The sequence below is a fragment of the Paraburkholderia madseniana genome, from assembly GCF_009690905.1.
In the GTDB taxonomy this organism is placed as follows: Bacteria; Pseudomonadota; Gammaproteobacteria; order Burkholderiales; family Burkholderiaceae; genus Paraburkholderia; species Paraburkholderia madseniana.
Map to the genome: position 1 here is coordinate 1 of NZ_VOSW01000030.1, position 57671 is coordinate 57671.

Annotated in this window: 53 protein-coding genes and 1 pseudogene (1 of these 54 running past the window's edge); 28 read left to right on the forward strand and 26 right to left on the reverse strand. The window is 62.1% G+C overall.

Going from position 1 to position 57671, the window contains the following annotated elements; translation table 11 throughout:
• A partial coding sequence (locus tag FSO04_RS17190; protein WP_154560824.1) for an ABC transporter ATP-binding protein occupies nt 1–449 on the forward strand: 449 nt, incomplete at its 5' end.
• A gap of 102 nt (nt 450–551) precedes the next feature.
• Here the strand turns inward: FSO04_RS17190 and FSO04_RS17195 are convergent.
• Nucleotides 552–1019: a GNAT family acetyltransferase gene (locus FSO04_RS17195; RefSeq protein WP_154560825.1), complete on the reverse strand. Its 468-nt coding sequence runs from the start codon at nt 1017–1019 to the stop codon at nt 552–554.
• 18 nt (nt 1020–1037) lie between these two features.
• Nucleotides 1038–2222, reverse strand: a complete 1185-nt coding sequence (locus tag FSO04_RS17200; protein WP_154560826.1) for an acetylornithine transaminase — start codon at nt 2220–2222, stop codon at nt 1038–1040.
• A gap of 67 nt (nt 2223–2289) precedes the next feature.
• On the opposite strand from FSO04_RS17200, the gene FSO04_RS17205 reads away from it, so the two are divergent.
• Complete coding sequence (locus FSO04_RS17205) at nt 2290–2556, forward strand: hypothetical protein (RefSeq protein ID WP_154560827.1); 267 nt, start codon at nt 2290–2292, stop codon at nt 2554–2556.
• A 40-nt stretch (nt 2557–2596) separates the two neighbouring features.
• On the opposite strand, the gene FSO04_RS17210 is transcribed toward FSO04_RS17205, so the two are convergent.
• The gene (locus FSO04_RS17210; RefSeq protein WP_154560828.1) at nt 2597–3628 is read right to left on the reverse strand and encodes a CDP-6-deoxy-delta-3,4-glucoseen reductase; all 1032 of its coding nucleotides are present in this window, start codon (nt 3626–3628) and stop codon (nt 2597–2599) included.
• Nucleotides 3629–3722: 94 nt separating this feature from the next.
• Between FSO04_RS17210 and FSO04_RS17215 the strand changes: the two genes are divergently transcribed.
• Nucleotides 3723–4799, forward strand: a complete 1077-nt coding sequence (locus FSO04_RS17215; protein ID WP_154560829.1) for a Rossmann-fold NAD(P)-binding domain-containing protein — start codon at nt 3723–3725, stop codon at nt 4797–4799.
• 128 nt (nt 4800–4927) lie between these two features.
• Here FSO04_RS17215 and FSO04_RS17220 read toward each other — a convergent pair whose 3' ends face one another.
• Together FSO04_RS17220 and FSO04_RS17225 are read right to left on the reverse strand one after the other, a co-directional pair.
• Complete coding sequence (locus FSO04_RS17220; protein ID WP_154560830.1) at nt 4928–5116, reverse strand: hypothetical protein; 189 nt, start codon at nt 5114–5116, stop codon at nt 4928–4930.
• A gap of 168 nt (nt 5117–5284) precedes the next feature.
• Nucleotides 5285–5995 (reverse strand): pseudouridine synthase, encoded by a 711-nt coding sequence (locus FSO04_RS17225; RefSeq protein ID WP_154560831.1) that lies wholly within the window; start codon nt 5993–5995, stop codon nt 5285–5287.
• A 93-nt stretch (nt 5996–6088) separates the two neighbouring features.
• Between FSO04_RS17225 and FSO04_RS17230 the strand changes: the two genes are divergently transcribed.
• From FSO04_RS17230 to FSO04_RS17270, 9 genes are all read left to right on the forward strand, one after another.
• Entirely contained in the window at nt 6089–7348 is a 1260-nt protein-coding gene (locus tag FSO04_RS17230) for an MFS transporter (protein WP_154560832.1), read from the forward strand.
• Nucleotides 7349–7530: 182 nt separating this feature from the next.
• Nucleotides 7531–8496 carry a MurR/RpiR family transcriptional regulator gene (locus FSO04_RS17235; RefSeq protein ID WP_154560833.1) on the forward strand — a complete coding sequence of 322 codons (966 nt, stop codon included), beginning with the start codon at nt 7531–7533 and terminating at the stop codon, nt 8494–8496.
• Nucleotides 8493–9485 (forward strand): isoaspartyl peptidase/L-asparaginase family protein, encoded by a 993-nt coding sequence (locus FSO04_RS17240; protein WP_154560834.1) that lies wholly within the window; start codon nt 8493–8495, stop codon nt 9483–9485. Before FSO04_RS17235 ends, FSO04_RS17240 begins: the two co-directional genes overlap by 4 nt.
• A 99-nt stretch (nt 9486–9584) precedes the next feature.
• Nucleotides 9585–11507, forward strand: coding sequence for a dipeptide ABC transporter ATP-binding protein (locus FSO04_RS17245; protein ID WP_168435719.1), 1923 nt, complete (start codon nt 9585–9587; stop codon nt 11505–11507).
• 121 nt (nt 11508–11628) lie between these two features.
• A complete protein-coding gene (gene gsiB / locus FSO04_RS17250) occupies nt 11629–13191 on the forward strand; it encodes a glutathione ABC transporter substrate-binding protein GsiB (protein WP_154560835.1) in 1563 nt (520 codons plus the stop codon).
• Between the two features lie 108 nt (nt 13192–13299).
• Nucleotides 13300–14220, forward strand: a complete 921-nt coding sequence (gene gsiC, locus FSO04_RS17255; protein ID WP_154560836.1) for a glutathione ABC transporter permease GsiC — start codon at nt 13300–13302, stop codon at nt 14218–14220.
• Between the two features lie 7 nt (nt 14221–14227).
• Nucleotides 14228–15133 (forward strand): glutathione ABC transporter permease GsiD, encoded by a 906-nt coding sequence (gene gsiD / locus FSO04_RS17260; RefSeq protein WP_154560837.1) that lies wholly within the window; start codon nt 14228–14230, stop codon nt 15131–15133.
• A complete protein-coding gene (locus FSO04_RS17265) occupies nt 15130–16230 on the forward strand; it encodes a DmpA family aminopeptidase (RefSeq protein ID WP_154560838.1) in 1101 nt (366 codons plus the stop codon). Before gsiD ends, FSO04_RS17265 begins: the two co-directional genes overlap by 4 nt.
• A complete protein-coding gene (locus tag FSO04_RS17270) occupies nt 16230–17063 on the forward strand; it encodes a M55 family metallopeptidase (protein WP_154560839.1) in 834 nt (277 codons plus the stop codon). Before FSO04_RS17265 ends, FSO04_RS17270 begins: the two co-directional genes overlap by 1 nt.
• A gap of 43 nt (nt 17064–17106) precedes the next feature.
• On the opposite strand, the gene FSO04_RS17275 is transcribed toward FSO04_RS17270, so the two are convergent.
• Nucleotides 17107–18081, reverse strand: a complete 975-nt coding sequence (locus FSO04_RS17275) for an alpha/beta fold hydrolase (protein ID WP_154560840.1) — start codon at nt 18079–18081, stop codon at nt 17107–17109.
• A gap of 214 nt (nt 18082–18295) precedes the next feature.
• On the opposite strand from FSO04_RS17275, the gene FSO04_RS17280 reads away from it, so the two are divergent.
• Nucleotides 18296–19681: an amino acid permease gene (locus FSO04_RS17280; protein WP_154560841.1), complete on the forward strand. Its 1386-nt coding sequence runs from the start codon at nt 18296–18298 to the stop codon at nt 19679–19681.
• Between the two features lie 262 nt (nt 19682–19943).
• Here FSO04_RS17280 and FSO04_RS17285 read toward each other — a convergent pair whose 3' ends face one another.
• The 16 genes from FSO04_RS17285 to FSO04_RS17360 form a co-directional block, all read right to left on the reverse strand.
• Nucleotides 19944–21413 (reverse strand): sigma-54 dependent transcriptional regulator, encoded by a 1470-nt coding sequence (locus tag FSO04_RS17285; RefSeq protein WP_414693435.1) that lies wholly within the window; start codon nt 21411–21413, stop codon nt 19944–19946.
• A 285-nt stretch (nt 21414–21698) separates the two neighbouring features.
• Nucleotides 21699–22661, reverse strand: coding sequence for a type II secretion system F family protein (locus FSO04_RS17290; RefSeq protein WP_154560843.1), 963 nt, complete (start codon nt 22659–22661; stop codon nt 21699–21701).
• A gap of 48 nt (nt 22662–22709) precedes the next feature.
• Nucleotides 22710–23687 carry a type II secretion system F family protein gene (locus FSO04_RS17295; RefSeq protein ID WP_154560844.1) on the reverse strand — a complete coding sequence of 326 codons (978 nt, stop codon included), beginning with the start codon at nt 23685–23687 and terminating at the stop codon, nt 22710–22712.
• Nucleotides 23688–23738: 51 nt separating this feature from the next.
• Nucleotides 23739–25106 (reverse strand): TadA family conjugal transfer-associated ATPase, encoded by a 1368-nt coding sequence (locus tag FSO04_RS17300; protein WP_154560845.1) that lies wholly within the window; start codon nt 25104–25106, stop codon nt 23739–23741.
• Between the two features lie 19 nt (nt 25107–25125).
• Nucleotides 25126–26337, reverse strand: coding sequence for a CpaE/TadZ family protein (locus FSO04_RS17305; RefSeq protein ID WP_154560846.1), 1212 nt, complete (start codon nt 26335–26337; stop codon nt 25126–25128).
• A 26-nt stretch (nt 26338–26363) separates the two neighbouring features.
• Nucleotides 26364–26828, reverse strand: coding sequence for a TadE/TadG family type IV pilus assembly protein (locus tag FSO04_RS17310; RefSeq protein ID WP_154560847.1), 465 nt, complete (start codon nt 26826–26828; stop codon nt 26364–26366).
• A complete protein-coding gene (locus FSO04_RS17315; protein WP_166618198.1) occupies nt 26825–27334 on the reverse strand; it encodes a TadE/TadG family type IV pilus assembly protein in 510 nt (169 codons plus the stop codon). The genes FSO04_RS17310 and FSO04_RS17315 overlap by 4 nt, the downstream gene beginning before the upstream one ends.
• A gap of 39 nt (nt 27335–27373) precedes the next feature.
• Nucleotides 27374–28627, reverse strand: a complete 1254-nt coding sequence (locus tag FSO04_RS17320) for a TadE/TadG family type IV pilus assembly protein (protein ID WP_154560849.1) — start codon at nt 28625–28627, stop codon at nt 27374–27376.
• A 24-nt stretch (nt 28628–28651) separates the two neighbouring features.
• Entirely contained in the window at nt 28652–28963 is a 312-nt protein-coding gene (locus FSO04_RS17325) for a hypothetical protein (protein WP_154560850.1), read from the reverse strand.
• 21 nt (nt 28964–28984) lie between these two features.
• Complete coding sequence (locus FSO04_RS17330) at nt 28985–30937, reverse strand: type II and III secretion system protein family protein (protein WP_154560851.1); 1953 nt, start codon at nt 30935–30937, stop codon at nt 28985–28987.
• Between the two features lie 104 nt (nt 30938–31041).
• On the reverse strand, nt 31042–31878 hold the full coding sequence (cpaB, locus tag FSO04_RS17335) for a Flp pilus assembly protein CpaB (RefSeq protein WP_154560852.1): 837 nt from the start codon (nt 31876–31878) through the stop codon (nt 31042–31044).
• Nucleotides 31879–31915: 37 nt separating this feature from the next.
• Nucleotides 31916–33313: an ATP-binding protein gene (locus tag FSO04_RS17340; protein WP_154560853.1), complete on the reverse strand. Its 1398-nt coding sequence runs from the start codon at nt 33311–33313 to the stop codon at nt 31916–31918.
• An 88-nt stretch (nt 33314–33401) separates the two neighbouring features.
• Complete coding sequence (locus FSO04_RS17345) at nt 33402–33938, reverse strand: A24 family peptidase (RefSeq protein WP_154560854.1); 537 nt, start codon at nt 33936–33938, stop codon at nt 33402–33404.
• Nucleotides 33939–34138: 200 nt separating this feature from the next.
• Nucleotides 34139–34348, reverse strand: a complete 210-nt coding sequence (locus FSO04_RS17350; RefSeq protein WP_154560920.1) for a Flp family type IVb pilin — start codon at nt 34346–34348, stop codon at nt 34139–34141.
• 106 nt (nt 34349–34454) lie between these two features.
• The gene (locus FSO04_RS17355; protein WP_154560855.1) at nt 34455–34625 is read right to left on the reverse strand and encodes a Flp family type IVb pilin; all 171 of its coding nucleotides are present in this window, start codon (nt 34623–34625) and stop codon (nt 34455–34457) included.
• Nucleotides 34626–35144: 519 nt separating this feature from the next.
• The gene (locus FSO04_RS17360; RefSeq protein WP_168435720.1) at nt 35145–35552 is read right to left on the reverse strand and encodes an ATP-binding protein; all 408 of its coding nucleotides are present in this window, start codon (nt 35550–35552) and stop codon (nt 35145–35147) included.
• Between the two features lie 47 nt (nt 35553–35599).
• Between FSO04_RS17360 and FSO04_RS17365 the strand changes: the two genes are divergently transcribed.
• The 14 genes from FSO04_RS17365 to FSO04_RS17430 all read left to right on the forward strand — a co-directional run bounded on the left by FSO04_RS17365 (nt 35600) and on the right by FSO04_RS17430 (nt 49517).
• Nucleotides 35600–35791: a hypothetical protein gene (locus FSO04_RS17365; RefSeq protein WP_154560856.1), complete on the forward strand. Its 192-nt coding sequence runs from the start codon at nt 35600–35602 to the stop codon at nt 35789–35791.
• A 999-nt stretch (nt 35792–36790) separates the two neighbouring features.
• Nucleotides 36791–36988, forward strand: coding sequence for a Flp family type IVb pilin (locus FSO04_RS17370; protein WP_120297609.1), 198 nt, complete (start codon nt 36791–36793; stop codon nt 36986–36988).
• A 151-nt stretch (nt 36989–37139) separates the two neighbouring features.
• Entirely contained in the window at nt 37140–37658 is a 519-nt protein-coding gene (locus FSO04_RS17375; protein ID WP_154560857.1) for an A24 family peptidase, read from the forward strand.
• A 504-nt stretch (nt 37659–38162) separates the two neighbouring features.
• Nucleotides 38163–38999 (forward strand): Flp pilus assembly protein CpaB, encoded by an 837-nt coding sequence (gene cpaB, locus FSO04_RS17380; RefSeq protein WP_154560858.1) that lies wholly within the window; start codon nt 38163–38165, stop codon nt 38997–38999.
• 103 nt (nt 39000–39102) lie between these two features.
• Nucleotides 39103–41103, forward strand: a complete 2001-nt coding sequence (locus FSO04_RS17385; RefSeq protein WP_154560859.1) for a pilus assembly protein N-terminal domain-containing protein — start codon at nt 39103–39105, stop codon at nt 41101–41103.
• Between the two features lie 46 nt (nt 41104–41149).
• Nucleotides 41150–41452 carry a hypothetical protein gene (locus FSO04_RS17390; RefSeq protein WP_154560860.1) on the forward strand — a complete coding sequence of 101 codons (303 nt, stop codon included), beginning with the start codon at nt 41150–41152 and terminating at the stop codon, nt 41450–41452.
• A gap of 55 nt (nt 41453–41507) precedes the next feature.
• A complete protein-coding gene (locus tag FSO04_RS17395; RefSeq protein ID WP_154560861.1) occupies nt 41508–42701 on the forward strand; it encodes a CpaE/TadZ family protein in 1194 nt (397 codons plus the stop codon).
• A gap of 75 nt (nt 42702–42776) precedes the next feature.
• Nucleotides 42777–44204, forward strand: coding sequence for a TadA family conjugal transfer-associated ATPase (locus tag FSO04_RS17400; protein WP_154560862.1), 1428 nt, complete (start codon nt 42777–42779; stop codon nt 44202–44204).
• Nucleotides 44205–44225: 21 nt separating this feature from the next.
• The gene (locus FSO04_RS17405; protein ID WP_154560863.1) at nt 44226–45203 is read left to right on the forward strand and encodes a type II secretion system F family protein; all 978 of its coding nucleotides are present in this window, start codon (nt 44226–44228) and stop codon (nt 45201–45203) included.
• Nucleotides 45204–45251: 48 nt separating this feature from the next.
• Nucleotides 45252–46226: a type II secretion system F family protein gene (locus FSO04_RS17410; protein ID WP_154560864.1), complete on the forward strand. Its 975-nt coding sequence runs from the start codon at nt 45252–45254 to the stop codon at nt 46224–46226.
• Between the two features lie 52 nt (nt 46227–46278).
• Entirely contained in the window at nt 46279–46764 is a 486-nt protein-coding gene (locus FSO04_RS17415; RefSeq protein ID WP_154560865.1) for a TadE/TadG family type IV pilus assembly protein, read from the forward strand.
• Nucleotides 46764–47411 (forward strand): TadE/TadG family type IV pilus assembly protein, encoded by a 648-nt coding sequence (locus FSO04_RS17420; protein ID WP_154560866.1) that lies wholly within the window; start codon nt 46764–46766, stop codon nt 47409–47411. Before FSO04_RS17415 ends, FSO04_RS17420 begins: the two co-directional genes overlap by 1 nt.
• An 18-nt stretch (nt 47412–47429) precedes the next feature.
• Nucleotides 47430–48803 carry a VWA domain-containing protein gene (locus FSO04_RS17425; protein WP_154560867.1) on the forward strand — a complete coding sequence of 458 codons (1374 nt, stop codon included), beginning with the start codon at nt 47430–47432 and terminating at the stop codon, nt 48801–48803.
• Nucleotides 48804–48881: 78 nt separating this feature from the next.
• Nucleotides 48882–49517, forward strand: coding sequence for a methyltransferase family protein (locus tag FSO04_RS17430; protein WP_233464885.1), 636 nt, complete (start codon nt 48882–48884; stop codon nt 49515–49517).
• A gap of 212 nt (nt 49518–49729) precedes the next feature.
• On the opposite strand, the pseudogene FSO04_RS17435 reads toward FSO04_RS17430, so the two are convergent.
• The 4 genes and pseudogenes from FSO04_RS17435 to gmtY all read right to left on the reverse strand — a co-directional run.
• Nucleotides 49730–50177, reverse strand: a pseudogene (locus FSO04_RS17435) (transposase); the annotation flags it as partial.
• Nucleotides 50178–50292: 115 nt separating this feature from the next.
• Complete coding sequence (gmtX, locus tag FSO04_RS17440; RefSeq protein WP_168435721.1) at nt 50293–50958, reverse strand: gamma-mobile-trio protein GmtX; 666 nt, start codon at nt 50956–50958, stop codon at nt 50293–50295.
• On the reverse strand, nt 50955–53567 hold the full coding sequence (gene gmtZ / locus FSO04_RS17445) for a gamma-mobile-trio integrase GmtZ (RefSeq protein WP_154560870.1): 2613 nt from the start codon (nt 53565–53567) through the stop codon (nt 50955–50957). Before gmtZ ends, gmtX begins: the two co-directional genes overlap by 4 nt.
• Before the next feature lie 20 nt (nt 53568–53587).
• Nucleotides 53588–54976, reverse strand: a complete 1389-nt coding sequence (gene gmtY / locus FSO04_RS17450; protein WP_154560871.1) for a gamma-mobile-trio recombinase GmtY — start codon at nt 54974–54976, stop codon at nt 53588–53590.
• A gap of 1627 nt (nt 54977–56603) precedes the next feature.
• Between gmtY and FSO04_RS17455 the strand changes: the two genes are divergently transcribed.
• On the forward strand, nt 56604–57671 hold the 5' portion of the coding sequence (locus FSO04_RS17455) for a glycosyltransferase family 87 protein (protein ID WP_154560872.1). It continues 165 nt past the right edge of the window; 1068 of the gene's 1233 nt are visible here — the first part of the coding sequence; its start codon is at nt 56604–56606; its stop codon lies off the right edge, out of view.

Genomic DNA, 57671 nt, shown 5'->3' on the forward strand with positions numbered 1-57671 from the left:
GAATTTTCTCGCGCATGTCGATCGTCGAGAACATGCAGATGGGTGCGTATCTGCGCAACGATACCGACGCCATCAAGGCAGACGTCGATCGCATGTTCGGCTTTTTCCCGCGCCTGAAGGAACGGGCGACGCAATACGCGGGCACGCTCTCGGGCGGCGAACAGCAGATGCTGGCGATGGCGCGCGCGATCATCAGCAAACCGAAGCTGTTGTTGCTGGATGAGCCGTCGATGGGTCTGTCGCCGATCATGGTCGAGAAGATCTTCGAAGTGGTGCGGGCGATCTCGGCTGAAGGCATGACGGTGCTGCTGGTTGAGCAGAACGCGCGTCTCGCGTTGCAGGCGGCGAACCGCGGCTACGTGATGGACTCGGGTCTGGTGACGATGTCGGGTGACGCGAAGCAGATGCTGGATGATCCGAAGGTGCGGGCGGCTTATCTGGGTGAATAAGCTGGGTGAATAAGCCGGACTAAGTTTGCCTCAGCCGTAAAAAAGGCCGCATGCGCTTCAATCGCGCATGCGGCCTTTCTCAATTCAGGCGATTGCCTGCGCTTAAGCCGCCGGCGTTTCCGCCAGTTCGCCCAATCGTTTGCCGAGACTGATCACGGCATCCGCGCGATAACCGAGCGCTTCATAGAACGCGCGCACATCGGCCTTCGCGGACAGCACCTGCAAATTCAGCTTCGGGCATCCACGTTCGGTCAACGCGTTTTCGACATGTGCGACCAGCCGCGTGCCGATGCCGTGACGACGCAACGATTCATCTACCGCAAGCGAATACAGCCAGCCTCGGTGCCCGTCGTAGCCGCCCATCACCGTGCCGACGATACGCTCGCCGAACACCGCGACAAAGAACAGTTCCGGTTGCGTCGCCAGCTTGTTGGCGATCGACAGATGCGGATTGCGTTGCGGCCTTGTCACGTCCCGATACTCGGGGAACGCTTCCTGCCACAGCGCGACCACGGCATCGGTGTCGCTCGCGTCGAAGCGGCGGATCGATAGCGTTGCGCTCGTCGTCATACGCGCTTTCCTGTGTGATTACAGCGTGTCGAGAATTGAACGCAGCATCGCCATCATCTGGTCGATTTCTTCGTTCGTGACGTTCAGCGCCGGCATGAAACGCAGCAGGTTCGGACGCGCCGCGTTCAGCAGCAGGCCGTCGGGTTGCATCACGCGCGCCTTCTCGACGATCTGGTTGCCGATGTCCTTGCCGAGCAGCAGGGCGCGCAGCAGACCTTCACCGCGTTCGCCTTCGAAACCGCGTTCTTCCGACAGTTCGAGCAGCTTCGCGCGCAGATATTCGCCGCGCGCACGCACGTCTTCGAGGAAACCCGGCGCCGTCAGTTGCGAGATCACCGAGTAACCGACCGCGGTCATCAGCGGATTGCCGTTGTACGTACCGCCCTGATCGCCGGCTTCGAACACAGCAATGTCGGCCTTCGCCAGCAGCGCCGCGAGCGGCACACCGCCGCCGATGCCCTTGCCGAGCGTCATGATGTCCGGCTCGATGCCCGACAACTCGTAGGCGAATAGGGTGCCGGCACGGCCACAACCGCTTTGCACTTCGTCGACGATCAGGAGCAGGTTGTGCTTTTTAGTCAGCGCGCGCAGTTGCTGCATAAATTCGCGTGTGGCGGGAATCACGCCGCCTTCGCCCTGAATCGGTTCCAGCATCACCGCGACGGTCTTCGCATTGATCAGCTTTTCAACCGACGCGATGTCGTTCAGATCCGCTTTCGGGAAGCCCGGCACTTGCGGTGCGTAGATCGTGTCCCAGCCCGGTTTGCCACTTGCCGACATGGTAGCGAGCGTGCGGCCGTGGAAGCTGTGATCGAACGTGATGATTTCGAACGCGCCGTCCTTGAACTTCTTACCCCACTTGCGCGCGAGCTTGATTGCGCCTTCGTTCGCTTCGGCGCCGCTGTTCGCGAAGAACACCTTGTCGAAACAGCTATGCTGGGTGAGCAATCCGGCGAGCTTCGCCATCGGCTCGTTGTAGAAGGCCGGCGACGGATTCAGCAGCAGCTTCGATTGCGTGTTCAGCGCTTCGATCATGCCGTCGTTGCAATGACCGAGGCTGTTGACCGCCCAGCCCTGGATGAAGTCCAGATATCGCTTGCCGTTATTGTCGTAGAGCCACGAGCCCTTGCCGTGCGTGAAAACGATTTCGGGCCGGTTCGTGATGTACATCAGCGACTCGATCGGGTACTCATTGAAATTCATGACGGCAAGCTCCAGACAGCGGGGTGAAGGGTGAGTGAGCGGCTGGCCTCAAATGAAGCAGCGGCCGGTGAAAACAAAAAAAGCAAACAAAAAAGCCACGGCATGCCGTGGCTTTCATGATTCGAACTGCTTGCGCCTTTGTGCGGCGCGAATCCGTGACGAAGCCAGCGGCGCCCCTAAGGGAGCGGCGAGCGGCGACGTCGGAGTTCGGACTGGATGCGGTTCATGCGCGAAAGAATACGACAAGGAAAGCGCTGGTGTAAACCATGAATTTGCACAAATTCGCGTCAACGCGGATTTATGCAAGTCTGCCAGCGTGCCTGTTTCGTTTTGATGAACGGGTTGATCTGATGACGATCAACCCGTTCATCGCCTCAAACCGCGTTCGCCAGATCCGCCGCGCTCGTGAAGGAATCCGCGTAGAACTCGTCTTCCGGCAGCCCATGATGCTGGGTGAAATCGCGCTGTGCCGACTCGACCATCACCGGTGCGCCGCACGCGTACACCTGGTACGGCGACAGGTCCGGCAGGTCCTCGATCACCGCGCGATGCACGAAGCCGACGCGACCCGTCCAAGCATCGCCCGCGTCCGGTTCCGACAGCACCGGCACGAACTTGAAGTTCGGAATCTCGCGAGCCCATTGCTCGGCGATCTCGAGCAGGTACAGGTCCTTCTTGCGGCGCGCGCCCCAATAAAGCGTCATGGGCCGGTTCAGGTTTTTGAACACCGCATGTTCGACGATCGCCTTCAGCGGCGCGAAGCCCGTGCCCGAGGCCAGCAGCACGATCGGCTTGTCCGAGTCTTCACGCAGGAAGAAGGTGCCGAGCGGGGCTTCGAAGCGCAGGATGTCGCGCTCCTTTATCGTGTTGAATACGTGGTCCGTGAATGCGCCGCCCGGCATATGACGGATGTGCAATTCGATCGGGCCTTCGGTGTGCGGCGCGTTCGCCATCGAATAGCTGCGGCGTTTGCCGTCTTTCAGGATGAATTCAAGGTACTGGCCGGCCAGATATTGCAGACGCTCGTTAGCGGGCAATTGCAGCTTCAGCACGACGACGTCGTCGGCCTTGCGCTCGATCGCGTTCACGCGGCACGGCAGTTTCTTGACCTGCACGTCGCCCACGCCGGCCACTTCGCGGATATCCACTTCGAGATCGGAGCATGCCGTCGCGCAGCAGAAGAGGGCCATGCCGCGCGTCTTTTCGTCGTTCGACAAAGCCGATGACGAATGCTGACGCTGTTCGATCTGACCGCTGACCACGGTGCCTTTGCATGAGCCGCAGGCGCCGTTCTTGCAGCCGTACGGCAGACCAATGCCCTGGCGCAAGGCCGCGATCAGGACCGGTTCGTCCTGTTCCACCTGAAACTGCCGGCCGCTTTGCCGGAGCGTGACGTTAAATGCCATAGAGTGTTCGAAATCGAAAAGTCGGTAATCGTTATCGGACCCGCTGTACAACTGTGCGGTACCTGCCGCGCTTGACGGCTACAATTCGTCCACCATGAAAGCGACACGAAATTTACGCCGGCCGCGCGTGTTGATTGTTGGCTGCGGTGATGTCGGCATGCGCTGCGTGCCCCTGTTGCGGCCACGCACACATGTCTTCGCGCTCACCAGCCACACTGAACGCAGCGCCGAATTGCGCGCCGCCGGCGTCACGCCGCTGGTCGGCGACCTCGACGCACGGCGCAGCCTGAAACGGCTCGCCGGCCTCGCGCCGACGGTGCTGCATCTCGCGCCACCGCAAAAGACCGGCGATGACGACCGCCGCACCCGGGCCTTGCTCGCTACGCTGAGCGCGCGCCGTGATCGGGCGATGCGTGCCGCGCGCGGCACGGTGGCGCCGGTCGGGCGGCTGCGCCGCGGGTTGCGCAACATGAGTGCCTCATGGGCGGAATCTGAAGCAGCCAATATTGTACCCGACAGGGTGCGCTGGACCGCCGCGCCGCACGTGCCTGTGAGGCTGGTGTACGCGAGCACGACAGGCGTCTACGGCGATTGCGGCGGCGCGTGGATCGACGAGACGCGCGCGTCGCAGCCGGCCAATGCGCGTGCCAAACGCCGCGTGTCGGCCGAGCGGCAATTGCGGCGCGCCACCGCGCGAGGCGTGGTCGCTGCCAGCATCGCGCGGATTCCGGGCATCTATGCGAGCAACCGTCTGCCGCTCGCGCGGCTGGAAAAGCGCACGCCCGCCTTGGTCGACGCAGACGACGTCTACACCAACCATATCCATGCCGACGATCTGGCCGCGATCCTCGTGCGTCTCGCCACACGCGGGCGGCCGGGGCGCGTGATTCACGCGTCCGACGATACGTCGCTGAAAATGGGAGAGTACTTCGATGCAGTGGCCGATGCGTTCGGTCTCGAGCGCGCGCCTCGCATCACGCGCGCGGAGGCGGAGCAGCAGATCGAGCCGACCTTGCTGTCCTTCATGCGCGAATCGAGGCGGCTCGTGAACCGGCGCCTCAAAGAGGAGTTGCGTGTGCGCTTGCAGTATCCAAGCGTCGAGGATTTTCTGCGCATGCGGCCCGAACGGAGCGCCACTGTGCCACATGCCGAAGCAAAAGCGCGCGGCTGAGAAAACACGCGATCAGGCGATGGGTCTCAACGCGTTCAGCCGCGAACAACAAACCGCCGGGCCGTGCATCTCCCGGCGATACTCCGCGCGCGCCGGCCTCTGCGCCAGCCGCGCGCGCCCCCGTTGGTTTACGTCAGCGCCGGCAATGCCTCCAGCAACAGGAAACACAGCATTGCGCCGATTAGCGCGCCGATCAGGTTCGGATGATATTTATGCCGCAGCCGCATCATGACCAGCAGTCCGCCAATCAGAACCAGGCCGAGGCACACGAAAGCGATCATCACATACGAAATCGCGATGGTGTCGTGGATGACCATGGCGCCCCTCCTTGAACTCTTTGTAGTCTTTGTTTAAACGAGTATAGGGCGAGTTGTAAGCAAGAGCATGCTGCGATGCAGCGTGCAATCAGGTGTCCGCCGGGGCTTGTGTGCGGGGGCGCACACCATTCTCCTGACGCATCAAGGCTCTAAAGGGGACCTACCTGTTTACCCGCTCCGTAAAGATCCGAGGTCGGTTTCGTCGAGCCATTGCCACGCGCCTTCCGCGAGCGTCGCGGGCAATGCGAGTCCGCCGATCCGCTCGCGATGCAGCGCCTCGCAACGGTTGCCCGCAGCCGCGATCATCCGCTTGACCTGGTGATATTTGCCTTCCATCACGGTGAGCGCTAGCGCGTGCTCACCGCGCGCCTCTACGTCGACGGCGACGATCGGCTTGGGCTCGCCGTGCAGCAAGACGCCGTCGCGCAAGGCACGCAACTGGGCATCGTCGATGGGATGGCGAGTAGTCGCAATGTACAGCTTCGGCACTTTGCGTTTGGGCGACGTGAACATGTGCACGAACTTGCCGTCGTCGGAGAGCAGCAGGAGGCCGGTCGTGTCCTGATCGAGGCGGCCCACGCACTGCACGCCGCGTTCGGCGAACTGCGGCGGCAGCAGGCTGAACACGCTCAGATGATGCTGCGGATCGCGTGAACATTCATAGCCGGCAGGTTTGTTCAGCAACAGATAGGCGTGCTCGCGATACGGCCAGACGACCCCGTCCACGCTGAAGCAGAACGTGCTGTCATCGGTTGGGAAATCGGCGTCGGCATCGGCGCAGACTGAGCCGCCTATGCTCACGCGGCCGTCGCCGATCAGTGCCCGGCATTGGCGGCGCGAGCCGAAACCTTGTGTGAAGAGGATGCTTTCGAGATTCATGGCGAGCGAAGAATAACACCGCAAGAAGCGGAGCGCCGCGCTGCGCCATAGCGACCACGATGGTCTCCCACATCCCGTCGCAGGAGTTCATCGATGCACGCCGCTTCCTCTTCGTCGTCTTCATCCGCGATTCGCTTGCCGGCCGCATTCCAGCGGCTCGCATGGTCGAATCTGGTCGCGCAATCGGCTGAGCAGATCAGCCTTGCCGCCGCGCCGCTCGTCGCCGTGTTCGCGCTTGGCGCCGGCGCACGCGAGACCGGTCTGCTGCAAACCGCACAGACGTTGCCGTTCCTGTTGTTGTCGATTCCGCTCGGCGTATGGGCCGACCGCCGCTCGCGCCGCACGTTGATGACGCTCGCCGAAAGCGTGCGCGTGATCTCGATGTTGTGCGTGCTGTTGCTCCTGATGACGCATGCGCTGAGCTTGCCGCTGCTCGCCGCGCTCGGCTTCATTGCCGCGACCGGTACGGTTGCATATAACGTTGCGGCGCCTTCGCTGGTGCCCTCGATTGTGCCGCGCGAGGCGTACGCCCAGGCCAACGGCCGGCTCGAACTGGCGCGTAGCGTCGCGTATTCGGCGGGACCGGCGCTCGGCGGACTGCTGGTCGGCTGGGTCGGCGCGGGATGGGCGTATGGCTGCGCGGCCGGGCTATCGGCGCTGGCCGTCGCATTGCTCGCGGGGCTGCGCGAACCGCCGCGAGCGGCTGCTCCCCAGCGTCACTTCCTGCTGGAACTGCGTGACGGTACGCGCTTCGTGCTGCGCGACGCGCTACTGCGTCCGATGCTGGCCACCGCGATCTTCTTCAACCTCGGTTTTTTCGTGCTGCAGGCGGTATATGTGCCGTATGCCGTGCATCGGTTGGGCTTGAGCGCTTCGATGGTCGGCGTGACGCTCGGCGCGTACGGCGTCGGCATGGTGTGCGGCGCGCTCGCCGCACCGGCCATTGCGCGGCGTCTCGCGTTCGGCCGTGTGCTGATCATCGGACCGTCGTGCGGTTTGCTTGCTTCGCTCGTGATGGTGGCGACGATCGTCACGCCGTCGTTCTGGCTCGCGATGCTGAGCTTCTTCCTGCTCGGCGCCGGACCGATTCTGTGGGTGGTCGGCTCGACCACGCTGCGTCAGGCGATCACGCCTGAACGGATGATGGGCCGCGTCTCGGCGCTCAACAGCACCGCGACCTATGGCGCGCGGCCGTTGGGCGCGTTGCTTGGCGCGGCGATCAGCGCGCGCTGGGGGATGGACGCGTGTCTGGTTGCGGCTGCGGCGGCCTTCTTCGTGCAGGCGCTGATCATCGTCATGTCGCCGGCGGCGCGGCTCGCGCACATTCCGGAGGGCGCAGCAGTCGCGCAATGAAAACTGGTTTTCATCGGATGGCCGCGTTGCATGCCGACGTGCCTGTGGGCGTCCGTGAAAACCCTCGAAAATGAAAATGAATTTTTTTCAGCGAGATTTCTATGTAAATATACTTTCATGCATTTTGCTTACATCCCGAAGGAAGTCCTCTTTGAGGACAGTTACCAGGCCGCCTTGCTCGCATGATCCATCACTCGTCCGTCGCTTCGAACCCCGCCGAGCAGGCCATCGCCGCGCGCATCGCCGCGGCGATGCCAACTCTCACGCCGATCCATCGGCGCATGGGCGAATACGTGCTGGCGAATCTGTTCCGCGCGGCGACCATGCGGATCGACGAACTGGCGAGCGTGGTCGGTGCGTCGGTGGCGACGGCGAATCGCTTCGCCCGCGCGCTCGGCTTCGACGGTTATCCGCAGTTTCGGGAAGCGCTCGTTCGCGGTTTCGAAGCGACGCTCGCGCCGGTCGAGCGGCTGCGTAGCGCGCAGGAATCGCTTGCTTCCGGCGACGATCTGATTGACGCGTCGCTCGAACAGGCCGCTACCAATCTGCAATCCACGCGTTCCGCGATCGATAGCGCCGCCGCCGAGGCCGCCGTAGAAGCGATCATTTCCGCGCGTCGCGTCTTCGTGCTCGGCGCCGGTTCAAGTGCGTTCCTCGCGGGCCTGATGGAGCACGGCCTGATGCCGTATCACGACAACGTGCAGTCGCTCGCGTTCGTCGGCGGACCGTCGCATGCCGCGCGGCGTCTGTTCTCCTCGAATGAAGGCGATCTGGTGATCGGGATCGCGTTTCCGCGTTACGTCGAAGACACGATCGAACTCGCGCGGCGCGCGGCAAGTCGCGGGGCACGTGTGCTTGCGCTGACCGACAGCCCGCGCTCGCCGCTCGCGCAATTCGCCGATCTCTCGCTCTATATCCGCTCCGAACGGCGGCTCGCGGCCAATGCCGATTCAGCCGTGCTGGCCGTTATTGAAGCGCTGTGCGACGCGGTCGCCTACCGGGCGAAACGCTCGGTGAAGGCTGCCGCCGAAGTCACCGAATTCGTGCTGCCGTGGCTCACAGATCCGCAAGCGGCTGTCGCCAGCACTGTTGATCAACCCGCGCGCGTTTCTACCCGCACCACCCGCACTACCAAAGCCAAAAAATGAACACCAACGCAGTCATTGCCATTCACGGCGGGGCAGGCACGATCCTGCGCGCGTCGATGTCGGCCAGCGCCGAAGCCGACTATCACGCTGCCTTGCACGCTGTGCTGAGCGCCGGACAGCGCGTGCTCGCCGACGGCGGCAGCGCGCTCGATGCCGTCAGCGAAGCCGTGCGTTTGCTCGAAGACTGTCCGCTCTTCAACGCGGGCCGCGGCGCGGTCTACACAGCGGCCGGCACGCATGAACTCGACGCAGCCATCATGGATGGCAGCACGCTCGACGCCGGCGCGATCTGCTGCGTGACGCGCGTACGCAATCCGATTCTGGCGGCACGCCGCGTACTCGAACGCAGCGAACACGTGTTGTTTACGGGCGAAGGCGCCGAAGCCTTCGCGGCCGCGCAAGGGCTCGAATTCGTCGAGCCTGAGTATTTCCACACCGAAGCGCGCTATCGCCAATGGCAACTCGCACGCGGTCAACAGCGCGCAATGCTCGATCACGACGGCGCGACGCTGGCCTCCGCGCCATCGTCGAGCGACGACGATCCCACGCCGCATGAGCCGATTGATCCGAATCGCAAGTTCGGCACCGTCGGCGCGGTCGCGCTCGACCAGCATGGCCACGTGGCGGCCGCGACATCGACTGGCGGTGTCACCAACAAGCAGGTGGGCCGGGTCGGCGATACGCCGCTGATCGGTGCGGGCTGTTACGCGGACGACGCAACCTGCGCGGTCTCGACCACTGGTTCCGGCGAGATGTTCATGCGCATGGTGGCTGCCTACGACGTCGCGGCGCAGATGGCGTACCGCAACGTCTCGCTCGAAGAAGCAGCGCACGACGTGGTGATGAACCGTTTGCCGAAGATCGAAGGACGCGGCGGTCTGGTCGCCGTCGATGCACGCGGCAACGTCACGCTGCCGTTCAACACCGAGGGCATGTATCGCGGTTTCGCGCGAATCGGCGAGACGCCGGTGACGGCGATCTATCGCTGATGCGGTCTTGCCGCGTCGTCGCTTGAACTGCCGCTTGAGTTGCCGCTTAAGTTTTCGTTTGAACCACCGCTAGCCGCGTTCGAATCCAAAGGAACCATCGTGCCGACTTCATCGCACACCGCTCGTCCGCTTATCGAAACCTTGCCGCCGCAACGCGTGCTTGCGGTCGACGATCTGTCGGTCGCATTCCGCAGCGGCGACAAGACCGTCAACGCGGTGCGCAATCTCTCGCTGACGGTCGAGCGTGGCGAGACGCTGGCGATCGTCGGCGAATCGGGTTCGGGAAAATCGGTGACATCGCTCGCCCTGATGCGGCTGATCGAGCATGGCGGTGGGCGCCTTGCCGGCGGCAGCATCGCTTTCCGGCGCCGCGACGGCAGCGTGCTCGACCTCGCGAAAGCGTCGTCCGGCACGATGCGTTCGATTCGCGGCGCCGACATCGCGATGATCTTCCAGGAACCGATGACCTCGCTGAATCCGGTGTTCACGGTGGGTGATCAGATTAGCGAAGCGATTGCCTTGCATCAAGGGAAGAGCCGTTCTGCCGCGCATGCCGAAACGCTGCGTCTGCTCGAACTCGTGCGCATTCCGGAAGCGCGCCGGGTGGCCGCACGTTTTCCGCATCAGCTATCCGGCGGTATGCGCCAACGCGTGATGATCGCGATGGCGCTGTCGTGTAAGCCCGCACTGTTGATCGCCGACGAGCCGACCACGGCGCTCGACGTCACGATCCAGGCGCAGATCCTGCAATTGATTCGCGGCCTGCAAGACGAGATGAACATGGGCGTGATCTTCATCACGCACGACATGGGTGTGGTGGCCGAGGTGGCCGATCGCGTGCTGGTGATGTATCGCGGCGAGAAAGTGGAAGAGGGAGCCTCGGATACGCTGTTCGCCGCGCCGTCGCATCCTTATACGAAGGCATTGCTTGCGGCGGTCCCGCGCCTTGGCGCAATGCAGGGCACCGATCAGCCCGCCAAGTTTCCGATTCTGACCGTCGAGCAGGCGGCGCTCACCGGCACCGACGAAGCCGTTCGTCCCGCAGCCGCCGTCGCACAAGAAAACCAACCGCTGGTCCACGACAGCACGCCGCCGATTCTGCGCGTGCGCGATCTGGTCACGCGCTTTCCGGTCAAGAGCGGTGTGTTCGGGCGTTTGACGGGCCGCGTGCATGCGGTCGAGAAAGTCAGCTTCGATCTGCGCCCGGGCGAAACGCTCGCGCTGGTCGGCGAATCAGGTTGCGGTAAATCGACGACCGGCCGTTCATTGCTGCGCCTCGTCGAAAGCCAGAGCGGCTCGATCGAATTCGACGGCAAGGAAATCAGCTCGCTTACAGGCCCTGCGTTGCAAGCGCTGCGCCGAAATATCCAGTTCATTTTCCAGGACCCGTTTGCTTCGCTGAATCCGCGCTTGACGGTCGGCTTCTCGATCATGGAGCCGCTGCTTGTGCACGGCGTCGCTCAAGGCGCGGAAGCCCAGGCACGCGTTGCGTGGCTGCTCGAAAAGGTCGGCCTGCCACGCGAGGCCGCAGGCCGCTATCCGCACGAATTTTCGGGCGGACAACGGCAACGCATTGCGATTGCGCGTGCGCTGGCATTGAATCCGAAAGTCGTCATCGCCGACGAATCCGTCTCGGCGCTGGACGTCTCCGTGCAGGCGCAGATCGTCAACCTGATGCTCGATCTGCAGCGCGAACTCGGCGTTGCGTATCTGTTCATTTCGCATGACATGGCGGTGGTGGAGCGTGTCAGCCATCGCGTGGCGGTGATGTATCTCGGCCAGATCGTCGAGATCGGTCCGCGCCGCGCGGTGTTCGAAGCGCCGCAGCACCCGTACACGAAGAAGCTGATGGGGGCGGTGCCGGTCGCCGATCCGGCGCGCCGTCACGCGAAACGCATGCTCGCCGCCGATGAGATTCCAAGCCCGATCCGCGCGCTGAACGACGAACCGAGCGTGGCGCCGCTGATTGCGGTCGGACCAGACCATTTCGTGGCTCAGCATCGGGTCGGCGGGGCTTACTAGATAGACGGGATAGACGCCGCATACCCGTGCGCAGACCTGAACCGCTCGCTAAACCTGAAGCGAAACCATTTTCTCTCGCAGCACATAACCCTGTTTCAATTCGCAGCCTGGAGCCAACCTCATGAACCTGCTGGTCCCGTCTTCTCCGTTTCGTTTGCGCGCGCTGATCAGCGGCGGCGCGGTGGTGTTCGCGATGCTCGCGGGCAGTGTGGCGCACGCCGATACGACGGCCGTGATGGCCGTTGCGTCGACCTTCACGACACTCGATCCGTACGATGCTAACGACACGCTGTCGCAGGCCGTCGCCAAGTCGTTCTATCAAGGTCTGTTCGGTTTCGACAAGGACATGAAGCTGGTCAACGTGCTGGCAGACAGCTACGAAGCGAGTCCGGATGCCAAGGTCTACACGTTCAAGCTGCGTCACGGCGTGAAGTTCCAGGACGGTACCGACTTCAACGCCGCGGCAGTGAAAGCGAACTTCGACCGCGTGACCGATCCGGCGAACAAGCTCAAGCGCTACAACATGTTCAACCGTATCGAGAAGACCGAAGTGGTCGATCCGTACACGGTGAAGATCACCCTGAAGGCGCCGTTCTCGGCGTTCGTCAACGTGCTGGCGCATCCGTCGGCGGTGATGATTTCGCCTGATGCGCTGAAGAAGTACGGCAAGGACATCGCCTTCCATCCGGTCGGTACAGGTCCGTTCGAACTGGTGAAGTGGGACCCGGCCGGCGACCTGACCGTGAAGAAGTTCGCGGGCTACTGGAAGAAGGGTTACCCGAAGGTCGATGCGATCGACTGGAAACCGGTGGTCGACAACAACACGCGTGCTGCGTTGATGCGCACCGGTGAAGCGGACTTCGCGTTCCAGGTGCCGTTCGAACAGGCGGCGCAATTGCAGTCGAGCCCGAAGGTCGATCTGATTGCTTCGCCGTCGATCATCCAGCGCTATATCAGCATGAACGTCAACCAGAAGCCGTTCGACAATCCGAAGGTGCGTGAAGCGCTGAACTACGCGGTCAATAAGGATGCGTTGATCAAGGTCGCGTTTGCCGGGTACGCGACGCCGGCTGAGGGCGTGGTGCCGCAAGGCGTCGAGTACGCGACGAAGCTCGGCCCCTGGCCGTACGATCCGGCGAAGGCGCGTGAGTTGCTGAAGGACGCGGGTTATCCGAACGGTTTCGAAACGACACTGTGGTCCGCGTATAACTACTCGACCGCGCAGAAGGTGATTCAGTTCGTGCAGCAGCAACTGGCGCAAGTCGGCATCAAGGCACAGGTTGAAGCGCTCGAAGCGGGTCAACGCGTCGCCAAGGTGGAAAGCGCCCAGGATCCGGCGACCGCCCCGGTGCGGATGTACTACGCGGGCTGGTCGTCGTCGACGGGCGAAGCGGACTGGGCGATCACGCCGCTGCTCGGGTCGGTCTCGTTCCCGCCGAAGATGGTCAACACCGCGTACTACAAGAACGACACGGTCGATACCGATCTGAAGCAGGCGCTCGAAACCACCGACCGCACGCAGAAGGCCACGCTCTACACCGACGCGCAAAAACGCATCTGGGCCGACGCGCCGTGGATCTTCCTCGTCAAGGAGAAGGTTGTGTACGCGCGCAGCAAGCGTTTGTCGGGCGCCTATGTCGCGCCGGACGGTTCGTTCAACTTCGACGAGATCGCGATCAAGTGATGAGCTGACCGTTCGGCGCTGTGTGTTCTTCGCGAACGCACGGGCCGGACGGTCGCATACTGCGCTGAAAGATCTATCGTTGCCCGCATCATTGCCGGATTGGGTTTCATGCTGAACTTCCTCGTCAAACGTATCTTTGGCCTGCTGCCGACGCTCTTCATCGTCGCCGTGCTGGTGTTCCTGTTCGTGCATTTGTTGCCCGGTGATCCGGCGCGCCTCGCGGCCGGTCCCGAAGCGGATGAGGCGACCGTTGCGCTGGTGCGTGCCGATCTCGGCCTCGACAAGCCGATGCCGCAGCAATTCGCCAACTTCTTCGTGAAGATCGCGCACGGCGACTTCGGCACGTCCACGCGCAGCAAGCGGCCGGTCAGCCAGGAAATCGGCGAGCGCTTCATGCCGACGTTGTTGCTTACGCTCGCGAGCATGGTGTGGGCGGTGGTGCTCGGCATGGGAATCGGTATCGTCTCGGCGGTGTGGCGTAATCGCTGGCCGGACCGGCTTGGCATGACGCTGGCGGTGTCGGGTATTTCGTTTCCCGCGTTCGCGCTCGGCATGCTGCTGATGGAGATCTTTTCGGTGAAGCTCGGCTGGCTGCCGATCGTCGGCGATGGGTCGTGGAAGAGCTACGTGCTGCCGTCGCTCACGCTCGGCGCGGCGGTGGCGGCGGTGATGGCGCGCTTCACGCGTGCTTCGTTCGTCGAGGTGATGAATGAAGATTTCGTGCGTACCGCACGCGCCAAGGGTGTGCCCGAATGGCTCGTGATCGTCAAACACTGCCTGCGCAACGCGATGATTCCTGTCATCACGATGATGGGGCTGCAATTCGGCTTTCTTCTGGGCGGCTCGATCGTGGTCGAAGTGGTGTTCAACTGGCCGGGGCTCGGGCGCCTGCTGGTGGACGCCGTGGCGATGCGCGACTATCCGGTGATTCAAGCGGAAGTGCTGCTGTTCTCGCTTGAGTTCATCATCATCAACCTGGTGGTGGACGTGCTGTACGCCGTCATCAACCCGACCATCCGTTTCAAGTGAGGCCCGCATGAGCATCTCAGTCACCGAGGCGAATGCGGCCAAGTCCGCCCTCGTAGAAAACGCGATCCGCACACCGTGGAGTGAATTCTGGCGCAAATTCCGTAAGCAGCATGTGGCGCTCGGCGCCGGCATTTTCGTGCTGCTGCTGGTTGCGGTTGCGATTCTCGCGCCGCATATCGTGCCGTACGATCCGGAGAATTTCTTCGACTACGACGCGTTGAACGCGGGCCCTTCGGCCGCGCACTGGTTCGGCGTCGATTCGCTGGGCCGCGATATTTTCAGCCGCATTCTGGCCGGTTCGCGTATTTCGCTCGAGGCCGGTTTTCTGTCGGTGGCGATCGGCGCGGTGATCGGTACGTTCTTCGGTTTGCTGGCCGGTTACTACGAAGGCTGGTGGGACCGCATCACGATGCGCGTTGCCGATGTGCTGTTTGCCTTTCCCGGCATTCTGCTGGCGATCGGTGTGGTCGCAATCCTCGGCAACGGCATGATCAATGTGATCTGCGCGGTGGCGATTTTCAGCATCCCAGCGTTTGCGCGGCTCGTGCGCGGCAATACGCTGATGCTCAAACAACTCACCTATATCGAAGCGGCGCGCAGTATCGGCGCATCGGACTGGACCATCATCGTGCGGCATATTCTGCCGGGGACGATTTCGTCGATCGTGGTGTACTTCACGATGCGGATCGGTACGTCGATCATCACGGCGGCGAGCCTGTCGTTTCTCGGACTCGGCGCGCAACCGCCGATGCCGGAGTGGGGCGCGATGCTCAACGAAGCACGCGCCGACATGGTCACCGCGCCGCATATCGCGCTGTTTCCGAGTCTGGCGATTTTCCTCACCGTGCTGGCATTCAATCTGCTCGGCGACGGTTTGCGCGATGCGCTCGATCCGAAGCTTGACCGGCCATGAGTTTGACTGAAACGGCAGGTGAAAGCGCTCCGCATATCGGTGTGCTACCGAGCGGCCCACGTGGAACGATTGCCGACGTAGAAGGCGTGACGGTCGGACATTGCACGCTGGATGAAGGCGCAGTGCAAACCGGCGTGACCGTGATTCGTCCGCATCGTGGCGATCCTTTTGTGAGTAAGGTGCCGGCTGCGGCTTCGGTGATCAACGGGTTTGGGAAAAGCATCGGGCTCGTGCAGGTTGAGGAGCTCGGCGTGCTGGAGACTCCCATTGCGTTGACCAATACCTTTGGCGTCGCTGCTGTCGCGCAAGCGCAGATTCGCGCGGCTATTCAAGGCAATCCAAAAATCGGACGCGAATGGTCGACCGTCAATCCGTTGGTGTTCGAATGTAATGACGGATACCTGAACGATATTCAGGCATTGGCGGTAAGCGAACGGCATTACAACGATGCATGTGAAGCGGCAAGCGTTGACGTCGCGAGCGGTTCGGTTGGCGCAGGCCGCGGCATGTCTTGCTTCGATCTGAAAGGCGGGATCGGCAATGCGTCGCGTGTCATTGACGTAGCAGGGCGCAGCTATACGGTTGGCGCATTGGTGCTGGCGAACTTCGGCCGCCTGCCGATGCTGACGATCGACGGTGCGCCGCTTGGCCGTGTGCTGGCCGAACGCGCGGCCAAAGCTGTCGCCGCTAGCGCGGCGACATCAGCAACCGCCTCGAAACCCGAACAAGGCTCGATCATCATGATCGTTGCCACCGACGCGCCGCTCGACGCTCGTCAACTCAAGCGTCTGTCATTGCGCGCCGCGGCCGGTCTCGCTCGAACCGGCTCGGTGTATGGCCACGGCAGCGGAGACATCGCGTTGGCGTTTTCAACGGCCTACACTGTGCCGCACGAATCCGACTTTGTCGCTTTGCCGCCCGTGCTTGCCGACGCACACCTCGATCCGCTATTCCGTGCCTGCGCGGACAGCGTCGAGCAAGCGATCGTCGATGCACTATGGAGTGCCACGTCCGTGACGGGCCGCGACGGTCATCATCGCCTGTCGCTGCACGACACCGCACCCGACCTCGCTCAACTTCTCAAGCAATCTTCCTGATGAAAGTCCTGATTTCCGTCGACATCGAAGGCGTGGCCGGCGTGTTCCATCCGGAACAAACGCGCGCGGGCAACGGCGAATACGAAGCCGCGCGCCGCTGGATGACGCTCGAAGCCAACGCCGCAATCGTAGGCGCGTTCGCCGGTGGCGCCACGCATGTGTGGGTCAACGATTCGCATGGCGGTTTTCGCAATCTGCTGCCCGATCTGCTCGACGCACGCGCCCAGATCGTGCTCGGCAAACCACGCACGCTTGGCATGATGGCCGGCCTTGAGTACGGCGCCGCGTTGGTGTTCATGATCGGCTATCACGCCCGGTCGCAAACGCACGGCATTCTCTCGCATACGATCAACAGCTTTGCGTTCGCGCGTGTTTCGCTGAACGGCGTCGAAGTCGGCGAGGCGGGATTGTACGGCGCGCTGGCGGAAGAATATGGCGCACAGGTAGCGCTTTTATCCGGCGACGATGTATTCGCCGAGGAAACCGCGCCGCGTTTTCCCGGCGCGCGTTTCGTGGTCACCAAGAGCGCGACGGGGCATGCGAGCGGCGTCACGCAAACACCGGCAAGCGCTCGCGACGCGATCGAAACTGCAGCGCGCGAAGTGGTTCGGCACTACATCGACAACGGGCATGCGCCGCAAGCCACGCGCGCTGCCGCAAGGCCCGTCGAATGCGAGTTGCGTGTGCAAACCAGCGCGCTTGCCGATCTGTTCTGCCAATGGCCGACGCTCACGCGTATCGACGCTGTCACGTTGCGCTTTGGCGCGGAGTCGGCGGAACATGCGGTGCGCATGCTGAACTGTCTGTCGGCGATGTCGTTCATGCTGCGCTGAGCCGTGTGACGGAGGGTGTGACCGGCGACAGCCTGGCCACCACCTACTGCTGCCGGCTCAACTCCCGCGCTGCGCGATCGATCACATCCGCAACCGCGCCCGCATGCGACACCGGCACGAGATGGCTCGATGAGATCGGCACGATCTTCGCGCCCATCCGGTTGGCCATGAACTGTTCGACTTCGGGCGATATCGCACGGTCTCTCGTCGTCACGATGTACCACGAAGGCTTTTCGCGCCACGCGACCTGACTGACCGTTTCGCTGAAGGCCCTGGCCGAGATTGGCTGTTGCGCGGCGGAGAGCACGCGCGTCAGATTCTCGGGCACGTCGGCGGCGAAGTCGGCGTGATATTTGCTGCGGTCGAGCCAAAGAAAGCCTGTGGAATCCGCGGTGATGGCTTGACCCGCCGGCGCCGGCGCCGCGCGCTTCATCAGGTCCATCGTAGATTCGTGCAGGTCCGGTGCGATCGCCGCCACATAGACGAGACCGGCGACGTTCGGCGCGTTCGCGCCCGCCTCTGTGATTACGACACCGCCCCACGAATGTCCTACGAGGATGGTCGGACCATTCTGGCGCGCGAGAACACGACGGGTGGCGGCGACATCGTCGGCGAGCGACGTGAGCGGATTCTGCACCGAACTCACGTGATAACCCTTCTGCTGCAATTTCGCGACCACACCGTTCCAGCTCGACCCGTCGACGAACGCGCCATGAACCAGCACGACGTTGTGTACGGGGCCGGTCATCGGCGCTGCGCGAGGTTTGGCGGCACTCGCCGTTGGCGCAGCGGGTGCTGCGGGCGTGGGGGCGGTGGCGGCAGGCGTCGCGGGTACTACGGCCGGTGCGGCGGGCGGCGGTGGCGGCTCCGGTGCTTCCGGTGCGCTCGACTCCATGCCCGGCATGTCGGCCGGTTCGGCGGCGGGTTCTGCCGTGGGCGCCGCCGTTTGCGCGAGGGCACCCGCCGCAGCGAAGCAGAGACACAAAGCAGCGGCGCAAAGCAGACGTTTGGGCGACATGTTGAATCTCCGAAGGCAGAAACCTCGACTAGGGCAACATACAGAAGCCCCACGCCAGTGACAATCACTATCCTCGCCGTTAAGTGCGGCGCAGAACCAAGCGCGGGTTGCTCCCAGTATTTAGGTAATATCGGCCGCGGTAAAATTTCAGGTTCTGCCCGGGCAGACCATAAGTCTGATCGGGCGATCGATATCCATACACTGGGGCGCAATTTTGAATAGTGCACAGCAGCAAGATGGCCTGAAGCGCGGGCTTAAGAATCGTCACATCCAGTTGATCGCGCTGGGCGGGGCGATCGGCACGGGCCTGTTTCTCGGCTCCGCCAGCGTGTTGAAGGCTGCCGGCCCGTCGATGATTCTCGGCTACGCGATCGGCGGCATCATCGCCTTCATGATCATGCGCCAGCTCGGCGAAATGGTCGCGCAGGAACCGGTTGCCGGTTCGTTCAGCCACTTCGCGTACAAGTATTGGGGTGATTTTCCCGGTTTTCTGTCCGGCTGGAACTACTGGGTGCTGTACGTGCTCGTGAGCATGGCCGAGCTGACCGCGGTCGGCACCTACGTGCATTACTGGTGGCCGGGCGTGCCCACGTGGGTATCGGCGCTGGTGTGCTTCGCCGTCATCAACGCGATCAATCTCGCTAACGTTAAAGCGTACGGCGAAACCGAATTCTGGTTTGCGATCATCAAGGTGGTGGCGGTGATCGGCATGATCCTGTTCGGCGGCTATCTGCTGATCAGCGGCCATGGCGGTCCGCAAGCGTCGATCACCAATCTCTGGGCCGACGGCGGCTTTTTCCCGCACGGTTTTCATGGCCTGTTCATGATGCTCGCGGTCATCATGTTTTCGTTCGGCGGGCTTGAGCTGATCGGCATTACGGCCGCTGAAGCGGCCGATCCGCAAAAGAGCATTCCGAAAGCCGTGAATCAGGTGATCTACCGGATTCTGATTTTCTACATCTGCTCGCTGGCGGTGCTGCTTTCGTTGTATCCGTGGAATCAGGTCGCGGCCGGCGGCAGCCCGTTCGTGATGATTTTCTCGCAGATCGGCTCGACACTGACCGCGAACATCCTCAACGTGGTGGTGCTGACCGCGGCGCTGTCGGTCTACAACAGTGGCGTGTATGCGAATAGCCGCATGCTCTACGGTCTCGCGGAACAGGGCAATGCGCCGCGTGCGCTCATGAAGGTCGACCGGCGTGGCGTGCCCTATATGGCGATTGGTTTGTCGGCGCTCGCCACGTTCACCTGCGTGATCGTCAACTATCTGATTCCGGCCGAAGCGCTCGGCCTGCTGATGGCGTTGGTGGTGGCCGCGCTGGTGCTGAACTGGGCGCTGATCAGCCTGACGCATCTGAAGTCACGCAAGGCGATGGTGGCGGCGGGCGAGACGCTCGTGTTCAAGTCGTTCTGGTTCCCGGTCAGTAACTGGATCTGCCTCGCTTTCATGGCGCTGATTCTCGTGATTCTGGCCATGACGCCGGGCCTGTCGGTTTCGGTATGGCTCGTGCCCGCGTGGCTGGTCGTGATGTGGCTCGGCTACGTGTTCAAGCGCCGGCGTGCATCAATGCATGGCGGCGCGCAGGTGGCAGGGCGGTAAGGCAGATATTGGGCGCCGGCGCCGTTGGCGTCGGACCGCCCAATGTCGAGAAGCGCTTCAATATCCGGCGGAGCGTCACATATTGCTTGGGCAATTATTGCCTAAGCTGATCAGCCGCGTCGACAGGTCGCGGAAATGACATGGCATGGCATGTGTGCGGATCAAGAGGTCGAGTACCAGCCACATTTATCGTCACTCGCTATTGCGCAACCGCCGCACGACAACCCGGGTGACTATTTTGACGAGATCGGAAAGTCGCAAATCAGGTGGATATATCCCCATTCAGTTCCTCATCCGTATCGTCCAAAGCCGTATCTTCCGCGACGTATATTCCGTACGCGACCATTCGCCGATATAGCGTGGCGCGCGAAATTCCGAGGGCCGTCGCCGTTTCTCCCGGCCGGTGATCGTGGCTTAGCAAAGCGGTTTCGATCGCACTGCGCTCGGCTTGTTCGCGTATACGGTCGAGCGTCATCCTTTCTCCGGCCGGCTGCGATTCGAGGTCGAGATCACGGGGTGTCAGCAGCCTGCCTTCGGCCATGACCAGCGCATGGCGCACGCGATTGATCAACTCGCGCACGTTCCCCGGCCAGTGGTAGCTGCACATGGCGTCGATGGCCGATGGCGTGAAGCCGTGAATCTTGTGGGTGCTATCGGTCTTGTACTTCTGCAGGACGTAGTGCGCGAGGATTTCGATGTCCTTGCCGCGTGCGCTCAGCGGCGGTTCGTTGATGCGCAGCACGCACAGGCGATGGAACAGGTCGGTGCGGAAGCGGCCAGCGAGTATCGCGGCTTCGAGGTCGACGTGGGTCGCTGAGATGATGCGTATGTCGACGGGAATCGATTCGTTGCCACCGAGCCGTTCAATTTTGCCTTCCTGCAGAAAGCGCAGCAGGCCCGCCTGGGCTTCGAACGGCATGTCGCCGATTTCATCGAGAAACAGGGTGCCCCCGTTCGCCGACTCGATGCGGCCAATCCTGCGCCCGTCCGCGCCTGTGAACGCGCCACGCTCATAGCCGAACAGTTCAGACTGCAAAAGATGATGCGGAATCGCGCCGCAATTGATCGCAACGAAAGGCGCTTTGCGGCGCGGCGAGCATCTGTGAATCGCGAGGGCGGTGAGTTCTTTTCCGGTACCTGATTGGCCGGAGATGAACACGCTGGCGTTCGTATTGGCGAACTTGCGGATGGTGCTGTAAAGCTGCTGCATGGCTTCGCAGGTGCCCACCATCGTACTGTCATCCGTGAGCAGGGTATCGGCGGCCGTATCGACGTAATCCAATGCCGCCATGCCTCGCGCGTGCCCGAGCGCATGCGAAATCCACTCGGGAGGCAGCGGCAGCGTGACGTAGTCGAAACAAAAATTGCGAATCAGTTCGCGAACCGCCTTGCTTGCCGTTTGGCCTTCAGCAGCGATTGCCACCCAGCCGATCGCAGTCTGGCTCAGACATGCCTTGAGGGTAGGAAAGTCGCGCGGCGTGAAACCGTCGAAATCGATGAGACCGGCGGCGACGCCTGATTTTTTCGTCGCAGCCTCGGCGCCGGCGGCGGTTTTCGCCACGACGACTTCCCAGCCGGCTGAGCGCATCTCCGCGAGGAGCGCGTTGTTAGGTGCGCGAGCAACGCAGATCACACGCCGCAGGGTGTCCGACTGGGGCGAGGGCGTGGACTGCGTTGAGTCGGCCGTCACGCAGGCACTCGTTTGGAATTGGTCAGGTGATTTTGGCATGATATTCCCCCTTGCCGTCTTTCTTATTTCATTGCCCGCCTGAAAATCGGCAGCGCAACGACGTCCGTCGCTTCGATGCTACTCGCTGCGGACGCCGCAAACAAAGAATCTTGATGCTGCGGCTACAGCGCGGTACGCAAAACTTCTATACAGGGATAACGTCCCGACTCGCCGGTGGACAAATGCGCACTTATACCGAGGAAATAAGATTCGAAACGCGTCGCCGATGACCGACGCGCGCAGTGCCGTCTCGTGTTTCCCTGGCAGTGCAACTCGCTCGACCACCTGCTAGCCGCCACTCAAAGTGGGGAGGAGAACCCGGTAGATGTGGATAAACGCCGGCCCCAGCAGGACGGTGAGAAGGGCAGGAAAGATGCAGAAAATGAGCGGAAATAGTAGTTTCAGCGCGATTTTCGATGCCTGTTCTTCGGCGCGCGTCCGGCGGCGTGAGCGCAGCGTGTCCGAAAGCACGCGCAACGAGGCGCCGATGCTGGTGCCGAAACGTTCGGCCTGAACCAGCATTGCGCAAAAGGAATCGACATCCTCGACACCGGTGCGCAAAGCAAGATTGCGTAACGCCTTCTCCTTGGCAAACCCGGAGCGCATTTCGAGCAGCATCAGTTGGAGTTCGCTGGCGACCACCGGGCTGCGCAGTTCGATTTCTCCCGCCACTTTCATCAACGCCGCGTCGAGGCTGAGGCCCGCTTCGACGCACACTGTTAGCAGGTCGAGCGCGTCGGGAAAATCTTCGAAAATTGCCCGCTTGCGCCATGCAATGCGGCGCGTCAGCACGAAATTCGGCAGGTAGTAGCCGATCGCGCCGAGCAGGGCGAGCAGGGACAGCAACACGTACTGCTGCGTCGCGAGCGAGGTATTGGCCAGCCACGTAAGTGCAATCAGCGGCAGCGCGAGCGCGAGCAGGGTTTTCGCGGCGAAATAGAGTGCGGCGGCCCCCTGCGTGCGCCAACCCGCATTCATCATTTGCACGCGTAGTGCCGAGTTTTCCCAGCCCTCAGTCGGGATCGACAGTTTCGAAATCGGCTGCGAAATCTCGGCGAGCTTTTCGAGCCATGCCGAGCCTGACGGCATGGTGCCGGGGTCGGACATGGGGAGGGTGGTCCCGCCTGCCTGTTCGATACGCCGACGCATATCGCGCGGCGAGAATAGCAGCATTGCGGCGAATACCGCGCCGAACACCACGGCGAAAAGGCCGACCAGCAACAGCATATGCATTGAGTCGAGCGTTTGCATGACAGCTCCTTAATTTCCTGATCTGCGGCGCGTGTGCGAAAAGTGCAATCAGACGCGAATTTTCACGATGCGCCGCATCCACAGCACGCCGCATAACATGGAGAACACCACTGTCTCGACGACCTTGAGGCCGGCCGGGTCCTGCCACAGCACTTCGAGGAACGTGGGGTTAAGGACCATCATGAACCCCGCGGTGACAAAGGGCAGCAGGCCAAGTATCCACGCCGACAACTTGCCCTCGGCAGACAGCACGCGGATCTTGTCGAACAGCTTCATACGTTCGCGGATCAGCGTTGCAATGCTGTCCAGTATCTCCGCGAGATTGCCGCCCGTCTCCCGCTGAATGAGGACGGCGATCACGAAGTAACGCAGATCGCGGATCGGCACGCGCGTCGCGAGATTCATCAAGGCCTCGTTCAGTGAGACGCCGTAGTTGATTTCGTCGAAGGTGATGCGGAATTCACCCCCCATCGGCTCGGCGAATTCGGTGCCGACCATGCCGATTGCGCTAGAGAACGCATGTCCTGCGCGTAGCGGGCGGCTAATCATGTCGGCGACGTCAGGCAACTGGCGTTCAAGTTGGCGCAGCCGCTTGCTACGCCGCCGGCTCACATGGAGGAACGGCAGCACTGATGCGGACAAGGCGCCGAGCGCGGCGATCGTCGTCGGTACGGGCGTGAGCGTGGCGAGAGCGAGCACGGTGGCAGGCAGAACGAAAGTCGTACCGATCAACCGCGCAATCGACCACTTGAGCCCGGATTGCTGGATCCACAAGTCGAGCGTCTGGATGCGAGGCAGTTGCATCAGCAGCTTGTCGAGCAGTGCCGACTCACTCAACATGCGCTGCTTCAGGATCGTCAAGCGTTCCTTATGAACCTGGCCGCCGGCGGATAGTGCGCGGATACGCGATTCGATCCGGCGGGCGGCAGGGCCGTGACGATTGTTCCACCACTGGTAACCGCCCTCGAGCGCGAGCACGACAGCGAGGAACAGCAGGATGGCGAATGCATAAAAGATCGGGGTCATGCGTGTCTCCTGAGACCGCAGAGAGTCAATGAGCGGATCGGGTCAGCCGGATCACGTGGTTTCGAAATGCCGTCCGGGATCGTAGATAGCGTCAGGCAATGCAATGCCGAACGCCTGCAAGCGCTCGGCGAATTTGGGCCGCACGCCGGTCGCGCAAAACCGCCCGCGCACGTTGCCGTTCTCGTCCATGCCGGTTCGCTTGAACGTGAAGATTTCCTGCATGTTGATGATGTCGTCCTCCATGCCGGTGATCTCCTGAATGCTAACGATCTTGCGTTTGCCGTCAGTCAGCCGGGCAGCCTGGATCACGACCGAGATGGCCGATGAAACTTGCTGGCGCATGGTTTTGGTCGGCAGCGACAGGCCCCCGAGGTTGATCATGTTTTCGAGGCGAGTCAGTGCATCGCGCGGGGTATTCGCGTGGATGGTGGCGAGCGATCCTTCGTGACCGGTGTTCATCGCGTTGAGCATGTCGAGCGCCTCGGCGCCGCGCACCTCACCGAGGATGATGCGATCAGGCCGCATCCGCAGGGCATTGCGCACCAGCGTGCGCTGCGTGATCTCGCCGCGCCCTTCGATGTTGGGCGGCCGCGTTTCGAGTCGCAGCACGTGCTGCTGCCGCATTTGCAGTTCCGCCGCGTCTTCGATCGTCACAATGCGCTCATCGTCCGGTATGAAGCCGGACAGGACATTGAGCAGCGTCGTCTTGCCGCTGCCGGTCCCTCCCGACACCAGGATGTTCACCTTCGCGCGCGCCAGCGCTTCGAGTACTTCCGCCATCGGCGGCGTGAGGCTCTGCAACTGGACCAGGTCGGAGACTTGCAGCGGATTGACCGCGAAGCGCCGGATCGAGAGCAGCGGTCCGTCGACCGCGGATGGCGGAATGATTGCATTGACCCGTGAGCCATCTGGAAGACGGGCGTCGACCATCGGGCTCGATTCATCGATCCGCCGTCCGACGCGCGACACGATCTTCTCGATCACCTTCATGAGGTGCGCGTCATCGTAGAACGTCACGTCGGTCAGTTCGAGCCGGCCTTTGCGTTCGACGTAGGTGTGCTTGTATGTGTTGACCAGAATGTCGGATATCGTCGGATCGCGCAGCAGGCTTTCCAGAGGACCGAACCCGAACATCTCGTCATGGACGTCGATCACCAGCTGCCGGCGTTCGAGATCGTTGGCCGGCGCTTTCTCTTCTTCGAGAATGCGCGTAATGAGCGCGCCGATTTCGTGACGGATCTGCTCGGAAGGCATTCGCGCCAGACGTTCCAGTTCGACTCGCTCGAGCACGCACTGATGTATTTCCCGTTTCAGTTTCTGGTAAGCACTCCGCGCCATTTGGTTCGGCGAGTACTGTGCGTTTTCGCGTTCGCCGAACGGCTGCACGCGTTGAGCGGAAATCTGTTCACGCAGCGACATGATGGTCTCCTGGGGTGTATTACATAGCCTTGAGCTTCGGTGCCGGGCTGCGTCCGAAGAAGCGGGTGAGCAGCGGCTCGCCCTTCACGCGCACCCCCTCGGGTCCCGCCGACAGGCTGACAATGTTGTTTGCGAGCGCAAGCAGACTGCGCGACACGGTGTTATTGCGGCTCATCTTTGTGATCGGCACGCCGTGGTTCACGGATTCCGACACGGTCTCGGTGTCTTCCGGGATGACCTGATAGGGGTGCATGCCGAGAACTTCCTCCAGCGCGGCCCGTGCGCGCTCCCCATGGCGCGTGTACCGGTTCAGAAGCAGCCGGGTACGGTCAGCCGGATAAGCGAGCGACGCCAGAATCTCCTGCAGACGCCGGCCCGCGCGTACATGCGGCATGCTCGCCTGCAAGACGAGATGGATCTGGTTGCTGCGATCGAGCGCCAGGATGGAGAGCGGATTGATGGACTGGCCGAGATCGAAAATCACCACGTCGTAACGCGGAACGGCGACGCCTAGAATCCATTCGAGCCTTTCCTCCTTGATCTCCGACGCTTTGATAGGGTCGCCGGCGCCGGCGAGTATGTGGAACGTGTCGCTCGCGTGCACGAGGCACGCGTCGAAGAAGGCTGCGTCCATCCGCTCTACCTGCGCACACATCTGCGGCAAGGTCGAGGGTGGTTTTTCGTCGGTGACGAGAAAGGCTGCGTCCCCGAAGAGCTGACTGAGGTCGATCAGCAGCACACGTTTTTGCTGGCTATCCGAGATCGCATGAGCCACGTTGCTGGCGATGAAGCTGGTTCCCGCTCCGCCCTTGCAGGACAGGAACGAAACGATCTGCGTTTCGTGCGCGCCATTTTTTTGCACCAACTGGCTCTCGATGCGCGACAGCGCTTCACCGAGCGAAGCCTTGTTGAGCGGCCAGCCGAGCACGTCGCGAAAGCCGGCGCGCATGGCTTCGATCAGCGTCTGTGGCGACGCATCGGGCATCAGCAGGATCGATGTGACCTGCGGGCGCCGTTGGCACAGTTTGCCGACAACCGGAAGCTCGGCGGTTTCGAGCGACGAAGCGTCGACGATCAGCACGTCGAAGGCGTCGAGGCTATCGCCGCGCTCTACTAGCGACGACGGTCTGCCGGCCACGCGGGTGGTGCGATAGTTGCCGCATTCGCCGATCAGACTCACGATCTGGGACAACCGTGCGGCGTTTTCCGAAGTGATGAGAATGTTGATCATGGTCGTGGCTGCCTGGATATGTTGTGTTATTGACAGACGGTGCCGCCTGTCGACGTCGCGAGACTTTCGCGCGGCAGGGTGGTGGTGAGCGGTGGCATCTTGAGCGTGAGGGGCACGAACGGAATCATGGTTTTCACGCTGACGTTGGTCACGCTGACGGTGACTAACGTGCACGTGCTGCGTGCAGTGGCGGCGTCGGAGTCGCAACCAGAGGGTGTGTACGTAACGCTCACGTTGGACGTGGCGAGCAACGGCAGCAGGTTTGTGATCCTGCTTTTGATCACCGTGGCATCGGCATCGCAGACCGTGGCGGTACGTGCGCCGAGGCGCACCGCTTCACTCGCGGTGTTCCAGTAAAAAAGCGCACGGCTCAGTTCGCAAACGCCGATCAGCAAGGTGCACAAGATGCCTGCGACCAGCGCGAACTCCACGGCGGCAGCACCGCGTTGTGCGCGTAGCCGAAGTGGCTGGGAAACGGGGCTCGGGTTCATGACACTTGCCTCATCACGGTGACGATGTTGCCGAACTTCAGCGTAGACAGATTGAAGTAGTTCAGGATCGGGGAGTACGGATACCCCTTGATCTTGACTTCGACAAGATTGATGCTGCCGGCTGCGTTCGAAGGCCCGGTTCCGTTGTTGTTGTCATAGGTCGGGACGTTGGTGAACTGCGCCGGGTCGGAGGCATCGGCGCAACTGGTCGTGTGCGCGCTGTCGCACACGATCACCATCGAGGTCGTCAAACCGGTTACGAGCTCCGTACCGCTGCCCGGCGCCGCGCAGGTCGTACTGCCATAGACGGCGAGACACTGGGCCTGCGCGAGCGGGTAGGCGCTATCGCTCGGCAGGTAGGTGGACAGATAGCGAGCGGCATCGCGCGTGGCTTTCGTGAGCGCTTCGTACTGATAAATTGCGTGGCCAAATTCGGCCACGCCGGCGACGAGCATCACGAGCGGAATCAGCACGATGGCGAATTCCACCGCGGCGACACCGCGCATGCGTGCTGGACGGGTAGAGCGTTTGTTCATGACAGTCCCCTATTGCAGCAATACTGGTACTTGCGGCCCGACCGAACTGCCGGAACCAGGCACACCCTGCGTTGCACACGGGCTTCCCGGCGCCGACGACGAACCGCGGTACTCCAGATGGACCGGGCCGGCCGTCCCGCCGGAGTCCATCGGGTCGAGCATCAGCACGCAATCCCAGGAAATGACCGGAGCCTGGTGGCTGCTCGCCAGCACGCCGCAATCCAGTTCGGGGGCGAGTGCGAGACGCCGGTCGGCGCCGAGCGGGTAGTTGCTGGCGCTGTACGTGCCTTTGGTGTTGGAGCCGGTGACCTTGTCGCCCTGATAGGGCTGAAACGTTTTGCGCTCGTTGACGAAGTCGCTATATGCGTTGCTCTGCGCGGTCCACGTTGTTGCGGTGTAAGCGTATCCGGTGAAATCGGGCTGGCCGTCGGCAGGTCCCTTGAACGAGGTGCCGTAGATACCAAAGCGTGTATTCCAGGCGCCTGAGTCGGCGACCATGTTGCCTGTCGAGCCGATGTTCGCGCCGGTGGCGGGCAAGGAGCAAAAATTTCCAGTCAATTCATTCTTGATCGAATTGGCACTGTTGCTGCCGTCGAGGGCGGCCCAGCCGAAGTTGCCTGGTCCGTATGCTGGAGAGGCGCCGATTTTCGACGCGATCCACTGCCCGACCGTATACGTCTCGCCTGCGGTCGGCGGCGTAGTCTCCGTTCCGGCCTTGCAGATGAACGCCGGAATCGCACAGGTGGTTTGCGCGGCACCGACGGTTGCAACGGCCGTAGCGGAAACGGTTGCATTAGCTACGCTCGTGCCGCTGAACGCGCCAAGCACCTGGATGAACCAGTTTGCAATGTTCGCCTTGGACGTTGTGCATTTTGCGTACTTGATGTTCACCGGGGTGGCGACGGAACTCTTCGGCAGGAACGGGTTGCTCAGCGAATCGCTGAACAGCACGCTGCTGTCTGTTGTCATCTGCACGGCGCCGCTCTGGAACAGCGCGTAGTTGAGGTGGCCGGCAGTGATGCCGGCCGCCTCGGAGACAGACAGATTGACTGTTGCACCGGTGAGATCGCGTGCGGCGGCCAGCGCACAGGCATCGGCGCTGTTCTGCAACTCGCTTCGGGTCACGTACAGCTTGCCGAGATCGAGCGCGAGGCCGACGAAGCCGATCAGCGCCACGAGCGACAACGCGACGATGATGGACACTGCGCCGCGCTCGCCTCGACGAGCCGCACCACACCTGCCTGACTGATTGACGCTACGCATGACGCCCCCCCGAGCATATTGTTCTTACTGACCGCTGGCCCCGCCGCCCCCGCTTCCGATGCCGATGACAAACGCGTTCGGCGACGGTGGGGGTTGTTGAAATGATCTGTCGTAGGTGTCCATCGCCGAAGCGGCGGACTTGCCGTCCATGCTCTGAGCCGCCTGAGCGTGTTCTGCCGCGTGCGGATCGATGATCTGCGCCTGAGTGACGGTTTTGAGCGCCTCGCCAAAATGCGCGTCCCAGATCGGCGTGCTCGACATGCAACCGCCGAGCGCTGCACAGACCGGCACGATGAGCGCGGCCCAGCGTGCGAAAGCAAAGTGTTCTTGTTTCATGAGATTCCCCTTGGCATCACATCAATGTTCGATCGCGTGGGTGGAAGCGTCCGCGTTCGCGACTTCTTGCGGAACCTTGCGGGAGGCGATCCGTGCCGCGGCGCTTTCGATACGGGCGGCGCGGGCCGCCTGTTCGGCGTCCGCGGATCGTGGCGTGTCCGTTAGCGGCGCCGCCGAGCCCGCCGCCGTATCCGGCATGGGGCGCGACCGGTCGGCGCTGGGCGTCGCGGCCTGCGGGCCGGGCTGCGGCAACGCCGTCGCAACGGGCCCGGTGGGCGGTTGCGGCGCCGGTGCGGGCGAGGGCAGCGGTGCCGCCGGGCTCACCGAAGCCGGGGCTGGCATGGGCGAGGCAGCCGGGGCAGTGCCGGCAGGCGCGGCACGCATTTTCGGGTGACGGCCTTCCATGTTGCCGGTTGCGTAGACGTCGGCTTCGTTCGGTTGCGAGAAGCTGTCCGTCGGCAGCGGCAGGTCGGCGGTCTGCAGCGGCTTGACGAGATGCGGCGTGATGATGAACACCAGTTCCGTGAGGTCCTGCTGGAATGACGTGCTGCGTGCCAGCGCTCCGAGCACCGGCACTTCGCCGATGCCGGGAATGGCTTTCAGCGCGCCGGTCACGTTGCTCTTCATCAGGCCGCCGATCGCAAACGACTCGCCGTCGTTCATCTGGACCATCGTGGATGCACGACGCGTCGTGATGAGCGGCAGAATCGACACACCGCTCACGTTAGTCGCGCTGAGCGTGATGCCGGTTGGCGACAGCTCGGACACTTCAGGTGCGACCTTCAGGCTGATGCGGCCGTTGGCGAGAACGGTCGGCGTGAACTTCAGGCCGACACCGAACTCCTCTTCCTGCAGGGTGATGGTCGTCGCCCCCGTGCTGCTGCTCTGCGGCACTGGAATGAAGATCTTGCCACCGGCGAGGAAAGTAGCCTCCTGGCCGCTGATGGCGACGAGGTTCGGTTCGGCGAGGATCTTGACGAGGTCGTCCGTCTTCTGCGCGTCGATGGCGAAGCTTAACGGGCGGTTGTTCGCCTTGCTGCCCGAGATGAGGCTCGTTACACCGGCCAGCAGGTTGCTCGCGAGCACGCCGCTCCATGAGCCGAAGCCACCCTGAATGTTGAGCGCCGCGCCCATCTGGTTGATGAGCGTCTTCGACACCTCGGCGACTTTGACTTCGAGCATCACCTGCTGCGGCGAGTCGACCGTCATCATGTTGATCACTTCGGCCGGCTTGCTGGTGCTCGAACTCTGCTGATTCACGGGAGTCCCGTTGCCGAGGACACCGGTTCCGCTCTGCGATTGCTGGGTGGGCTGTGCGCTCGCAAAGGCCTTCGCGATCTCCAGCGCCTGCTGGGCAGCCGGCGAGCTCGACACGCTTCCCCCGAGCACCAGGTTGCCCGCAGCGGTCGATACGCGGATGCCACGCTCGCCGGGCAACAGTTGTCCGAGCGATTGCTGCAAGCCGTTGGCGTCGATGTTGACGATCACATCGATAATCTGGCATCCGCCGCTGCGTCCCTGAACGATCATGTTGGTCGTGCCGACCGCCATGCCGACGAGGTAAAGCGTGCGCGGCGACACCAGCGTGGCTTGCACGATCGTCGGATTGCCGAGCGTGCGATTGCGTGCCGGTTCGGCGAGCGGCAAGAGTGTCGACTTGCCGACCGGCACGACGACGCTGGTTTCTTCGTGGATCTCTCCAGTGCAGTTCGGGCCGCGCATTGGCACGGATGCGCCGGCTGCCCCGCCAGCCGGCATTGGCGCCATGCTGACCATCATCGGCGTTGGCGCGCGGCCCACCGGCAACGGCGCATTCGGCCGGGCCTTCGCGAGCACTGGGCTCTCGAGCGCTTCCTGCGCTGAGCCGTTTTGTGCGACAAGCAATCCGGTGCACAACGCCGAGGCGAGTACGACGCCGCTCAGCGAGCGGTTACGTATCGCACCACCGGTTGAGAACCTCAGTTTCGTTTTCATTTTCCTGCCCCCGTTTCTCGACATCGGTCGATCGAGACTTCCGTTATTTGCCTTAGTGGTGCCAGTTGCAGCGGCTCGTCTTCGCAGACGCCGCCGCATCCGCCCTAGAAACATTCGACACTGCCCAACGCACCCGAGAGGACGCCCACGCAATCTCGCTTCGCCGCTGGTCGTGCGGCGTAGTGCACGCGCGCCGGACGCGCGGGCAAAGCGGCAGGTGCCGAGGCCGGTACCGCTGCAGGTGTGCCGAGCAGCGTGAACTTCGTGGCGCCGCCGGTCGCCTGCATCGCCTTATCAACCTGGTTGCGCAACACCAGCGACAACGTGCCGACGCTGCGCGCAAGGTCGAGTTTTTCCGCCTGGTCAGGCGTGACTTCGAGCGTGACCGCGTTGACGACCTTCGGCGCCGTGTCGTCGCGATTGACCTGCTGGGCCACCGCGAGCACCAGGATCTTTTCCAGCACAATCTTCGAGATGCTTTGCTGAGCGTCGCTCTTGCCCGGTTCCTGAGTGTTCACGATGACGTCGACGTAGTTGCCCGGCAGCGCGAAGCCCGCTACGCCGACCACGTCGTTGACGCGGACCGTGATGGCGCGGCTACCTTCGCCGATGACAGCGGAGAGGCCGCCTTTGGTGCCGATCGGTGCGAGCTTCGCCTCGATCACGGGCTCGCCGCGCCCGAGACTCGTACGCACCACACGGCCCTCGAGCGATTTCGGATCGGTGAATGCACCCGGCGGCACACTTCCCGTCGGCCAGTTGACGGTGCGGATCAGGCTGGCGTTGAGCGGCTCGCCGAGACTGACATCGCCCGCCGCAACCGCGATAGGCGTAACCGCGTTCGACGAGGTTTGTATCAGCCATCGAGAAGCGAAGACCACGGCGGCCAGACCGGCCAGCATGGCGACGGCCAGCATGACTAAAGCGCGACTGTTTTTCATGGTGATACTCCTGCGTAGGTCGTTGGACACTTGCCGGTCAACCGGCGGCTAACTGTTGGCCCGGCCGGTCGGCCGTAGGTGGGTAAGTACTGTCGTGGTCCATCGCGGTGCCGAAATAGCTGTGCCATGCTTCGCGCAGTCCATCCCCCGTCACTTCGCGCGCCGTGCCGCGGTAGTGCGCCGTGGCGGAGACCAGATTGAGCAGATCGCCTGGATAGCAGGCCAGGAACGGTTTGCCGGTCGGGAGATGCAGGTTGTGGAGCAGGTAATCGAATGAGGCTTGCGTAGCAGTGAGCTTGAGTGCAGCACAACGCGCGTTGAAGACCGCGCGATAGTCGTCGACCGATAAGGGTCCGACGTACAGCTTCGAGCCGAGCCGGCGCAGGAATGCGTCGTCGAATTGGGCCGGAGCAAGATTGGTGGAGAACACCGGCCATACGTCGAAGGGCGCAACGAAGCGCGAGCCGGATTGCAGCGTGAACTGATCGACACCCCGATCGAGCGGCATCAACCAGCGGTTGAGCAGGTCGTGAGGCGCGATGCGTTGGCGCCCAAGATCGTCGACGATATACAGACCCATGTTTGCTTTCATGTGCGGTGGTGCCTGGTAGAAGCCGGCCGTGGCGTCATGGCGCAGGTCGAGCGCTTCGAGCGTCAGCTCGCCGCCTGAGATCACCACCGGGCGGCGGCACATGCGCCAGCGCCGGTCGCTCGTCTGCGTCTGGCTCTGCTCGGGTGCGTCGCGATGCACGAGTGGATCGTAAAGCTGCACGATTTCGCCGCCGACGTAGAGCGCATAGGGAATCGGCACGTTGCCGCGCAGCAGCAGTCCGAGCCGCTCGGCGAGGAACGTTTTGCCGCTTCCTGCGAGGCCGTGCAGCATCAAAGGCCGCCCGGCATTGAGCGATGTCGCCGCTGCACCGAGCAACGCGTGATCGACGACCACGTCGCGAAATGCCGAACTTACGTCACCTTGCGTGATGCGGATCCAACGAACCCAATGTTCGCGCACGCTTGCTGCATAGTCGTCGAACTCGACGGGGGCGGGGCCGCAATATCTGCAGCGCGTCATTTCGTCTTGTGCGAGATTGCGGCCGCTGTCCGTGAGGCGAAGCTGCACGTCGATGTCATTCGCGCCGCGGTGGGTGATCTCGACAAGGTGCTCGCGCACGAGAAATGCCAGCACGTCGTCGAGTACCCCCACCGACAACTTGTGCCGTTCGGCGAGATCCGCGAAACTCGACTTGCCGTGCAGCAGGACGGACTTGAGTACGAGCCGTGTCACGAACTCCTGCGGCAGTCCGGTTTCAGCGAGCGTGCGCGGAGCACGCAGCGACACGGTGGATTCTTCCGCATGACGGCCGTACGACGGCTCAGGCTCAGGAAGGTGCGTAACCTGTGCGACACTCCCGTTTTCAATGTTCTGCTGGTTCATCGCTCTTTTCTCCTGCCCGGTTTGCGACCGGCATCACAGGCTGTACGGTTCGGCTGTCCATGCTGGCGGCAACCCCGGATTTCTTCGGCTATGCAGCCGATGCGAACAACACGCCTAAAGTCCCTGCGGCAATGGCAACGCCGTAGGGCAGTGATCCAACCGATTCGATCTGCTGGTACTGAGGAATCCCGGCTATCTGTCGTCCGGGGGTCCACATGCTGCTTACGATGCACCAGAGATTCACGAGCAATTGCCTCGCGCGACGGCGCCGCAAGGTGACACACAGTGACCAGATCCCGCCCGCGATGAACGTTGCCAGGGCGATACGGACGGTCATCGCCGGCCCGACCCAGGCGCCGATCGTCAGAAGCAGTTTCACGTCGCCGGCGGCCATGCCCCGCAACAGATAGAAGGGCAGCAGCACCGCGAACCCGGTCAGGGCGCCCATGAGCCAGTCCGCACTTCCGGCAAGCGGGCCGTTCAGCCGGATCTGCACGATAAGTGCAGCGGCGAGGCCGATCGCGATGATCCGGTTCGGAATCCGCCGGCAAGTGAGATCCGTGCTGGCTGTCACGATGGCCAGCGCAATCACACATGCAGGAATGGGTTGTGGGGGCAGAAACATGGCGGGTCTCGATGAGTTTTGTCTGCGTTTATGAACGTGCCGCCGTGACCTTGGTCGCGATGTGCTGATAGATGTCGCTCCATGCGTGCATGGCTATCTCCCGAACTGATTCGTCGTCGGTTTCTGTCGACGGTGGAACACGCAATGATTCTGGGGAAGACGGGAGAGACGGAAAACCGCTCACCCGTCAAATCCCGTCTCTACAGATCGCTTGAGATGGTGTTGAACACCGCGTTCAGATCTGTCCCGACTAGCGCTACGGCAACGATGATGGCCACCGCGATTAGTGCGGCGATAAGGCCGTACTCGATGGCTGTCACGCCTTGTTCGTCCAACACGAAACGTCTGGTACGGGCTGCGTCGATCCGGAAGAGCTGCAGCAGCGTGACGCGCGATGCTGCTTCTCTCATCGCATTCATAGGTCACTCCTGTCTTGGTTGGGGGAGTCCTGCGAGAATCGAGGACCCGGCGGAGACGGACAAATCAACGGCTGGTCATTGTCCGTCGGCCCGCCGCTTACAGGTCACTCGCGATCGTGTTGAAGACCCCAGTCAGCTTTGTGCCAACGAGCGTTACGGCGACAATGATGGCCACGGCGATCAGTGATGCGATCAGTCCGTATTCGATAGCGGTTACACCATCTTCGTCACGAACGAAACGCTTGGCTTGGGCGATGATATGTTGCATGGCTAACTCCTTTGGATGGCTAATTAATAACCCTTGGCCAGAATTGGCTGAGGGAAGGTACTGCTGGCACTGCAGAAAAAAGGGCGCCGAGTCTAGGCCGACCGTGTCGGCGTACACGCGGATGCGTGCAAACCTTTCGTGTCGGAAGAGTCGCTGCGAGGAAACAGATCACGAAGCGTGCGCCTGGCGAATTGCCACGCGTAGGGTCCGTGGAGATCATTGTCGGCGCGACGATGCGCGCAACGAATGATCGATGTGGGTGCTGCCGGGAACGTGAAGCCGGCGCCGCTGTGGCGACGGTGGGCCCGTCGTTTTGTTTGATCGGTCTTCATCTCGTGGTCCTTGCCTTCTGTTGCTCGTTATTGGCTTCCGGCCGCGTTGACCTGTACCGTATTCATACATAGTTAGTGGGCGGTTGACTGGAACACCAGCAACTAGAGGACTTGGAGGCACTCGCTGAAACTATGTAAGAATGCATCGAAATACATAGTTCAGTCGATGTCTGCGGCGGCCACAAATTCACGTAAAAGGATCACGCTGGTCTTTCATGCGATAGCTTTTGCCTTCGATGACGGCGGTCTCGGCATGATGGAGGACGAGATCGAGCAACGCGGAGGTCGACGTGCTGTCGTGATTTAAGATATCAACCCAGTGCTTAAACGCGGGATTGGAAGTGATGGTCACGCCGTGCTCATAGCGCTGGCTGATGATCTGAAACAGCGCGTCGGCACCCTGTTTGTCGATGGGTAAAAATCCCAGCTCGTCCACGATAAGCACGCGCGGTTTGACGTAGCGGCGCAGCTCGCGTTTGAGCCCGCCATGTGCGTACGCGGCGTTCACCGAGTTGATGATATCCACCGCGGTAGCGAAGAGCACAGAGGTACATTGCGCGGGTCCGACCGGAACAACACCTCGCAACCCAGGCACTTACGCTGTCTTCGGTGTTTCATGGACCGGCCCCCAAGGCGCCGATCATGCGCCGCCGCGCGCGAGCCGAGCCGACGTCGCGCGTGCGCGAAGAACAGACAAAACACCAGGCACAGCGACAGAAAGGGCCGAAGAAGAACCGAAGAAAACCAGGCTCTAGAGAGATGAATTCGAAGAAAATACCGGAAGAAAAAGCACTTTTGCGCCGTCAGTTTTTACGACTTTCAGATCGCCGATGACTTCCGCTCCCGATAGGCGTGCATCAATCCAGCATCGTGCCGCCCCGACACGCAGCGCCACGGGCGAGTGAGACCACCGGCTGGCGTTTCGTCTCAACTTTGAGAAAGCGGGTCAGCGGTGCTATTGCCGGCCGATGGAGTCTCGCTCAGAACGAAAATTTTGACCGGAACCCGTGCGCCCATCGGTGTCCAAGGCAATATTGCCGGCACTTTATTGGTGTTGCGCAAACCTTTGCGCAACAGCGCATTTTCCGCCAACTGCTTTTCGCTTTCCTTATTTAAGTGAGTGGAGCCGTCTCAATGTTGAGACGTTCCTGTCTATGTGCGCCACCCCACCTATCTTTTGCATGGCGCCGCGCACCAGCGCCCGTTGCGTTTCCTCTGACCAAGGCTGCAGTGTGCTCTCAGCCATTACGCACGACTCCGCGCGCTGCGGGTCGCTTTGTGCGTCAGCGAACAGAACGCTACGCGTTACGCGAAATTCGCGTTTCGGTTGAGTGGCTTCACTGAAACAGTTTGGTCGACGACGCCCTCAGCTATGCAGGCGGATTTCGGCTGGGAGTCCTGCGGCCCAGCAAATACAAGGCTTCCCGGGTACCTGGCACAGTCGTCGCTAAACGTCCTGCACCGAGTAGCAACGCAGTAGACGCAGATTCAGATTCAGGTACCGCTTGACTGCTGTCGGGGAAACAGTCAAGCGGCAACAACGGACCTCGAGGTCGCGATATGCCGATACGGCGAGGCGAACCCCGGAGGCCGGGCTGGGATGGCCGGTTGATTGGCTGGCCCGGCGCCTGGAACGAGGCAAGGACGGATTCGATGCACCACCTGGCAATGCTGATGTGATGCACTCCTTGTGAATGCTTCGCATGGCCCAACCGGACGGCGCCGCTCGAGCCGCACCTTGCCCGGGCCGTTAAAACCGGCCAATGCTTCTGTACCCGGCCCGCAGCGGGTGCTTTCTTCTCTCTAAGTTTTTTAACGCAACGAGGACTGAAAATGAAAACGATCATCAACGAAGTAAAGCGCTTTGTCCGTGAAGAAGACGGTGTCGCTGCGATCGAGTACGGCCTCCTGGCCGGGCTGATCGCGGTCATGATCATCGCCGGCGCCACGCTCGCGGGGACGAGCCTGAACACGCTGTTCGCCAACGTCGGGGCGCAGTTGAAGACCGCTGCGGCCAACGTGAATGGTTGAATCGCAGGGGCCGTCCGGAGAGTCAATCGATGCCGCGAGCAGCGGTTGACGAGCCGGAGGGTTCGGGTGAGCTGGCGCTGTCGGCGTGCCTGGAAAGGCTCCCGCAACGCCGCCCCCGGACTTCGAACCACAGAATTCAACAGGTCTTGCCATGAACACTTTCGCGTTTCCCACTGGGCTGTGTGTCTTCACGCTGGTAATCGCTGCCGCTGCATTCGATCTGCGCACGCGGCGCATCCCGAACGTGTTGGTCCTGCTCGGTTTGATCGCGGCGGTGCCGGTGCAGTGGACTGCGCATGGCGGAAGTGCAGGCGTGTTGCAGGGACTGGAAGGACTGGCGACGGGCATCGCGGTACTGCTTCCGTTTTACCTGCTGCGCGCCTTCGGCGCGGGCGACGTGAAGTTGATGGGCGCGCTTGGCGCATTGGCCGGACCGTCCGCGGTGCTGCTGATCGCGCTCGCGACCTTCGTGGTGGGCGGACTCTGGTCGCTGGTCGTGGTGGTTCACCGGCGCCAGTTGCGCCACGCGAGCAACAGCCTGTTCCTGATGTTCGCCGGTTTGGCACAGCACAAGGTTCAAGGGGCAACGAGCGAAGCATCGCTCGGCCGGCTGCCCTACGGTGTGGCCATCGCGCTAGGGACGATGTCTGTGATGGTGTTGTTGCACTAGAAGGCGGTGTCGCACGAAGACCAGGGCGTCACGGGCGAAGCGCCGAAGAGACACAGAAGAAGCACAGAAACGAATACAGGTCTGTCGAACGATCAAGCCCGCATTGAAGGGCGCGACGGGGACAACTAACAACAAAAAGCATGCCTTCACAGAAAGGCTTTCTTGGTACGGGGTTCAAGAATGGGCGAATTCAACGGCCCGACCGGCAGTCAGGAGATAGAGGCGGGTGTTCCTCCGTCTGCTGTAGACCGGTTGCTTCACCGCTTCAGGGGGGACGGTACCTGCCGGATGGGGAGGCCAGGTCGATACGACCGGTGTCCGGCACCCGTGAAGCGGCTGACTGCGGCGCGCTTCGACGCCGGCGTTGAACCTCGCTCCCTCCTGATTCGCCCCGTCCACTTTTCTGCGCGGCGGCGCCTTTTTAACTGCCGCCAGTCTTTCCTGATCTGAATTTATAGCAGTGCAGGCGCGAGCCTGACGAGTCAATCCGTTAAGGAGTGCGACATGAAAAATATGAGAGCGCTGGCGATGTTGACGGTGGCGACGATCGCTGCGCTGGCGGCCGTACTGTTTGCGTCGCGCTGGGTGCAAACCCAGGCGACCCCATCGACCCGGGTAGCCGTCGCGTCCACCGACATCAACCTCGGACAGCGCCTGACGCCCGAGTTCGTCAAGCTGGTCGACTGGCCCGCCGGCAGCATCCCGGCCGGCGCGTTCAGCGACCTGCAGAAGCTCGACGGCCGGGTGCTGAAGACAAGCGCGCAACGCGGCGAACCGCTGCTGGAAGCCAAGCTCGCGCCGCTCGGCACGCTGGGCGGCCTGTCCGCAGTGATCGGCGATGGCAAGCGGGCGATCACGGTGCGCGTGAACGACGTGATCGGTGTAGCCGGCTTCGCGCTGCCGGGCAACTACGTGGACATCATCGTCAACACGCAAAAAGGTGGCAGCGCCACGCCAGGCGATTCGCAGGACCGCAACATCTCGAAGATCGTGCTCGAGAAGATTCTCGTGCTGGCCGTCGCCCAAGAGGTGAGCCGCGACGACACCAAGCCGCGGGTCGTCAATGCGGTCACGCTCGAAGTCTCGCCCGAACAGGCGGAAAAGATCGATCTGGCTCGCAGCGTCGGCACGCTGTCGCTGGTGCTGCGTAACCAGGTGGACACCGCCGACGAGATGACCGGCGGTGCGACCAAGGTCTCGCTGCTGAGGGAGCCGGTCGCCGTGGTTGCGCCGAAGCCCGAAGTGAAGGCCGTGCGGGTTGTCCAGCGGGTGGCGGCGGCGCGGCCGGGCAATTGCATCCGCGTGATTACAGGCACGCAAAACGGTCAGGAATGCTTCTGATTGAATCGTGCCGCGAGACCAGGCGGCACGAGTCGGGCACAGTACAACAAGAATTGATCGAGGCTGGCCAATCCGGCTAGTGGCCTCATCCGGGGGAATGCAAATGAACCATATTCATGACAGCGACACGCGCTGCATCGAACGGTGCCATCCGCACAGTGCACGGGCGCGGCACGCCGCGCGCATCACGCTGGTGGCACTGGCCTGCGTGAGCCTGTGCAGCGCGCCGGTCGAGGCGCAATCGGCGGGGGCTGATGCCGCAAAGCCGCTCACGGTGGCGGCGAACGGGGTGAACCTCACGATCGGCGTGAGCCGCGCCGCTGCGACGGCTGCCGAGGCAGGCCAGATCAAGGGACCGAGCTGTACCGGCGAAGTGCGCCAACATAGCACCGTCGGCGTCGCAGTCGGCAAGTCGACGATGGTCGCGCTACCCGAGCCGGTTCGCACCCGTACGGTGGGCAACCCGGATATCGTTCAGGCAATGCTAGTGTCGCCGCAGACCTTGTACCTGCTCGGCACCGACGTCGGCGCGACCAACATGATCATCCAGGGCCGCAGCGGCTCGTGCAGCGTGATCGACGTGGTGGTGGGCGTCGACCCGGGTGGCCTGCAGGCGACGCTGGCTTCGCTGATGCCGGAAGAACACGATGTGCGCGTCAGCGCGGCCGCCGACAGCCTCGTGCTAAGCGGCACCGTGGCGGATGCCGTCAAGGTGCAGCGGGTTCTCGAACTGGCCAACGCGTTCGTGCAGCGCGCTACCAAGCCGGTCGTGCAGGCCCAGGGCGCAAGCGGCGCAGCCGCCGCGGCCGGAGCGGGCGGTGGCGGCCTCATCCAGCCTGCCGACAAAAACCTGCGCATCATCAACATGCTGACGGTGGGCGCGCCGCAACAGGTGATGCTGGAAGTGAAGGTCGCGGAAGTCTCGAAGACCCTGATCGACGAACTCGGTGCGGAGGCGACCCTGAATGGCAGCTTCGGCAGCTGGACCTTCGGTCTGCTCGCCAATTTCCTGAGCGGCGGCGCGGGCAAGGGCTTTGCGGTCAAGTCGAACAAGCTGCCGTTCGGCCTCGCGGTCGATGCGCAAAAGAGCGATCAACTGGTCAAGGTGCTCGCGGAACCGAACCTGATGGCCATTAGCGGCCAGCAGGCAAGTTTTCTCGCTGGCGGCAAGGTGTTCATCCCGGTTGCGCAGACGGCCAACGGCACCACCACGATTACGTTGCAGGAAGAGGACTTCGGTATCGGCCTGACGTTCACACCGACCGTGCTCGAAGGCGGCCGCATCAACCTGACGGTGGCGCCTGAAGTGTCGGACCTGTCGCCGACTGGCGCCACGGTTACCTCGTCGTCCGGCAACACCACCGCGGTATTGCCGCTCATCACGACGCGCCGCGCCTCTACGACTTTGCAGGTGCTCGACGGTCAGAGCTTCGCGATTGGCGGCCTGATCAAGAACAACATCACGGGCACGATCAACGCGCTGCCGGGTGCCGGTGAAATTCCGGTGCTGGGTGCCCTGTTTCGCAGCACGAACTTCAAGCAGGACCGCACGGAACTGGTGTTTGTCGTGACGCCGCACCTCGTCAAGCCGTTGCCGGCCAACTACACGTTGCCGACCGATCACTTCGGCGAGGTCAACGAGGCAGGCGTCCTGCTGACCGGCAACATGGAAGGCAGCAAGGCGTCGCATACGCCGCCGCCTGCGGCAGGTGCACCGCAATCCGCACTGCCTGCGGTTGCGCCTGGTGTCGCGGCTGGTTCGAACGGCGGCACGGTTGCTCCCGCTGACCACGGCGTCATGGTTCCGGCCCCCAGCGGCCAGTCGACGGCACCCGCCCCGGCCCTGCCGGCCACCACCTCCGGCCCGCTGCCCGCGGCTGCGCCTGCACCGGTTGCGCCGTCCCGACCGCTGGGCACGTCCGACACGACCTTGGACAACAGCACAAGTCAGCGCGTCAGCAACGTGGCGGCAATGGGTGCGCAGAGTGCACAAGGCGCTGCCCCGCATGGCAGCGACGACAGCGCGAAGCCGGATGTCTACGCGGTCGCCAATCCACCCGCCAGCGGCCCGGCGCTGCCGCCCCCTACCGGGAAGGCGCCTTGAACCGCACCGCAGTGCTCACGAACTTCACCTTGAACTGGGGCCGAACATGAAAACGCTCAAACCATTGATTCGCGCCAGCGTATGCGCAGGCATCAGCCTGTCGCTCGCCGGCTGCCTGACCTCGACGCCGCACTGGGACGCGCATTTCGGCGAGACCATCCAGCAGATCACCGCAGCGCAGATTCTGAACCCGCAGGCGAGCAGCAACACGGACCCGGTCGCCGGGCTCGACGGCGGCGCGGCGGCGGCCTCGATGTTCCATTACAGCAAGACGTTCGCGCAACCGCCGATTGTCGGCACGCCGTATGGGGTTGGGCTCGGCACGAGTAATACCAGCGGGACGCCGTAACACTTGCCGTGGCGAGGCACAGCCGGAAGCGGACATGCGAAGCGGAGCAAAAGAAATGATCAATATCCTGTTAGTTTCATCGGACCTGGGGCGCGCTCAGCAGATCGCTGCGGTGATTGCCGCCAGCGGTGTGGGACACCAACTCAGGACGCTGGCAGTGGGCCTGAAGCAGGTGTGCGCCGACAAGGACGCGCTGCAAGCCGCGGACCTGTTGATCTTCGACGGCTATCACTTGACGCAGGACGATATCGACTCGCTCGAAAAGCTGTCGAACCGCCATCGCGAGCTAGTCTGCACGCTGGTTACGCCGGCACCGTCGCACGACATACTCATCCAGGCGATGCGCGCCGGCGTGCGCAACGTCGCGCTGTGGCCGATCGATCGCGACAGCTTCGTAGCCGACCTCAAACGCGTCGCCGGGCGTCACGTCGAGGCGGCGCGCCACGACGGCCAGGTGTTGTCGTTCGTGTCGTGCAAGGGCGGCAGCGGCACCACTTTCATTGCCGCCAACCTTGGCTACGCGCTCGCCACGCTGCGCAACAAGCGCGTGCTGTTCGTCGATCTGAACCAGCAGTTCGGCGACGCCGCCTGTCTGGTCTGCGACAAGACTCCGCCCGCCACCATCGCGGAGGTCTGCGCGCAGATCGAACGTCTCGATGCGTCGTTTCTCGATGCCTGCCTGACCCATGCTTACCCCAACTTCGATGTGCTCGCCGGGGCGGGCGATCCGGTCAAGGCGGGCGATATCAAGGTCGCCCACCTCGAGCGGATCGTCGCACTGATCCGCCATGAGTACGACGTCGTGATCTTCGATGTCGGCCAGAGCGTGAACCCGGTGTCGATCTTTGCGCTCGACCACAGCGACCTGATCTTTCCGGTGCTGCGCTCGAGCGTTCCGCACATTCGCGCCGGGCAGCGGTTGATGCATCTGTTCCAGTCGCTCGGTTATCCGGCCGAGCGTGTGCGGGTGCTCGTCAACCAGTATGACAAGCGCGGCCAGATCGACCTGAAGACCGTCGAGGACGTGATCGGCGCCAAGGTCTCGAAGGTACTGCCGCACGACGCCCGCCCGGTGCTCGACTCGGTCAACCAGGGCGTGCCGGTGCTCAAGCTGCAGAAGAGCAGCCCGATCTCGAAGAGCCTTGCCGAACTCGCCGATAGCCTGGCGCCGGCGCCCAAGGCGTCGGGCAACTCGGTGCTGACGAAGCTGTTCCGGGCCAGGCCGCGGACTCAGCCTAGTCCTACGTGACGCTATGTGAATCTGCCTGAAGCGACCTGAGCCAACCTGAACGCGCCACCCTGAGATCCAAACCGGAGCACCACCATGTCACTGCGCGAACACCTTTTCAAGCAGGCCGCCGAGGCGCTGATTGCACCGAGCCTCGCTGCGGCGGATGTAGCCGTCGCAGCGGAGCCGACCGCCACGCGCCCGGCGAATGGCGCCGCAGACTCGGCCTCGAACAGCGGGCTGGCGCGGCGCGCTTACCAGCAGCTCAAGATGGAGATCCATGAAGCGATCATCGAGCGCGTCGAACTGGACAAGCTGCAGCATCTGTCGCCCGAGCAGGTCCACCGTGAGCTCGCGCAACTGGTCGGCAAGCTGATCGAGGAAGGCAACATCCTGATGAACGACGTCGAGCGCCGCCAACTGGTGCAGGACGTCCAGGACGAGATGCTCGGGCTCGGCCCGCTCGAACCGCTGCTCAAGGACCCGACCATCTCGGACATCCTCGTGAACACCGCCCATCACGTCTATGTCGAGCGGCGCGGCAAGCTCGAGGCCACCGACGTGGAGTTCTACGACAACGCACACCTGATGAAGGTGATCGAAAAAATCGTCTCACGGGTGGGCCGGCGCATCGACGAATCGGTGCCGATGGTCGATGCGCGGCTCGCCGACGGCTCACGCGTGAACGCGATCATCCCGCCTTCGGCAATTGACGGCCCGCTGCTGTCGATCCGGCGTTTCGCGGTGAATCCGCTGAAAGTGGCGGACCTGATCGAATACCAGACCTTTACCTCACCGATGGTGCAACTGCTCGAAGCGCTGATCAAGGCGAAGATCAACGTGCTGATTTCAGGCGGCACCGGCAGCGGCAAGACCACGATGCTGAATCTGCTGTCCGGCTTCATCCCGGCGGACGAACGGATCGTGACGATCGAAGACGCGGCCGAACTGCAACTGCGCCAGGAGCACGTGCTGCGCCTCGAAACGCGGCCACCGAACATCGAAGGCAAGGGCGAGATCAGCCAGCGCTCGCTTGTCAAGAACGCGCTGCGGATGCGCCCGGATCGCATCATCCTCGGCGAAGTGCGCGGTGCCGAAGCCCTCGATATGCTGCATGCGATGAACACTGGCCACGAAGGCTCGATGGCCACGATCCACGCCAACACAGCGCGCGATGCGCTGACCCGGCTCGAAAACATGGTCAGCATGGCGGGTCTCGCGTTACCGCCCAAGGCGATGCGCCAGCAGGTCGCCTCGGCGATCACGGTGATCGTGCAGGCCTCGCGTCTCACCGATGGCCGCCGCAAGCTGATGAGCATTCAGGAAATCACCGGCATGGAAGGCGACATGATCAACATGCAGGAGATCTTCACCTTCAAGCGCACCGGCGTGGATAGTGAAGGGCACGTGAATGGCTACTTCTGCGCGACTGGCGTGCGGCCGCAATTCACCGAGCGGCTGCAGGCCTTCGGAGTGAGCGTGCCGGACCATATCTACGATCCGCAGAAGCGCTATGAAGTCTGAGCCGGTATTGGGGAGCGCGTCATGAACAGATTGTTTCTTGGGTTTGCCGTGTTGCTGTTTTTCGCCGTGGTGCTCGTGATCGAGGCGGGCTACCTGTGGTGGAACAGTCATCATGGGCCGGTGGTCAAGCGGCTCGATCAGCGCATTCGCGCGATGTCGGTGGGCGGCGAAATCGGCACCGCACAGTTGTCGATTCTGAAAGCACGGCTGCTGAGCGATTCGCCTTCGCTAACGAAGCTGCTGCTCGCGATTCCGCGCATCCACATGCTGGACCGGTTGCTGCTGCAGTCGGGGCGCGACTGGTCGGTGGGGCGGTTTCTCACCTATACGCTCGTGTTGCCGTGTGTGGCCGCGGCGGTCGCGCTGTGCCTCGGTGTGCCGCTGCTGCCTTCGCTTGCGCTCGCGGCAGTGTTCGCGCTGCTGCCGCTCGGGCATGTGCATCGCAGCCGTTCGAAACGTATCGCGGTGCTCGAGCGGCAGTTGCCCGAGGCAGCGGACCTGATCAGCCGCGCGCTGCGCGCCGGGCACTCGTTCCCGAGTTCGCTCGGCATGGTGGGCGAAGAACTCGCCAACCCGCTCGGCGGCGAGTTTCAGACCACCTTCGATGAGATCAGCTACGGCGTGTCGATGAACGACGCACTGAAGAACATGGTGGCGCGCGTACCGGTCATGGACCTGCGCTACTTCGTGATTGCGGTGCTGATCCAGCGCGAGGCGGGCGGCAACCTATCCGAAATCCTCGACAGCATCAGCCAGATCATCCGCGAGCGGCTGAAGCTGCTGAGCAAGGTCAAGGTGCTGTCGGCTGAAGGGCGTCTCTCGGCATGGATTCTCGGCGCGCTGCCGTTCGCTCTCGCCGGGGTCATCATGCTGATCAATCCGGACTTCTTTATGGGGCTAATCAACGATCCCGCGGGCTTGAAGATGATCGGCGTCTCGCTGGTCAGCATGTTGTTGGGCATTGTCTGGATGCGTAAAGTCATCCGGATCCACGTCTGAGCGGTCGCTGCACGTAGCGGCAATGAGCGGCAAATTCGCGAGGAAATCATGAACACCATGCAGATCGTGTTGCTGGGTGCGACCTTCATCATCGTCTTCGGCGCGGCGCTGGGCGTCATGCTGATCACACGGCCCAACGTCTTGCAGCGGCGCCTCGAGGCAATCGCGCCCGGCGGTATCGGCCAAAGTGAGAGCGCCGGGAGCACGATGGCGGAGGGGCGCCCGCAATGGCTGGAGACGATCGCCAAGGCGTCCGCGCATGTGGCGAAGCTATCGTTGCCCACAGAGGGCTGGGACAAGTCCGCACTGCGCACGCGTTTCATGAACGCCGGCTGGCGTGGCGCCGCGGCCCCGGCGATCTATTTCGCTGCGAAGACGGTATTTGCGCTCGGTTTGCCGCTGGTCGCGCTGCTCATGCTGGGGAGCTTGCCGAGTAACGTGCCGCACAGCCTCGCGCTGGTCGCTGTGCTGCTGATGTTGCTGGCGACGCTGGGCTACTACCTGCCGAACGTCGTGTTGGCGCGCCAGATCGACCGTCGGCAGCAGGACATTTTCGAAAGCCTGCCCGATGCGCTCGACCTGATGACGGTGTGTGTGGAGGCTGGCCTCGGTGTCGACGCGGCGATGCTGCGTGTGGCCGACGAGATTCACGTGAAGAGCCAGGTGTTGAGCGACGAGCTCTCACTCGTGCTGCTCGAGTTGCGCGCCGGATCGAGCCGCGACAAGGCCTTGCGCAATCTGGCGATGCGCACCGGGGTGGCCGATGTGGAGACGCTGGTGGCGATGCTGGTCCAGGCCGAGCGTTTCGGCACCAGTGTGGGCGCCGCGTTGCGCGTGCAGACGGACATGCTGCGCACGAGGCGGCGCCACCTTGCCGAGGAGCGTGCCGCGAAAGTCGCGTTGAAGCTGCTGTTTCCGTTGATGTTCTTCATTTTCCCGGCGCTTCTGATCGTGCTGCTTGGACCGGCTGTGATCCAGATCTATCGCGTGATGTTGCCGACGGTCAGCGGAATCGGGGGATGACTCGGCGCGACACAGCAAGACGAAACGACAGGCCGGAGCGGGGGAGAACAAGATGAGTGGGTCAAAACGCAGGATCGTCAGGCGCTCGCGCAAGGGGCAGAACGGCTCGACCGTGGTGGAGTTCGCGATCGTCGCGCCGCTGCTGTTCTTTGTGATCTGCATGATCATCGACCTCGGGCTGATGTTCTGGGTCAATCTGACGATGCAGTACGCCGTGCACGAAGGCGCACGTTATGCGGTCACCGGGCAGAGCAACCTCGATCCGAATGCCGCCAGCCAGCAACGCTATCTGGCCGTGATCCAGGACATCGAGGATGCCTCGATGGGACTCTATACCCTTGTCAACCCGGCCATCTCGGTGACGGTCAACGGCGTACCCGCAGCGTATGGTGCGAACATGTTCGGCGGTCCCGGCGATCTGATCGTGCTGCAGCTCAATTGTGCGTGGCCGCTTCTTACCCCGTTGATCAAGCCGTTCTTCACCGGTGGGCAGTACTCGTTCACCGTCGCGGCGACCATGCGTAACGAGGGCTACTGATGAAAACCGTTCCTCACATGAGCCACCTCAAAACACGGCGCACGATGGCGGGCATCGCATCAATCGAGTTCGCCGTGCTGCTGCCAATGCTCTTGCTGCTCGCCGTGCCGACCTACGACCTCGCGCGCAACATTCAGGCCAACATGATTCTCGTGAACGTGAGCCGGGAGGGCGCCAACCTCGCGTTGCGAGCCTCGCTGACTTACCCGATGGAAACCATCATGAACGATCTGGCGTCGACCACGCCGCCGCTCGACATGGCCAATCGCGGCATGATCTACATCACCGAGGTCATGGGCAACAGCGAAAACTGCAACGCGCAGGGCACCAACTGCACGATCCGCAACATCGTGCTCGCGCAATACGAATGGCAACCCAACGGGCAGCAGGGTGCCTATGCACCCTCGAGCGCCGTGTGGAACTGCAGTTCGGGTAACTGGGGCAGCGACGGCAGCTGCGGTGGAATTGGTGCAGGTCTCGCCGCTCCGACCGCCAATGCGTTGACAGGACAGTTGGCGGCGGGCCAGATCGTCTATGTGGTCGAAAGCTTCTACAAGATGCAGTACCTGTTTGGCGCGGCGAACTTCGGTTTCGGCGCGTCGACCACGGTGCTCAATCCCAATCTGTATTCGATGAACGTGTTTTGACCGGCCTGCGGGGGCATCATGAAAACAACTGGCTATGCTGGGCGCAGATCCAGCAGACTTAACAGAAAACATAAGCAGCGCGGCGCCGTCAGCATCATCGTCGCCGCTTCCATCGTGCTCCTGATCGGCGTGGTGGGGATCGCCGTCGATTCGGGGCTGGGCTATATGGTCAAGGCCAAGCTCGACGCCGCCGCCGATGCGGCCGCGATCGCCGCCGGCGAGGCCGTCACCACCGGCAGCACCCAGGCGGCGCAGGCGGCCAATGCCATAGCGGCTGCCAACAGCTTCTTCGCCGCCAACTATCCGGCGGGCTACCTCGGCACGACGGCAACGCTCAACGCGCCCTCGGTGGTCTTCAACCAGGGCACGATTACGATCGACACGTCGGCGCAGGCAAGCATGCCGGTCGGCTTCATGCACCTGTTCGGCTTCAACCTGCTGAACGTGGCGAGCGCTTCAGAGACCGTCAGAAAGGATCTCGACCTGGTGCTCATCATCGACACCACTGGCTCGATGGCCACCGACCCAGCCGTGCCACCGGCGGTGCGTTCGGCGGCAATTACGTTCCTGCAGCAATTCGACCCGCTCACCGACCGGGTTTCGCTGATCCACTTCGCCTACGGTACGGTCGTCGACCAGCCGTTCAACGGTAATGCCCGCGGCTTCGATATGGCGGCGATGACCAAAAGCATCAACGCGTTCAACTTTGCCGGCAGCACCAATTCGGAGGAAGCTTACTGGAATGCCCTCAACCAGCTGAACACCGTGATTACCCAGCCGTCGAGCTTGCGTGTCATCGTGTTCTTCTCGGACGGAGCGCCCAACAGCTTCGCCTCGATTTTCCCGACCACGAACAAAAACTGCAATTCTGTAGCCGGCACCATTATCAGCGGCGATACGCCGAGCACGCCGGCCGCGCTCTACGCTGACAACGTGCAGAGCCAGCAGCTCAGCTCGCCCTGTTACAACAACAACGCGTCGAAGGTGATCAGTCAGTTGCCCAACTGGTACAACGCGCACAACACGTCGTGGCTCAACAATCAGACGATACCGGTAATCACGAACACGCCGCGTGTCGTCACCAGCACGGTGAACTATGCCAACGTGAACAACGCTGGGCGCAACATCGCCGAAGCGATGGCCAACTTGGCCCGCAGTGAAGGCACCTATGTCTACGCGATCGGCCGCGGGTCGGAACTCCTGACGCCCGAAGGCGCGAATGGGGAGATCGGCCAGGACGTACTGAAGTGCATGGCCAATACGGCGAATTCGCTGCAGCGTTGCTACAACCCGAAGCAGCCGGTCGGGGTGTACTGCAGCGCGTTGACGCCGGCCGACATGACGCCGTGTTTTTCCAGACTCGCTTCGGAAATACTCCGGATTGCGAAGTAGGTAAGCGCCGGATAAGCGATCCACAGAACGAAGACGACGATGCCCCAGGCGGAGAACATCATGACACCAGCCAAACCCATGACTGCAGCGTTGGCAACCGACTGGGGCACGCTCCTCGTCAACGTGGTCGCGCGCGCGATGACGGTGCTGCTGATGGGCGTGTTCGTCTACGCCGCGATGCGGCAGTGGCTCGCCGCGCCTGCGCGCATCACGCTGATGTTGATGGTGATCTCGGAGCTGACGGCGGTGGGGGTATCGCTCGTATCACGTTCGCCGCAAAAGCGCGACTGGACGCCAACGACTTTCGTCTGCACGGTCGCGGCAACCTACTATTTTCTCGCCGTGTGGCTTGCGCCCGGCATTCACCTGGTGCCGGAGGCGGTCGGGACGACGCTGCAGGTGGCTGGCCTCGGCTGGCAAATTTTCGCCAAGTTGTCGTTGCGCCGCTCGTTCGGACTGCTGCCAGCCAACCGCGGGATCGTCTCGTCCGGTGCGTACCGGTTCATGCGGCACCCGATTTATCTCGGCTACTGCATTGCCGATATTGGTTTCTTGCTGGCTAATTTTGGGATTCAAAACCTGCTGGTCTATGGCGCTTTGTTTATGCTGCAGGCCTACCGGATCCTGCGAGAGGAAAAGCTTCTCTCCGCCGATGAAGGCTATCGGACCTACAAGGGCAAGGTACGTTGCCGAGTGATTCCGGGCTTGTTTTGAGGGCTTCCGGCATGCAGCATCTGCATGGCTGACCACAAAGCGTTGGCCGTCTTTGTGGCGCGAATCTGCAGCAGCCGATCCGGGGAAAGACCGATGTACTCGAGACCGAGGCCGTTCGGAACGTGCGGCGGCTGAACTGTCGCAACTGGCCATTTGCCCAGTGCGCTGAGCGCAGGACGAAGCAGCCGCATCTCTCCTACGCCGGCCTGCTGGCCCATCGTCGCCACTGCGGCTGTCGCCGTCAGCACACCAACGCCCGGAATCTCGGTAGTCGACTTAACCGCCTTGTTCTCCAGCATCCACCGGTGCAGCCGCCGCTCGATCACGGCGATCTGCTCGTCGAGCTTCGTCAACCCATTCCACTGCTCGCGCAACGCGTCGACCAGCACTGCCGGCAGGCGATCCAAGACTCTGGCCAGCACCGCGGATATCGCCTTGTCCGACGCAGCCCGGTCCTTCCCCATCACTTCACCGTATTCGGTCAATAGTCCGCGCAGGCTGTTGATCTGCATCGTACGGAACTTCACCAGTTGCTGCCGCATCCGGTGCGGCGCCAGCACGGCCTGTTGCGCTTCGGTTTTTACTGCCACCGCTTTGCCTGGTTGCTGCACGGCCAGTCAGATCGCAGCGGGCGTCTGCTGCATGGCTCTTGTTGCGGATACCTTATTCTTCCGCAACGCATCGCGCGATCTGTCGACGAACGCCAATAACAGTTGTCTCCGTGGCATGCCGTCGACCGAGGACTGGCGCCCGCCACGGCGCGGCCTAACCGTGGTTAGCCGCTCAGTGCTTTGCGGATCGCCTTGGTGTATCCCACCTCGAAGAGCATCCTTCCTCTGCCATTGAGGATTTCTCCGTGACCACCCTCACGCCATCCCTGGTCCTCAAGAAATTGAGGCGAAATCGCTTTTTGCAAAGCGTCCCGCTCTGACGGGGTGAATTGCTGAGCTGTTGTCGGCAAAGTCGTCGTTTCGGCCGAGGTGCCGTAGGCTACGGTTGCGCCCAAGGGACGTCGATCTACCGTAACCTGCGTGTGCGCCTTCATCACGTTGAGTTGAGCCTTCAACTTGTCCCGCTCCGTGATGACGGCCTGCATGATGGAGCGGATGGCAGGGTCTTCGATTCTCAGGAGATACTCGTGACTCGCCAGGGTTTTCGGCTCTTTTAGGGCAGGCGGGCCGGCGTAAGCAGCCCACACTTCAATGAGTGCCCGGTAGTCCGCTGAGGCAGCGTTGTACAGCACACGGCCCTTCAGAATCCCTTGCGCTTCGCAGAGGCGCCCGATGTCCGAAATGGAGAAGCTTCGTGAGCCGCCTTCGTACTGGTGACGACAGACGTCGTGCAGTTTCGCGAGATTTCCTTGCCGCTGCGACCGCCCGCCTTTGGCGAGTAGTGACTCCAGGACGGCGTCCGGATGAATCATCTGTGTTGGGGCGTTCACTGGCATCCCTCCGCCAGTCGAGTGGCTACGGAGGGCCAGGACTGATCATGCCTAACTGATGACAGCAAACCGGAAAGGTCGATGCCGAAGTGCTCGCTGAGGCTACTTCCGGCGTCCATAAGGCGAATCACCTCCCGTTGACCAAGCGCGGGATTGGCCGGATTCATTTCCTGGGCGAGCCGGTTCATAAAAGCGTTGCCCAGTCGTAACTGCTCCTGCTCGGAAAGCAGCATAAAGATTGGTGGAAGGTTGTCCCTGTACAGGACGCCATCGAGCAATTGACTGCGCCGGAAAACCGCCTTGCCTGGCTCGAGGTCGGGGTAGATTTCGGCGTTCTGGCACACTCCGGCCAGTTGCAGTAGTTCGGACTCTGTTTCCTCGAAGGCGAGATGCACATCGACGAGGGTGCCAGCAGCGACGAGCTGCGCACCATCGCCCCGAGTGGATTCGAGCGCTTCCTGACAGCGCTCCATCAAGCGATAGCAGGCCACGAGATCCTCGGCGAGGTCGCTGAAGCGCTTCATCGCCGTCTCCCACACGCGTTCGGCCTGGCGGTATGCGTCGAGCCGGGCGAATGGCTGGCCAGCTTCTTCAGCATCGGCCTTCCGCCTCTTTAGGTCCTGCAGGACCTTGTCATTGGCGAGACATGCATTCCGCGCCTCATCGAAGTGGTAAGCGATAGTGTTGAAGTGCGCGCCTAGGGCAGACAGGTAGTGGGGCTCGGTCACGAACCATCGGCAGCGTACGCAGTTGCGGCTGCCGCCGGGAACATGGAGGTACTTCGGAAATTGAGATGAGCCGATATTGGGCCCCCCGTTGTAGCAGCCACCGATGGCGGAGTTTTCTTTCACTTCGCTGGTATTGCCGCCGACGAGACATAGACCGTGATGCAATGGCATCCAGCCAACGGGGTTACGGGCGGCCGGATGCTGCGGTATCGCTGCCGCGAGACTGGGTGCGCTATTGCAGATTGCCTGCTGAAGCAACTGGTCGTGCTCGGTGTCGAGCAGAAAATTCTGGATGCTGGCTTCCTTGCTGGCTTCTAGCCGTTCGGCCGCGCCGGTCAGGACGTCCCGGACATAGGCGGCACCCGGCTTTGTATAGTACAGAGTCATCATAAGGCGGCTATGGCCGACCAGCTTCTGCAAAATCGGGAAAGGTACCTGGCCATCGAGCGCCAAGGCCGTCACTAGCGCTACGCGCAGACTATGCAGGGGAAAGAGTGTTGTCGGCGATCCTGACCTTTCCGTTGGAGTCGGCAGCAGAAGAATCGGCACCCCGTTGCTGTGGGTTTCATTTCTCCTGGCCAGCCGTGTTTCTAGGGCTTCCAGCAGGGCGAACCAAGGAGATTGCATCTGCTTGTCGCTTATGACCAGGTGCTGCTCACCAACCTTTGCCTCGGGCAGCCGGAAGAGAAAGCAGGCGGCCGGATAGCTCGCCAGCTGCATCTCGCTCTTCGCCTTGAGATGGCGGGCGTCGAGCTCTGTCCATGCGGTTCGCCGCTGGATGGGATTGTATTTTTCTTGCCAGTCGCGCAGCTTTTCGAGCCAATAGAAAACCAGTTCATGAAGGCGCCCTTCCGTGGGCCATGGGAGCGTGTAGCCCTTGTCCGGTCCCGATTTGGCGATGTCCCGCGTCTTGTTGGTGTTGATGTACAGAATAGATGACATCGGTTCACCGTCCGTGAGCGGGCTTGTGCGGCGGAAAACTCCCTGCTGCAGTGGTCTGCGTTCGGAACCTTCTGCAAGGGAGCGAGGATTCAGTACCCAATTTCCCGACTGATAACGCCATGTATCAGCTTCGCCGGAGTCGAGCATGCGTACTTGGAACGTGCGTAGCGGCAGCAATAACTTGATCAGCAATGCTACCCAACGCACCGGACTCCACATCTCGAGCAATGGGCCCCCGGCAGTTCGCTGTCGAACCCGCCAGACGCAATCCGGATCGCCCCGGTCAATCTCGGCTTCCGCCACTGGAAACCATTCCGGCGCAAGGCCTCCGCGCCCAGATTCCACGCCCAACGCGCTGTGTGCCCATCGCCAGTCACGGAAGTGTGGCCCGGCTGCGAGCATTTTGCGCAGTTCGTCAATGTAGCCATAGGGTAGCGGGGAATAGACGCTCTCGTCGAGCCTGGGCAAGTCAGACTTCGAGCGGTGCGCAATCGGGTTGCGATAGTCTGGCAAGACCAACGGGTGGCCGTCGACGTCGGGCGTGCTGAACTCCTGCAATAACACGAAGTGCAGGAATAGGTGTATGTAGTTGTTGCACTCAACTCCATGCTTCGAGTCCGGACAGGCGGTCTGATAAAAATCCGGCAGGACCGTGCTGCGCGCAAGGAACACTGCCGGGTCCAGCGGGAGTGCGTGGCGCACCACATATCTTTCAAGGAAGATCGTCAGGGCGAAGAGTCGATGACTGACACCCCGGGACTCTCCTCTCATCCATTCCACCGCCAGCGCGCGCCAGGTCGCTAACTGAGGATAGTCTCGGTCGACCCAACCGAGCGCAATGTCATGTTCGCGGCGACCGCCCCCCACCTTGCTTGCCTCGGCGGTTCGGGGAACGCTTGGTGCCTTGCGTCGCAACCTGGGCGGCGATTGTTCGGTCATGTTTGGTTTTTCCTCCGTTATTACTCGTCGAGACTGTTCGGCGTGAGAAGCGGCTGCGCCCCGTCGATGGAGTCGCGTAGGCGCTGGGCACCAGCCTCCAGAGCCAGCAACGCCTCCCTCGCGGTTGGCTGGGTATAGACTTCCTGGCTTTCGGGGGAGGCATGGTGCATGAAGCGACGGATGAGCGCTTTATCGATGCCCGCATTCTTCAAGCGTCGGCCGTAGGCGTGGCGGTGTCCGTGTGGGGTTGTGCCGAGCGACTTGGCAACCGGCAGGCCTAGGCGCTCGCAGGCTGCCGCATGGGCCTTGTTGTATTGGGCCAGGCAATACATTCCGCCGACTGGCGAGCGCCGCAAATTGACGAATGCAAACGGGTGACCCCGATCGACACACGCTACCTCTTCCAGGTAGCAATACCAGAGCTTCAGAAAGAGTTCGCCATACTCCGGCAGGAACCAGTACGCCTGCTTATAGTAAGGAGCATCATGCGTACCGCCTTTCCAGCCGGCTCCCCGGCTGTCCATGAGTTCGGTACGGGGCACCAGGCAGAATTTCTCGGCGAGGTAGGCGGCCCTGTTCCCTTTCCTGGGTTTGCTGCGTGCATCGCTCCAGTCTGCGGGTGCCGCCCCGTGGGCCGGATGATGAATGAGCACCATCGCCCGACGGCTGTTGGCCGGATCGGGGAACACGTCCCCGATGTACAGGTGAAAAGGCTCGGACTCCCGGAAACCCGCGCCGTGCAACAGCAGTGTGATGAGCATGTTGCGATAGTCATGTCGGCCAGCAACTTTGAAGCCCTTCAGCAGCAGGTCCATGAAACGGTCGTCCGGAAAGGCGGGAGGGTCCCCTTTTTCGACTTTCGGCAGGCGCCGTGCAAGCACCCTGTGCCCCGTTATCTCCGGGGTTGGATTGGCAGCCCAGGTGTGTCCAAGGAACGCTCTGTCCCGTCGATACTGATAGGCAGCCTCGTCAGTTATGCGGTCATAGAGAGCCCCGACATAGCGTGGATTCACCTTCGCCGCTGCAGGCCGCATTTCTGCGAGCCAGTCGAAGAAATCGGTGAGATGGGTCACTATGTGTCCGGCGTCCTGCACTGACCTCGGCTGCCAGCACAGACCGCTGGGATCCAGACCGCTCTCACGGTCGAAGGTACCGGTATAAAGCCGCTGGGCAAAATTCTGGAACAGGTGGTGAGTATCACGCTCGGCTGGATTGCTTTGCAGATACTCCAGGAACATCCGCACCGACCGGATCACCTTGGTCATCCAGGAAAGGCTGCGATCATGGGTCCGAGACAGGCAATAGTCGAGCAGCGGTTCCAGTACGCCCGCTGGTGTGAGCAACGCGGGAATCTCTGTAAACACGCCGGTCGCATCGGTATGGACACGGGCCTTGACGGCGACGAACATTGGGATCCTCTGCGGCAGTGCTGGGAGCGCGTCACCATCGGCCAGCCGGTCTGGCGGTGACGTGGCTGCGATTGCTTGGCTTGCGGGTTCGCGACCATCGCTTTCACGTCTGTCGGAAGCAATATCTTCTAGCCCGTCCCGGATCGCGCCGAGAAACGGTACGAAAACAAGGACGTCATCAGTCTTCCGAGTACGGCGAATGATACTTGTTCGGCGTCGCGCCAAAACACATCGTCACACACCACCTGCCGAGATCCTCGTTCACTGACCTTGAACGGCGCACGGTCCCGATAGTCTTGGCAGCGAAGAGCGCGAGTGATTGCATATCTCGCTGGCATAACCGATGGTCGATGACAATCCGTTGTACTCAAGGCTCTGAATTTCGAGACCACGATAACACGTAGCCAAGGTGGGTCAATATATCGTCGTTACGCGGGAAAGATATGAGCGCAGCGCATGCAGATCAGAATGCTTTGCGTGCACCGACCCCCGATCACATGCATGCCGTAGGCCTCGCTCAGTGTGTGGCGTTAGAGCCTTGGACCATCGAGTGTTTGCCGAGCATGCTCGTCCCTGAGGGTGGTCCGCTTACGCAATCGACACTCCCCGTGTGCACAACTTGGCTGCCCACACCTCAAGGGCGTGGACAGCCGCCCTCTGGGCGGTGCCCAAGTTGCACACACTCGATGCTGACGCGCCGGCTACGCCGGCTTGCCCTAGTGAGAAATAGTTCTTGAAACCCGTTTGATCTAACACGGATCCGAGAGGGACGTCTTGGCAAGGTGCAACACCAAAGCTACATCGTATGCAAAGCGAAGGTATGACTTGTGACGCCATAGGGCAAATAAACACCCCAGCATGAGAGGTGTTGAATCGTAATTTCAGCCAAAACCCCCGAACTATGTATTTCGAATTGGGGGGAATAACCTAAGCCGGAGCCCGCTAGTCAGTCGGCGACCACCATCTGTTCTCTTTCCATCCGCGCTGTCTTTGATGATTGCAGCGGCGTATGTGAAGAAATTTCCCCGTGGCTGACTCCAGTCGCGTTTTCAGGTTCTTTCTCGTACCTGCTACCTGAATCGCGCCGGTCGTCACGTCGTCGACTTCCGCGCCCTTTCCTTCGCAAGCTCTGGGCCAGCTTCCCCAAATGCCAGGAAATACGGAGGTGACACCGGTTTGCGTGTTGTCCAATTCCACCTCCGGCGCACAGGTTGTCTCTAATCTGCGACGATTTTGGGCGCCAAGCCGCCGGAGGCAGAATCCCGGAGAGGCCCGCCGTTCGGTGCTCTGCGGAAAACATCTCGCGATTTACCCTGGTTCGGTCAGGACGCCGGCGTCGATGAGATCGACGGCATTTCCATGGGCCTGCCAGTCCGAACCGTCTCAAAGTTGACACGCGACTGATCCAGGACGCCAGAAAAGGCGTCGAATTTGCGCTGTGACGCGTGACTTTGACGGTGGCCACGACCGGTGAGGAAAACGATGGCTTGAAAGTCGAAGTATTTCCTACAACAATGAATCGACCACAGGCGCGCGATGAACCATTCGTTCGCTTAGGAATGGAAACCAAAAAAATCAGATAGACCGGGTGAGAAAAAATATCCGGCTCTCGTGCAAGGCGGGGATCATGTACTTTTCAGATCGGGGAGCGCTCGGCGCCGAACGTTGCATCCATAGCTGGCTGACACGCGAACGCGTGCTGCTGTACAGCTGCGCGATGCTCGTGCTTTGCGCCATCCTGCTGGCGGCATGGGGTTGGACTAGCGGCGGGTTCATGGCGACTGACGTCACCCGACCAGGCGTCGACTTTTCGGTGTTCTGGACTGCGTCGCATGTGATGCTGACCGGCTCACCGGCGGCGGTCTACGACTATCCAACGTTTTCACGGGCCGAAGCGGAGCTATTTGGCGCGCATGGTTTTTTGCCGTGGCTTTATCCGCCCACATTGCTGCTGCTGTTCGCACCGCTTGCTTTATTGCCGTACGCGCCCTGCTACCTGTTGTTCGTGTGCGTTGGCGCCTGGCTGTTTGCGGCCGGCACGCAGGGGGTTACCGGTTTCGCTGCTCACTTTCGGCGCCCGCAGTTTGCCGCCCTCGTCGTGCTCGCATATCCAGGCGTCTTTGCTGCAGCAGTCGTTGGGCAGAATGCGTTGATTACCGCCGCGCTGATGGCCTTCGCCGTTCGCTGGACCGAGCGACATCCTGTACGCGCAGGCATCTGCATCGGCTTGCTGGCAATCAAACCGCAACTAGCCGTGCTATTTCCAGTTGTGCTGATCGCAGCGCGCGCATGGAAAACCATGTGGGTGGCAGCAATCAGTGCTGCCGGGTTTGTTGGAATCAGTGTACTCGTGTGTGGCACACAATCGCTTCGCGCATTTATGGTCGGCACTAGCGTGGCGCGCGAGTTGGTGCTCGAGAATCGCGTGCTGTACTGGCCTTCCTCTCCGACGCCATTTGCCGCGCTGCGTCTCGCGGATGCGTCTGCCGCCATGGCTTATGCTGCACAAGGCGCAGTCGCATTGATCGCTGCTGCGGCCGCGTGCTATGTGTGGCGGCGCACAGACGATCTGCGAATGCGGGCTGCGGCGATTGCGGTAGCGACGCTGCTCGCCAACCCCTACGTATGGTTCTACGAACTGACCTGGCTCGGTGTTGCACTCGTCTGTCTTGCTGCTTGCGGCCTTGAAAAGGGT

What these genes read in the sequence shown, in the direction of transcription:
- FSO04_RS17420 (WP_154560866.1), top strand. Translation starts at nt 46,764, where the DNA reads ATGAAAACCGTTCCTCACATGAGCCACCTCAAAACACGGCGCACGATG.
- FSO04_RS17210 (WP_154560828.1), bottom strand. Translation starts at nt 3,628, where the DNA reads ATGGCATTTAACGTCACGCTCCGGCAAAGCGGCCGGCAGTTTCAGGTG.
- FSO04_RS17295 (WP_154560844.1), bottom strand. Translation starts at nt 23,687, where the DNA reads ATGACCCCGATCTTTTATGCATTCGCCATCCTGCTGTTCCTCGCTGTC.
- FSO04_RS17365 (WP_154560856.1), top strand. Translation starts at nt 35,600, where the DNA reads ATGCGCCGCCGCGCGCGAGCCGAGCCGACGTCGCGCGTGCGCGAAGAA.
- gsiD (WP_154560837.1), top strand. Translation starts at nt 14,228, where the DNA reads ATGAGCATCTCAGTCACCGAGGCGAATGCGGCCAAGTCCGCCCTCGTA.
- FSO04_RS17220 (WP_154560830.1), bottom strand. Translation starts at nt 5,116, where the DNA reads ATGGTCATCCACGACACCATCGCGATTTCGTATGTGATGATCGCTTTC.
- FSO04_RS17340 (WP_154560853.1), bottom strand. Translation starts at nt 33,313, where the DNA reads ATGAACCAGCAGAACATTGAAAACGGGAGTGTCGCACAGGTTACGCAC.
- cpaB (WP_154560852.1), bottom strand. Translation starts at nt 31,878, where the DNA reads ATGAAAAACAGTCGCGCTTTAGTCATGCTGGCCGTCGCCATGCTGGCC.
- FSO04_RS17350 (WP_154560920.1), bottom strand. Translation starts at nt 34,348, where the DNA reads ATGAGAGAAGCAGCATCGCGCGTCACGCTGCTGCAGCTCTTCCGGATC.
- FSO04_RS17275 (WP_154560840.1), bottom strand. Translation starts at nt 18,081, where the DNA reads ATGTCGCCCAAACGTCTGCTTTGCGCCGCTGCTTTGTGTCTCTGCTTC.
- FSO04_RS17325 (WP_154560850.1), bottom strand. Translation starts at nt 28,963, where the DNA reads ATGAAACAAGAACACTTTGCTTTCGCACGCTGGGCCGCGCTCATCGTG.
- FSO04_RS17330 (WP_154560851.1), bottom strand. Translation starts at nt 30,937, where the DNA reads ATGAAAACGAAACTGAGGTTCTCAACCGGTGGTGCGATACGTAACCGC.
- FSO04_RS17355 (WP_154560855.1), bottom strand. Translation starts at nt 34,625, where the DNA reads ATGCAACATATCATCGCCCAAGCCAAGCGTTTCGTTCGTGACGAAGAT.
- FSO04_RS17195 (WP_154560825.1), bottom strand. Translation starts at nt 1,019, where the DNA reads ATGACGACGAGCGCAACGCTATCGATCCGCCGCTTCGACGCGAGCGAC.
- FSO04_RS17375 (WP_154560857.1), top strand. Translation starts at nt 37,140, where the DNA reads ATGAACACTTTCGCGTTTCCCACTGGGCTGTGTGTCTTCACGCTGGTA.
- FSO04_RS17405 (WP_154560863.1), top strand. Translation starts at nt 44,226, where the DNA reads ATGAACAGATTGTTTCTTGGGTTTGCCGTGTTGCTGTTTTTCGCCGTG.
- FSO04_RS17310 (WP_154560847.1), bottom strand. Translation starts at nt 26,828, where the DNA reads ATGAACCCGAGCCCCGTTTCCCAGCCACTTCGGCTACGCGCACAACGC.
- FSO04_RS17315 (WP_166618198.1), bottom strand. Translation starts at nt 27,334, where the DNA reads ATGCGCGGTGTCGCCGCGGTGGAATTCGCCATCGTGCTGATTCCGCTC.
- FSO04_RS17230 (WP_154560832.1), top strand. Translation starts at nt 6,089, where the DNA reads ATGCACGCCGCTTCCTCTTCGTCGTCTTCATCCGCGATTCGCTTGCCG.
- FSO04_RS17410 (WP_154560864.1), top strand. Translation starts at nt 45,252, where the DNA reads ATGAACACCATGCAGATCGTGTTGCTGGGTGCGACCTTCATCATCGTC.
- FSO04_RS17265 (WP_154560838.1), top strand. Translation starts at nt 15,130, where the DNA reads ATGAGTTTGACTGAAACGGCAGGTGAAAGCGCTCCGCATATCGGTGTG.
- FSO04_RS17385 (WP_154560859.1), top strand. Translation starts at nt 39,103, where the DNA reads ATGAACCATATTCATGACAGCGACACGCGCTGCATCGAACGGTGCCAT.
- FSO04_RS17395 (WP_154560861.1), top strand. Translation starts at nt 41,508, where the DNA reads ATGATCAATATCCTGTTAGTTTCATCGGACCTGGGGCGCGCTCAGCAG.
- FSO04_RS17270 (WP_154560839.1), top strand. Translation starts at nt 16,230, where the DNA reads ATGAAAGTCCTGATTTCCGTCGACATCGAAGGCGTGGCCGGCGTGTTC.
- FSO04_RS17370 (WP_120297609.1), top strand. Translation starts at nt 36,791, where the DNA reads ATGAAAACGATCATCAACGAAGTAAAGCGCTTTGTCCGTGAAGAAGAC.
- FSO04_RS17320 (WP_154560849.1), bottom strand. Translation starts at nt 28,627, where the DNA reads ATGCGTAGCGTCAATCAGTCAGGCAGGTGTGGTGCGGCTCGTCGAGGC.
- gsiB (WP_154560835.1), top strand. Translation starts at nt 11,629, where the DNA reads ATGAACCTGCTGGTCCCGTCTTCTCCGTTTCGTTTGCGCGCGCTGATC.
- FSO04_RS17290 (WP_154560843.1), bottom strand. Translation starts at nt 22,661, where the DNA reads ATGCAAACGCTCGACTCAATGCATATGCTGTTGCTGGTCGGCCTTTTC.
- gmtY (WP_154560871.1), bottom strand. Translation starts at nt 54,976, where the DNA reads ATGTTCGTCGCCGTCAAGGCCCGTGTCCATACCGATGCGACCGGCGTG.
- FSO04_RS17425 (WP_154560867.1), top strand. Translation starts at nt 47,430, where the DNA reads ATGAAAACAACTGGCTATGCTGGGCGCAGATCCAGCAGACTTAACAGA.
- FSO04_RS17345 (WP_154560854.1), bottom strand. Translation starts at nt 33,938, where the DNA reads ATGTTTCTGCCCCCACAACCCATTCCTGCATGTGTGATTGCGCTGGCC.
- FSO04_RS17415 (WP_154560865.1), top strand. Translation starts at nt 46,279, where the DNA reads ATGAGTGGGTCAAAACGCAGGATCGTCAGGCGCTCGCGCAAGGGGCAG.
- FSO04_RS17390 (WP_154560860.1), top strand. Translation starts at nt 41,150, where the DNA reads ATGAAAACGCTCAAACCATTGATTCGCGCCAGCGTATGCGCAGGCATC.
- FSO04_RS17200 (WP_154560826.1), bottom strand. Translation starts at nt 2,222, where the DNA reads ATGAATTTCAATGAGTACCCGATCGAGTCGCTGATGTACATCACGAAC.
- FSO04_RS17430 (WP_233464885.1), top strand. Translation starts at nt 48,882, where the DNA reads ATGACTGCAGCGTTGGCAACCGACTGGGGCACGCTCCTCGTCAACGTG.
- FSO04_RS17215 (WP_154560829.1), top strand. Translation starts at nt 3,723, where the DNA reads ATGAAAGCGACACGAAATTTACGCCGGCCGCGCGTGTTGATTGTTGGC.
- gsiC (WP_154560836.1), top strand. Translation starts at nt 13,300, where the DNA reads ATGCTGAACTTCCTCGTCAAACGTATCTTTGGCCTGCTGCCGACGCTC.
- FSO04_RS17240 (WP_154560834.1), top strand. Translation starts at nt 8,493, where the DNA reads ATGAACACCAACGCAGTCATTGCCATTCACGGCGGGGCAGGCACGATC.
- cpaB (WP_154560858.1), top strand. Translation starts at nt 38,163, where the DNA reads ATGAAAAATATGAGAGCGCTGGCGATGTTGACGGTGGCGACGATCGCT.
- FSO04_RS17305 (WP_154560846.1), bottom strand. Translation starts at nt 26,337, where the DNA reads ATGATCAACATTCTCATCACTTCGGAAAACGCCGCACGGTTGTCCCAG.
- gmtZ (WP_154560870.1), bottom strand. Translation starts at nt 53,567, where the DNA reads ATGACCGAACAATCGCCGCCCAGGTTGCGACGCAAGGCACCAAGCGTT.
- FSO04_RS17400 (WP_154560862.1), top strand. Translation starts at nt 42,777, where the DNA reads ATGTCACTGCGCGAACACCTTTTCAAGCAGGCCGCCGAGGCGCTGATT.
- FSO04_RS17300 (WP_154560845.1), bottom strand. Translation starts at nt 25,106, where the DNA reads ATGTCGCTGCGTGAACAGATTTCCGCTCAACGCGTGCAGCCGTTCGGC.
- FSO04_RS17235 (WP_154560833.1), top strand. Translation starts at nt 7,531, where the DNA reads ATGATCCATCACTCGTCCGTCGCTTCGAACCCCGCCGAGCAGGCCATC.
- FSO04_RS17225 (WP_154560831.1), bottom strand. Translation starts at nt 5,995, where the DNA reads ATGAATCTCGAAAGCATCCTCTTCACACAAGGTTTCGGCTCGCGCCGC.